This is a genomic window from Martinezella sp. CNPSo 3890, assembly GCF_057784455.1.
The window spans coordinates 560,741-617,408 of the sequence record NZ_JBXSOR010000001.1 but is presented as its reverse complement, the minus strand read 5'-3'; the positions used below and the strand labels follow the sequence as shown (position 1 = coordinate 617,408).

Sequence of the window (56,668 nt, the reverse complement as noted above, 5' to 3'; positions counted from 1 at the left end):
AAGAAAGCCGATCGGGACAGGGCCGCTTCGGTCGCAAGATCCGCGACAGTCCAAGGATGGGAAGGACGCGCATGCATCGCGTGAAGTGCTGCGGCTAGGCGTTCATCGGCAAGGCCGCGGCCCAAGCTAGACGTGACGGTTGGTTCCGTACCGGATCGCAATGCCTCGATCAACAACACCTCCAGCAGCCGTTCCAGCACGAGTTCGCGTGCCGGCCGGCGCTCGCGCGTTTCCTCACCGACCAATTGCATCAGCGTCGCGAGCCGAGGCTCGTCACGAACGATAACTACATCAGGCAAGAGGGAAACGAGCAAGGCCGCATCCGGCGCACCGAAGCTGCAATGCCCTATGCGCATGCGCATATCCGCCGGCCCTTCGAGGCGTCCGACACGGAAATGGCCGCCACTCAACTGCGTTGGAACCATGGCGGACAGACCGGCCGGTGCGTCGACACTCTCGTTGATGAGGTCGCGCATGGCCGGCACGAGCACGAAATCGCCGGCTCGGAGGATGAAAGGCTGATGTCCTCCAAACGTTACACGGCAACGCCCCTCAAGGATTGCGCAGTAGAATGGCTCGCCTGTGGCCTCGCGATGAATTCGCCAGGCGCCGGCGCATTCCACCAGCTTCGAAAAGCGTGCGGCCGGCTGCAGCAGTGTGACGATTTCGGCAAGGGGATCGACGGCCATAATCAGGACTAACGCTAAAGAAAGGGAGACTATAGCGTATATAAAGTCTCTCGCGCGGTCATTACCATGGAATCATTCCTTTTGTTTGGAGAGGCTCATGTCCACGATATTGATTACTGGTTGCTCGTCTGGCTTCGGCTTGGAGACTGCGAAACTGTTTTTTGAACGAGGGTGGGATGTCATCGCAACGATGCGCACGCCCAAACCCGAGCTGCTACCGGTTTCCGAACGCTTGCGTATTCTCGCGCTCGACGTCACCAATCCGGCAAGCATCGCGGACGCCGTGAAGGCTGCCGGTCCGATAGACGTATTGGTCAACAATGCCGGTTTCGGAGCGCCCTCACCAATCGAGCTGACTGCGCCGGAGACGGTGCAGTCGCTGTTCCAGACAAATACGATCGGGACATTGGCGATGATTCAGGCCATATTGCCCCAGATGCGTCAACGTCGGGCCGGAGTCATCGTCAACGTCACCTCCACGGTGACGGTCAAGACTCTGCCTGTGATTGGGATCTACCGGGCGAGCAAGGCGGCGGTGAACGCGTTCACCGAGTCCTTATCAGTGGAGATGGAGCCATTTGGCGTGCGGGTGCATATTGTCCTGCCAGGCCGGTCGCCGGAAACTCGCTTTGGGGAGAATGCGCGTCCACATCTGCGTGGTCTGGACGATCCGGATTATGCGCCCTTGATCCAGCAATTCATAAAGAATGTACAGGACGACACCAGCCCTGTGACCTATGCTCCCGACGTAGCGAAGGCAGTGTGGCGGGCAGCCACCGATCCATCCGCCCCGCTGCGAATTCCGGGCGGTGCGGATGCTGAACTCTGGATGGCTGAGGCAGGTTTGTAACCGGAATCGGTGGCAGCCAAAAAGCTGCTGCCGTCCCGACTCGGCCGTGCATTAGAGGGAACACGCAGCCATCGGCCCCGGGAGCGCGGACCGGCAGCTGCGTTCGGCTCTTTGCGCCGTTCTATAACGGCAGGCGTAGTTCGCCCTTTGATATGCGGCGTATGAGATCGGTGAAAAGATCGCATTCCGCAGCCATGACTCGTTGTTCCAGCGAAACTACGCTGTCGTCGGGATGGATTTGAACAGTCGTTGTGGCCACAGTTCTTCCGTGATCATACTCTCCGTCTACGAGGTGGATCGTTGCACCTGTTTCTGTCTCCCGATCGTCGAGCACGGCTTGGTGAACTCTTCGCCCATACATTCCCAATCCGCCGTATTTGGGCAGCAGCCCCGGATGAACATTCAATATTCGCCCCTCAAAAGCGGCTAGCGTAAGCGGGCCAAGTTTCTTGAGATAGCCAGATAAGACAACGATTTCAGCGTCATAAGCGATTAGCGTGTCGCGAAGCTGTTTGTCCGCATCAGCTTCCCTATCCTTCGTCGGAATATGAAGCGAGGGAATATCGTTGGCCTCAGCATAGGTGAGCGCTGGGGACGAAGCCCTATTGCTAACCAGCACGACAGCGGTGGCGTTCATTGTGTTCGCTCGAATGGCTTCGTTGATCGTCCGAAATGAGGTTCCATTGTTTGATGCAAGGAACGCTATTGCGAGCTTATCCATCAGGGGCCTCGTTAATCGATGCTATCGCGACGACCGAGACTCCCTTTAATGACAACTGACGAGGATTTTCAATGATTGCGACGACGCAATCCGAAGGCCGCGTCTTTCCACCTTGCAACCACCCGCCAAGCGCCTATTCTGCCGCACCCAGCAACCGAATTCGGGAAACAAAGCCAGCATGTCCGCCTTTTCGCGCTTCACGCCGCTGATCAGCGCCCTGCCCTCCACCGTTCCTTTCGTCGGCCCCGAGGCGCTGGAGCGTCGGCGCGGGCTGACGGTCAAAGCCCGTATCGGCGCCAATGAAAACGGCTTCGGGCCGGCGCCCTCCGTCATTGCGGCCATGCGCGAAAACGCCGGCGATATCTGGATGTATAATGATCCGGAGAATTTCGAGCTGAAGCAGGCGCTGGCCGCTCATCTTGGCGTGCAGCCGGCCAATATCGCCGTCGGCGAAGGGATCGACAGTCTGCTCGGCCTGATCGCGCGCATGGTCATCGAGCCGGGTACGCCCGTCGTCACCTCGCTCGGCGGCTATCCCACCTTCAATTTCCATGTCGCCGGGTTCGGCGGCCGGCTCGTCACCGTGCCCTATGTCGACGATCGCGAGGATCTTGATGGACTGCTCGAAGCAGTGAAGCGCGAAAACGCGCCGCTCGTCTATTTCGCCAATCCCGACAATCCGATGGGCAGCTGGTGGGATGCCGACAAGATCGTTGCCTTTGCCCGTGCGCTGCCTGACAATTGCCTGCTGATCCTCGACGAAGCCTATAGCGAAACCGGGCCTGCCAGCTCGCTGCCCGATATCTCCACGCTGATCGACCTGCCGAATGTCTTGCGCACCCGCACCTTTTCCAAGGCCTATGGGCTTGCCGGTGCCCGCGTCGGCTATGTCATCGGCGCGCCGGAGACCGTGCTGGCCTTCGACAAGATCCGCAATCATTTCGGCATGAACAGGCTTGCGACCGTGGCCGCGCTCGCCGCGCTGAAGGATCAGGCCTATCTTGCCGAAGTAGTCGGCAAGATCCGGGCTGCGCGCGAAGAGATCGGCACGATCGCCCGCGACAATGGGCTTTTGCCTCTCGCCTCCGCCACCAATTTCGTCGCCATCGATTGCGGCCGCGACGGCACTTATGCCCGCGCGATCGTCGACGGGTTGATCCAGCACGGTGTCTTCATCCGCATGCCGGGCGCGGCCCCGCTCAACCGCTGCATCCGTGTCAGCGTCGGACCCAGGCGGGATCTCGATCTCTTCGCCGAGACGTTGCCGAAGGTGCTGAAGGCGATCGGTTAAGCCCGAAACGACGAAACCACGCCTGCCTTGTCCCGGCCGGTCGCGGTTTTCATCATTTCGGCTGGCGTCTCCGTCAGCCGCCGACATCCCCTCTTGAGAGGTCAGGAAGTCTTACTGCTTGCGGCACGCTTCAGTGCGTCGTCATCCATTCGCGGGCGGCGCGCAGCGCGGCTGCGAGCTGCATCTTGGTCAAGGTCGCCGCGACATCGGCGCGAAGCTCGGCCGCGCGCTCGCTGCCACGGATGGCGGCGATATTCAACCATTTATGGGCGGCAACGAGGTCCGCATTGCAGCCCCTGCCGGTCGCGTAGTTCACGCCCAGTTCGCAAAGGGCATCGGCGCTGTTACCACCCATCATGGCATTTCCAGACATCGGCGTTTCGAAGCGTGCCATTGCTATTATCCCTGTTTGACTTCCGTTCGTATCTGCCCTGTTTTCCGTCCGAACCTTGCCGTCATTCGCGGCTTTCCGGTTCTTCCGGCCGGCGGGTTTGCCCCGCTCGTTTGATGGCTTCACTATCGCAGACGGCTTTCAAAAAACGCCTAAAATGCATGATTAATTCGATGCAAACAAAGTGCAAATGCTTGGTAAACTTGGGATTTTGTTAAACATCGCTTCCCTTGCAAATTAAGGATTTTCGCGCAGCCTTAACCTTTCGTTAGGATTTTGATTTAAACCCTTCGTTCACCACAAAAAGAGCGCAGTTGAATTCGATGTCGTGTTTCGAGGGCGCACGGATACCCGCACAAGCGGGTATTTGGGTTCCGAAAATCATATTTACCTTTACGTTCGCGTTAGATAATCTCGCCACGTTTCCGGCCATGGAGCCGGATGGCGCCCGGGGAGGAATAAGAACATGATCCGTGCCACCATTCTTGCTGCCGCGATGCTGTTGAGCGCGAGCGCGGCCTTTGCCGAAGAGCCGATCGTCGGCAACTGGAAGACCGTCGCTGGCGATACTGCCGTCATTGCTCCCTGCGGCGACAGCTACTGCGTGACGCTGAAGACCGGCAAATATGCCGGCAAGCAGATCGGCAAGATGCAGGGCAAGGGCGACAGCTATACGGGCGAACTGACCGACCCCTCCGAAGACAAGACCTATAGCGGCTCCGGCACGGTCAGTGGCAACAAGATCAAGATGCAAGGCTGCGTGCTGAAGGTATTCTGCAAGTCGCAGACCTGGACAAAGCTTTAAGACGGCTCCTGCTTATTTCAGAAAGCGCTGTTGCGCCTGCTCGCCCCGGTTGGCAGGCGGCTTTTATTTGCCTGCGGAAGATTCATTCGACCATTCGAATCCGGTAATATTTATGAACGCTGGATGAACCGGTATCTCAGCACCTGTTCAGCATGACCATGGCAAAACGGTGTCCAGTATAGGGCACGGGTAGGCCAAGGACATGGACTCGATCATCATCGCGCGGCGCTTCGTTGTTATCATGCTGTTTGCCGCCATCTTTGCATTCAGCTTCTCGGTTGCGGTCGAGCATGGCGGTCGCAGCGGCGCACAATCGCACTTCGGTGCAAGCTTCACCTGCGTGCAAACTGGTGCGCCTTACTGCACGACAGTGCAATAAAGAACGCCTGCGCGCGATCCTCGCGCAGGCCCTTGACCGGCTCCCAAAATAGCTGCGAGAATCCGAGCCGCTTGTTGCAACGTCGTTTGCTTGTAACCAACGACATTCTATAATGGCGCATGAGCAACAGAATCTCTCCCTTTTCACCCCTCGACATCTCCTCCCCCAGCCCGTTCCAGCCGCGGACCTTCGATGATCCGGGCAAGGCCGTCGAAGCGCTGACGGAGCTTTACGATCGCAACACCGCGTTCCTGATCGACAATTTCACCAAGCTTGCCAAAGGCGCGCCGATCACCGCGCGCTACCGCGCTTTCTATCCGCAGGTCAGCATCGAAACGACGAGCTTCGGCCATGTCGACTCGCGTCTCTCCTACGGCCACGTGACGGCGCCCGGCGTCTATACGACGACGATCACCCGCCCGCAGCTCTTCAAGCATTATCTCAAGGAACAGCTGACTCTGCTTATGCGCAGCCACAATGTTCCGGTCGTCGTGTCGGAATCGACGACGCCGATCCCGATTCATTTCGCCTTCGGTGAAGGCGCTCATGTGGAAGCAACCGCGAGCATTTTCGAAGACATTCCGCTGCGCGACCTCTTCGACACACCGGACTTGAACACCACAGACGACGAAATCGCCAACGGCGAATATATCCCGCCGCCGGGTGAGCCCTCGCCGCTTGCGCCATTTACCGCGCAGCGCATCGATTATTCGCTGGCCCGCCTCGTCCACTACACGGCGACCAGCGCCGCGCATTTCCAGAATTTCGTGCTGTTCACGAACTACCAGTTCTATATCGACGAGTTCTGCAAATGGGCGCGCGATCTGATGGCGAGCGGCGGCGACGGCTATACCGAGTTCGTCGAACCGGGCAACATCATCACCAAGGCTGGCTCCAGCCAGCCGGAAGGCGATGTGACAGCGCCGCGGCTGCCGCAGATGCCGGCCTACCATCTGAAGAAGAAGGGCCATGCCGGGATCACCATGATCAATATCGGCGTCGGCCCTTCCAACGCCAAGACGATCACGGACCACGTGGCCGTGCTGCGCCCGCACGCCTGGCTGATGCTCGGCCATTGCGCCGGCCTGCGCAACAGCCAGCGGCTCGGCGACTACGTGCTCGCCCATGCCTATATGCGCGAGGACCATGTTCTCGACGACGACCTGCCGGTCTGGGTGCCTATCCCGGCGCTCGCCGAAGTGCAGGTGGCGCTTGAAGCGGCCGTTGCCGAAATCACCGGCTATGAAGGCTTCGAACTGAAGCGCATCATGCGCACGGGCACGGTCGGCACCATCGACAACCGCAACTGGGAGCTGCGCGATCAGGCAGGCCCGGTGAAGCGGCTCTCGCAGGCCCGCGCTGTCGCGCTCGATATGGAATCGGCCACGATCGCCGCCAACGGCTTCCGCTTCCGTGTTCCCTACGGCACGCTGCTCTGCGTTTCCGACAAGCCGTTGCATGGCGAGTTGAAGCTGCCGGGTATGGCAACCGCCTTCTACCGCACGCAGGTCAATCAGCATTTGCAGATTGGCATCCGCGCCATCCAGAAGCTGGCCGCCATGCCGCCGGAAGCGCTGCATTCGCGCAAGCTGCGCAGCTTCTTCGAAACGGCGTTTCAGTAAGCAACAGGGTTTCGCCCTATTGCCTATCCGCGGGCAACGAATATACATTGGCAGCGGCCGCGACTTGCGGCCGTTCGTCGTTCGGGTGTGCACCCCAGCTCAGGCACAGGATCACCAGGGCAAAGCCCGCTAAGCCGATCCAGGTGCGGAACACGACCCTGCCGACATCGGCTGCGTCGAGCAGCTCCTCTTCCGACAGCGTCTTCTTCTGCCAGTAATGCACGATTGCGGCTTCCAGACTGTACATTTCCGTCTCTCCTTATGGTGTTGACGGAACTGGTCGACCGGGTTCGGGCTTTTTCGACAACCTCAAAAAATTTTGTCATGCTGTGGAAGAGGATGTCGATTTGCTTGGCAGCCGCTCGTCTATGGCTGTCAGCAAATTGAGAGAGGAGACGCTGCGATGAAATATCTCTGCCAGGTCTGGTTCGATGGCACGAGGCTCGACCTCATGACCAAGGAGGAAAAGCAAAAGCTCGATGCCGATTCGCTCGGCTATGATCGCGATCTGATGGCGAGCGGCAATATGATCCAGGCTGAAGCGCTACAGTCTCCAAAGTCTGCGGTAACGGTGCGGGTCCGCAATGGGGAGACGGCGGTGACGGACGGCCCCTTCATCGAAACCAAGGAACATCTTGGCGGCTTCATCCTGATTGAGGCGAAGGATCTGAACGATGCGATCCGGATTGCGGCGGGCATTCCGCTCGCCAAGCTGGGCGCGATCGAGGTGCGGCCGATCCATAACTTCGGCCCGGATGCTTGAGGAGGTTCAGATGAAATTTCTTTGCCAGGTATGGTTCGAGAGCGCGGAAATCGCCAAGCTTTCCGAAGAAGAAGGGCGCAAGCTGACCCAGGATTCGATCGATAGCGACAACCGGCTGCGCGAGAGCGGCCACCTCATCGTCGCCAATGCCCTGCGCGAACCGGAAACTGCGAAAACAGTTCGCGTGCGCAGGGGCGAAACCGCCGTGACGGACGGCCCTTTCACTGAAATGAAAGAGCATCTCGGCGGCTTCGTTCTGATCGAGGCCCGGGACATGGAGGAAGCGACCGCGATCGCCGCCACCTTTCCCGTCGCCCGCTATGGCATGATCGAGGTGCGCGCCGCCTTCGACATCCGCTTTCCGAACGAATAGCAGCGAGAGGAGAAGACATGCGGTTTCTATGCCTGATCTACACGACGGTCGATGTCGACGGACGATTAACGCCAAACGAGATGAACCATCTGATCGCCGAGCACTTCATCTTTGATGAGGGCTTGCGGCGGGACGGCACCATGATCGTTTCCGATGCGCTGGCGCTTCGAGACAAATCGATCGTCATCCGTCCGGACGGCGACACATTTTCGGTAACGGACGGGCCGTTCGCGGAGACGAAGGAGCATCTGGCCGGCTTCTACCTCATCGAAGCTCCCGATCTTGAGGAAGCAGTCGGGATCGCCAAGCGCATTCCCTCGGCGCGTTACGGCGCCGTCGAAATCCGCCCTGTGCGCATCTTGACCCTGCGGGGGGACTTGGCGGAGACATCCTGACATCCATGTCGCTGAACCGAACCATCGAAAGCATCTACCGCAGCCACTCGCGCCGCGTGCTGGCAACGCTGATCCGTCTGCTCGGTGATTTCGACCGCGCCGAGGAAGCGCTCCACGATGCTTTCGCGGCGGCGGCGCAGCAGTGGACTGACGAGACGATACCGGCCAATCCCTATGCCTGGCTCGTTTCCGCCGGTCGTTTCCGCGCCATCGATCATATCCGGCGCCGGACGCGCTTCGACGCGGCCCGCTCGGACATTACAGACAGCCTTTATCCGGAGGGAGAGGCGATGGAAATCGCCGAAAACGAAGAGATCGAAGACGACATGCTGCGGCTGATCTTCACCTGCTGCCATCCGCTTATCGCCTCCGAGGCGCGCATGGCGATGGCGCTGCGCGAGGTCTGCGGGCTGACGACGGAAGAGATAGCCCATGCTTTCCTGATCCCGGCTCCAACCGTCGCCCAGCGCATCGTCCGCGCCAAGAACCGCATCCGCGACGCCAATATTCCTTATGAAGTACCCGGCAAGACCGAGCTGCCGGAGCGTCTGGCGCAGGTGCTGCATGTCATCTACCTCGTCTTCAACGAGGGCTATTCGGCCTCCTCCGGCTCTGCGATCGTGCGCGCCGATCTGGCTGCGGAGGCCATACGGCTCGGCAGGCTTTTGCTGCAGCTATTGCCGGATTCGGAAGTCGAGGGGCTACTGGCAATCATGCTGCTGCAGGATTCGCGGCGGCATGCGCGTACCGATACCTCCGGCGATCTCGTTCTGCTCGTCGATCAGGATCGTGCGCTGTGGGATCATGGCCAGATACGCGAGGGCCTGCAGCTGTCGGCGCGGGCCATGTCAGCGGAGAGCGTCGGCAGCTATGCCCTGCAGGCCGCGATCGCGGCGGAACATGCACGCGCCGTAACCGCCGACGACACCGACTGGCGACAGTTGGTGACACTTTACGACCTGCTGCTGATCGCAAGCCCATCCCCTGTGATCGAGCTCAATCGGGCGGTGGCCATCTCCATGCGCGACGGGCCTGCGACGGCATTGTCCATCGTCGACGGGCTGTTGCGGGAGGAGCGTATGGCACGGTATCATCTCACCCATGCGGCGAAGGCGGATTTCCTGCGCCAGCTTGGCCGGACGGACCAGGCGCGGCAATCCTACCAAACGGCGCTATCGCTCTGTCAGCAGGCGCCGGAGCAGGCCTTCTTGCGCAGGCGATTGGCCGAGCTTGACGATAAGACGACCCGGCATTAAGGCGCGTCGTGATCTTTCAGGGCGCAGTTGCGCGCTTGCGTGAGACCAGCAATCCGATCGCGGTTCCTGTTAGCGCCGATACCACGATCAGAAGGTGAGCATTGATGCTGGCCTGCGCGAGATTTTCGATTGCCTCTTTTGCACTCGAAGCACCGAAGGCCATGGCACCGGCGGTAATGCCGGCCGGATAGGTGCCCACGCCTCCGGGTGCATGCACGGGCAGGACTGAGGATAGTTCGCCGCCGAGTGCGCCACCGAAGCTTGCCGAAAGTGGCGTGACGTTCATGAGGCCGAGCGCCCAAGCGAGCACCACGACCTTGACGAGCCAGTTGACGATGGTCGTCAGCCAGGCGCGCGCAAAGGCGCTGGCATCAACCGGCAGACCGCGTTCCAGCTCATGCACAAGCCCCTGCGCCTTTTTCGGCAGGATGCGGGCGGCAAGGCGGATTAGCGGTCGCCGGGAAGCGAAACCCGCGACCGGCAGCAGCAGGAAAGCCGCCCATACGATCCAGGCCAGGACATGATAGGGCGAAGCAAGTGCAAGGCCGACGCCGGCCGCGGCCAGCAGCGCATGCAGGTCGAGCAGCCGCATGACGAACAGCGCCGAGGTGCCGCGGGCCAGTGGAATTCCGAATTCGGAGCGCATCAGCACCGGGAAGCTGGTTTCCCCCGTTCGGAACGGCATCATGATATTCAGCAGATTATGAACCTGCGTCACGCGAAACAGCGCCGCAAAACGGCCCGAGGTTTCCTTCGGGAAGTAATCGTAGATGCGCCATGTGCGCAGGAAATAGGTGCTTGTCAGAAGTGCTAGCGCCAGAAGGATCGGCAGCGCGCCGACCTTGCTCCATTGCGCCAGGATCGAGCTCCAGCCCCAAAACCATTCGATGAAGGCGGCGTAGGCAAGGACGACCGCGAGCGTCAAGAGCGTCATTCGGTTGCGAATAAACCAATTCTGTCGGCTGGCAACCGTCGGAGTCTTCATGTAGTTAGGGCACCCAAATGCGAGCGGAAGGCTGAAACCGGACTTTTCGCTCGTTCCGTCCGGCAGGTACTGCCGGTCTTTTAGGAGAAAGAAGTGTTGCAGACAACGGCAGAGTCGACCCTCCCCCAGGCCGATCCGGCAAGCCCTCTCGAGCTTTCGCTGGTCGTGCCCGTCTTCAACGAGGAAGAAAGCGTCGGACCGCTGATCGAGCGCATCTGTTCCGCCATGGCGGGATTTGCCAAATCCTGGGAACTGATCCTGGTCGATGACGGCAGCACGGACGCGACGCTCGTCAATGCCCGCCGGTCGCTTTCGCAGGAAGGGCTGACGCTGCGCATCGTCGAGCTTCAGCGCAATTTCGGCCAGACGGCGGCCATGCAGGCCGGCATCGATGCAGCGAACGGCCGCCTCATCGCCACCATGGACGGCGACCTGCAGAACGATCCGAAGGACATTCCTTCAATGGTCGAGGAACTGGAGCGGCGGCAGCTCGACCTGCTCGTCGGCTGGCGCAAGAACCGCCAGGATGGGCTCCTTCTGCGCAAGATCCCCTCCTGGTGCGCCAACTACCTGATCGGCCGCATCACCGGCGTCAAGCTGCACGATTATGGCTGCAGCCTGAAGATCTATCGCTCCTCCATCATCAAGCAGGTGAAGCTGATGGGCGAAATGCATCGCTTCATCCCCGCCTGGGTCGCCGGCGTCGTGCCGAGCTCACGGATCGGCGAAGTCCCGGTCACTCACCATGCCCGCCAGCACGGCACGTCGAAATACGGGATCTCCCGCACCTTCCGCGTCATCCTCGATCTGCTGTCCGTAATGTTTTTCATGCGTTACAAGGCGCGGCCAGGGCATTTCTTCGGTTCGCTCGGCCTCGGCCTCGGTGCGCTTGCCGGCTTGATCCTGCTCTGGCTCTTCATCGACAAGTTCATCTTCGGCGATGATATCGGCAGCCGCCCGCTGCTGATGGTCGGTGTCGTGCTGCTCCTGTCGTCGGTGCAGATGATCACGACAGGCATCCTCGCCGAAATGATCGCCCGCATCTATTATCGTGACGATCTCTCGCCGAACTATATCGTGCGCAAGATCTTCGATCGAGATCACCAGGACGCTTAGACTCCGGTAGATCAACCGGGCGGTGATAAAGCTACGACTTCACTTCCGCCCAGACGGCATCGAGCGCGCCGCGCGCGATGCGCACCATGGCATCCACTTCCTCGTGGCTGATGACGAGCGGCGGCGAGGCCAGCATGCGGTCGCCGGTGGCGCGCAGCACCAGGCCGTTCGCCAAAGCATGGTTGCGAACAGCGGAGCCGATTGCATCCGGCTTTTCAAAGCGGCGGCGTGTCGATTTCTCCGCGGCAAGCTGCAAGCCGCCCATGAGGCCGATGCTGGCGGCTTCGCCGACCATGTCGTGATCGGCGAGGCTGCCCCAAGCCTTGGAGAAGTAAGGGCCGATATCGTCGCGCACACGCTCGATCAGCTTTTCTTCTTCGATGATCCGCAGATTTTCGAGGGCGGCGGCCGCGCAAACGGGGTGGCCGGAATAGGTGAAGCCATGATTGAATTCGCCGACTTCGTTGATCAGCACATCGGCGATGCGATCGCTGACGAGCACGCCGCCGATCGGCAAGTAGCCTGACGACAGCCCCTTGGCGATCGGCACGAGATCGGGCTCGACGCCGAAATGCTGATGGCCGAACCATGCGCCGAGACGACCGAAGCCGCAGATGACTTCATCGCAGACGAGCAGGATGTTCCTTGCCTTGCAGATGCGGGCAATCTCGGGCCAATAGGTCGAAGGCGGAATGATAACGCCGCCGGCACCCTGAACCGGCTCGGCGACGAAAGCCGCGACATTATCCTCACCCAACTCATCGATCTTGGCTTCAAGCTCACGAGCCATCTTCAGGCCGAATTCCTCCGGCGAGAGATCGCCGCCCTCGGCATACCAATAGGGCTGGCCGATATGGACGACGCCCGGGATCGGCAGATCACCCTGCTCGTGCATGTATTTCATGCCGCCCATGCTGGCGCCGGCGACCGTGGAGCCGTGATAGCCGTTCTTACGGGCAATGATGGTCTTCTTCGTCGGCTTGCCTACGGCAGCCCAGTAGACCCTCGCCATGCGGAACCAAGTGTCGTTGGCCTCGGAGCCGGAATTGGTGAAGAAGACATGGTTGAACTGCGGCCCGGCATGGGCGCAGACCTTTTCGGCAAGCAGCGTCGCGGGTGTCGTGGTGGTGCCGAAGAAGGTATTGTAATAGGGCAGCTCGTTCATCTGCCTGGCGACGGCATCGGCGATTTCGGTGCGGCCGTAGCCGATGTTCACGCACCAGAGACCGGCGAAACCATCCAGATACTTCCGCCCTTCCGCATCGAAAATATAGACGCCCTCACCGCGCTGGATGACGCGCGCACCTTCGGCATTGAGCTTGCGCATATCCGCGAAGGGATGGAGGTGATGGGCGGCATCGAGGGCGGCGAGATTGGAGCGGCTTGGCGTGTCGGACATGGTTGAATGGAACCCTGTTTGAATTTCGGCTGGTCAGGCAAATCTACGGACGCTGAGATTATGTGCATGGTCCCTCACCCCAGCCCTCTCCCCTCAAACGGGGAGAGGGGGTTATCCTGCCCATGCCGCTACGTGCGAGGCTGAGCATCAGAAAGTCCCCTCTCCCCGCACATGCGGGGAGAGGGCTAGGGTGAGGGACCGGGCACGAAACCGCTACGCAGCCACACTTGACTGAAAGCTATCTTGGTTTACGACCATGCCGTGAGCATGGGGGATTTACAAGAGCATGGCGGCCGACAACGCAACCGAAGGTAACGCGCGCATCGAAGTGCTGATTTCGGACATGAACGGCCGGCTGCGCGGCAAGCAGATACCGATTTCAGCCGAAAAGAAGGTCTGGTCCGGTGCCGTACGGCTGCCGACTTCGACACAATCGCTCGATATCTGGGGCTATGACAATGACGAATTTACCGGCCTTTCAATGACGATCGGAGATCCCGACGGAACCTGCGTTGCCGACCAGCGTACGCTCGCCGACATGCCTTGGGCACCAGCGGGATCGAAGCAGGTGCTCGCCACCATGCATGAGCTCGATGGCCGCCCGAGCTTCCAGGACCCGCGTGCCATTCTTGCCGCCGTCGTTGATCGCTACAAGGCGCTTGGCCTGACGCCCGTCATCGCGACCGAGCTGGAATTCTACCTTCTGGCCGGAGACTGGCGCGACAAAGGCATCCCATCGCCGCCGCCGGCCCTGACCTACCGGGGCGAACCGAACGGCTTTCAGCTTTACGACATGGATGCCGTCGATCTCCTTGATGGCTATCTTGAAACCTTGCGTGCCTATGCGCGGGCTCAAGAGTTGCCGGCGGACGCAACGACGGCGGAATTCGGCCCCGGCCAGTTCGAAGTGAACCTTCTACATCGCCCCGATGCGCTGGCCGCTGCAGATGATTGCGTCATGCTGAAGCGCGTGGCCGAGCAGGCGGCGCGCAAGCACGGCCTGAAATCGACCTGCATGGCCAAGCCCTATACAGACCATGCCGGCTCGGGACTGCACGTGCATGCGAGTATAATCGACGCTCAAGGGCGCAATGTCCTCGATGCAGCTGGCGGCGAGCCGAAGAGGCTGAAGTCGATCTGCGCAGGGCTGCTACAGACGCTGCAGGACGCGCAGCTGGTTTTTGCGCCCTATGCCAATTCCTACCGCCGCTTCCAACCAGGCTCCTTTGCCCCCGTCGATCTGACCTGGGGCTTCGGCCATCGCGGCACGGCTGTGCGCATTCCCGAAAAGGACGGGCCGGGTGCACGCATCGAGCACCGTGTCGCCGGTGCGGATGCCAATCCCTATCTCATGCTGGCGGCAATCCTCGGCGGCATGCTGCTCGGCGTGCAGAACGACCTCGATCCCGGTGAGGAGACGACGCCGGCTTATGTGCCGGCCGACGCGCCCAAGCTGACGCATGATTTTCTGACTGCGGTGGAGCGCTTCCGAACGTCAGCCTTCATTGCCGATGTGTTCGGCGAGCAATATCAAAGGCTCTATGGCGATACCAAGCAGAAGGAGGCGATCCGCTATCTGCGCACCGTTTCCGATTTCGATTATCGCACCTATCTGCCGCGTCTCTGACGACGTCAGACGGCGAGGCTATCGACGGCACCCTCGCTCTGGACACGCGCGGCGGTCCCTTCGCGGACCATCACCTTGAGCTCGCCCGGATGCACCTTGAGCGTCACATCACGCTCGAGGGGCAGCAACTCGCCATCCATGACGCAGTTGGCAAGCTGGCGCAGCTTCGGAAAGTGCAGATGCACTTCCGGCGCATGCATGACCATGACATCGGCGTTCTCACGAACCCGGCCGCGCAGCATGTCGATGGCAAGCCGGGCGACGCCGAGCGGCCGCAGAGGCTTTGCCGTGTAGAAGCCCAGTTCGCCGCTGCGCAGGCTGTCGGCGTAAAGCAGCGCATTGGCGCCAAAGGGATTGTTCGAGACCGAGATCGCCGAGACATGCCGGCGCTCGCGGATACCGCCGGCCTCGAAGTCGACGTCGAATTCCGGGGGATTGGCGATGACGCCGAAAGCAGCCCGCGTGCTGGCCGACATCTTTCCGATGCGCGAGCGATAGGTGTAGCCGTTGCGATAGCGTACCATGCGCGCATGCAAGCCTGCCGAGAACTGATGCACGAAGGCGCGTCCGTTAGCGCTGCCGATATCGACATTGTCGACCTCGCCTGTCGCGAGCACGCTCAACGTCTGCCAGATGTCGAGCGGCAACCGCAACGAACGGGCAAAGAGGTTCATGGTGCCGGCCGGAATCACGCCGAGCGCGACGCCATTCTTCCAGGCGATGGCGGCAGCGGTCGAAATCGTGCCATCGCCGCCGCCGGCGACAATGCCGTCAATATCGTCACGGCGCGCCGCGCGTTCCATCGCCGCCACGATGTTGCGTCCCTCCACGACCACGGCTTCGAAATCATGACCGGCCTCGCGGAAGACCTGTTCCGCTTTCCTTTCATAGGCAGCCATGTCGGTCGTGCGGAACGTTCCGCCATCGCGATTGAAAAAGCCGATCAACTTCATCGGGGGGCTCTCGGTCTTCCCGCAAACTATATTTCTGAGGGGCTAAGGCCCCGTGCGCTTCTTCTCAGATGGTTTTGGATGGAATGATTTCAAGCACTGCGGCCGTTTCGCCCGGTCGCCGCGGCGCACTTATGCACGATCGGACATGCTGCACTGCGAAAAATGCACGCGACAGGAACATTGCTCTCATTGATAGTATCAACGAGGGTGTGTCCATACCCGCCTGTCCCTTATTCCATTTTGATGCACTGAGCGCCGAATGCCGGGATTTGCCGCCTGATGCGCGGCGCTTGACCTTCGTGTGCCGCCCAAGGAGTTTTCGTGAGCGATATTACCGCCGAGGTCCTCGATACCCAAACCACCCTCGAAGCACCGTCGCGCACCGCGATCGCGCTGGTGACTTTGGCGCTGGCCGTCGGCAGCTTCGGTATTGGCACGGGCGAATTCGTCATCATGGGACTCTTACCGAATGTAGCCGACACCTTCGGCGTTACCACTCCGGAAGCAGGTCATGTGATCAGCGCCTATGCGCTCGGCGTCGTCGTCGGTGCACCCATCATCGCCGTGCTCGCCGCAAAGATGGCGCGCCGCACGCTGCTCCTCCTGATGATGGCGATCTTTGCCGCCGGCAATATTTCCAGCGCCTTCGCACCCACTTTCGAAAGCTTCACGGCACTGCGCTTCATCACCGGCCTGCCGCATGGCGCCTATTTCGGCGTTGCCGCGCTCGTAGCTGCCTCGATGGTGCCGGTCCATCGCCGCGTGCGCGCCGTCGGCCAGGTGATGCTCGGCCTCACGATCGCGACACTGATCGGCACGCCGATCGCGACTTTCCTCGGACAGCTTCTGAATTGGCGCGCAGCCTTCATGATGGTTGGCGCTATCGGCCTAGCCACCATGCTGCTGATCGCCCTCTTCCTCCCCAAAGACAAGGTTGAGGAAGGCGCGAGCATTACGCGCGAGCTCGGCGCACTGAAGCGCATCCAGGTCTGGCTTTCGCTTGGAGTCGCCGCCGTCGGCTTCGGCGGCATGTTTTCGATCTTCAGCTACGTCGCGACGACCACGACCGATGTCGCCGGCCTCGGCTCCGCCATGGTGCCGGTCGTGTTGGCACTCTTCGGCATCGGCATGAATGTCGGTAACATCGTCGGCTCTCGCCTCGGCGATATATCGATCAAAGGAACGATCGGCGGCATGATGATCTTCAACATCGTCATCATGACGCTCTTTTCGCTGACGGCAGCTAACCCGATCATGCTCTGCGTCTGCGTCTTCCTGATCGGCTGCGGCTTTGCCGCCTGCCCCGCCGTACAGACCCGCCTGATGGACGTAGCTGCCGACGCACAGACGCTGGCCGCCGCCTCCAATCATTCCGCCTTCAATATCGCCAATGCGCTCGGCGCCTGGCTTGGCGGGCTGGTGATCTCCTGGGGCTTTACGGCTGCGGCCACCGGCTATGTCGGCGCGGTGCTTTCCGTTGCAGGCCTCGCCGTCTTCGCCGTTTCAGTTGGCCTGGAGCGCCGCACCGGGCGCGCATGACATGCCGGGGGCGCCCAGCTGCTGGCGCCCATCGCGGCAAAATACATTCTCCTCGCCCCAAACGGCCATCGCCTTGATGATCGGCCCCAGGCTGGCGCCAAGCGGCGTCAGCGCATAATCGACGCGCGGCGGCACGACCGGAAAGACGGTGCGTGATAGCAGCCCGGATTCTTCCAATTCCCGTAATTGCTTGGTCAACATGCGCTGCGTTACCGACGGCAGCTTGCGGCGGATTTCGTTGAAGCGCAGCGTTCCATCCATCAGGTGAAACAGGATCACACCCTTCCATTTGCCGTCGAGCACGCTCAGCGTCGCCTCGACCGGGCATCCGGGGAAATTGCCGACAAGCTTGGAGCGGGGAACCGACATTTGACAGTATCCTTTTTGTATCTACGTACAGAAAATGTGCATTCTTGCGCCTTTTGAGGATAATGCGCATCTAGCCTCTGTGCAACCAACCCAGGAGCTTCTCCCATGCGCGCAGTCGCCTACCAGCAGCCACAACCCATCTCCGCAGAAACATCCCTGATCGACATCGAACTGCCGATGCCCGAGGCAGAGGGTCATGATCTGCTCGTCGAAGTGAAGGCCGTTTCCGTCAATCCGGTCGATGTCAAAGTCCGTTCCAATGTCGCCCCGCCGGAGGGTGAATACAAGGTCATCGGCTGGGATGCTGCCGGCATCGTCAAGGCGGTCGGGCCAGACGTCACCATGTTCAAGCCGGGAGACGAAGTCTTCTATGCGGGCGCCATCAATCGCGGCGGCTCCAACGCTGAATTCCATCTGGTCGACGAGCGCATCGTCGGCGCCAAGCCAAAGAGTCTCGATTTTCCGGCGGCCGCCGCGCTGCCGCTGACCTCGATCACGGCCTACGAGACACTCTTCGATCGGCTGAAGGTGCAGGATCCGGTTCCCGGCGCCGCCAATGCCATCCTTATCATCGGCGGAGCCGGCGGGGTTGGATCGATCGCCATCCAGATTGCACGCGCGCTGACCGATCTCACCATCATCGCTACGGCATCCCGGCCGGAAACGCAGGCTTGGGTGAAGGAATTGGGCGCGCACCATGTCATCGACCACTCGAAACCACTTGCGCCGCAGATCGAAGCGCTCGGCATCGGTGCTCCGGCCTTCGTCTTCTCTACGACCAACACGTCTGATCATGTCGGCTCGATCGTCGAAGCCATTGCGCCGCAAGGCCGCTTCGCCCTGATCGACGACCCGAAAACCCTTGATGTCGTGCCCTTCAAGCGCAAGGCGGTATCAACCCATTGGGAGCTGATGTTCACTCGTCCGCTCTTCAACACCGCCGACATGATCGAGCAGCACAAGCTGCTGACGAAGATCGCCGAACTGGTGGATTCCGGCAAGATTCGCTCGACCCTGACGGAGACCGCAGGCGCGATCAACGCCGCCAATCTCAAGAAGGCGCATGCCCTCGTCGAGACCGGCAAGATGAAGGGCAAGGTCGTTCTGGCAGGCTTCTGAGCCGCCAATATCCGCGACAGATCAGGCCGGGCGAATGTCGTCCGGCCGCTTCGTTTTAACGCATTTGCATCAGGTTTTGTTGCATCGCAAAAATTTGCAGCCGCCTAAACAAATTTTTATCGCAGGATCGAGCATTTAGGCGTGTCCGCCTCTTGACTTTTCATGCCTTCGGCGCGACTTCTCCGCACGTGGGGAACAGCGTTTTCCATACCGATTAACCGGAGCCATCTTTCGATGCCTAGCGACAGTAGTAGTCGATTGCCTTTGCCGTCAGTAGCATTCGTGCACTAACCGACTCCTGTCGGCTCGCCACGATCCGCTACGACGGCGGATCGACCGGAAAGGCGAGCTATAATGAACATCAACAGCTTTCCCGCGCGGGCCGGCAATGCCGCTCGTGCATTCATCAATAATAATCGCGCCGTCACCATTGCGGAACGCGTCGAGGCTCTGAACGCAACGGACGTAGCGGAGGCTGCCCGCATTCTCGCCAAAATGCCGGAAGAGCGCGCCGTGCGCATTCTCGACCGGCCGGAGCTGCGCAACGCACCCGCCATTCTCGAAGTCATGGGCAACGCAGATGCCGCGCGCCTGCTGCATGGCATGTCCAACGACCGCGTCGCCGACGTGCTGCTCGAAATGGATGTCGACGCACGCGCCCGGCTGTTCGCGACCTTTGACGAACATGCAAGGCAGGCGATCCAGGGCCTGATGGGCTATCCGCCGCGCACAGCCGGCGGCATCATGACGACGGAATTCGTCAGCGTTTTCGCGAGCTGGACGGTCGCCCAGACGCTCGATCACGTTCGCCAGGTCGAGCGCTCCCGCGAAACGGTCTATGCCATCTATGTGCTCGATGACGAGACGCATGTGCTGCTGCACGTCGTGACGCTGCGCCGCCTCATCACCGGCGAGCCCGATGCCTGTATCCTGACGGTGGCCCAGAAGGGCGTGCCGGTTACGGCACCGCCGCTGATGAAGCAGGAGGATGTCGCGCGCCTGATCCGCCGTCACGATCTTCTGGCGCTGCCTGTCGTCGACGACAAGGGCCATATGCTCGGCATCGTCACCGTCGATGACGTCATCGATACGATGATCGCCGATACGACCGAGGACGCCCAGAAGTTCGGTGGTATGGAGGCCCTCGGTCAGCCCTATATGAAGATCAGCTTTGCGGGCATGATCCGCAAGCGCGCCGGCTGGCTTGCCGCCCTCTTCCTCGGCGAGATGTTGACCGCAAGTGCCATGCAGCACTTCGAAGGCGAGCTGGAAAAGGCTGTCGTGCTGACGCTCTTTATCCCGCTCATCATGAGCTCGGGCGGCAATTCCGGGTCGCAGGCGACCTCGCTGATCATCCGGGCGTTGGCGCTCGGCGAGCTCAAGCTTTCGGACTGGTGGCGCGTGGCGTTCCGCGAACTGCCGACAGGCATCGTGCTCGGCGCGATCCTCGGCCTCGTCGGCTTTGCCCGCATCGTGCTCTGGCAGAATATCGGCCTCTTCGATTACGGCCCGCATTGGCAGCTGGTCGCTTTCACCGTCTTCGCGGCCCTGATCGGCATCGTCACCTTCGGCTCGCTTGCCGGCTCTATGCTGCCCTTCGTTCTGCAGAAGCTGCGCCTCGATCCAGCCAGCGCATCAGCACCCTTCGTCGCGACGCTCGTCGATGTTACCGGCCTGGTGATCTACTTCTCGGTTGCCCTGCTGATCCTCAGCGGAACGATGCTCTGAGGATAATCAAACTCTCATCGCAAAGGGGCCGGCAACGGCCCTTTTTCATTGTTACTCCGGCTATTTCATTCAGGCTGCGGCAATTTCAGAGCACCGTTGGTCTTGATCGTGCGAATCGCGAAGTTCGAGCGCAGATCGACCACGCCTGGAAGGACAAGCAGCTTTTCCGACATCACCTTCTCATAGGCGGCCAAATCCTCCACCACGACCTCAGCCAGGAAATCGGCCGTACCCGAAATCAGATGGCAGGCGACGACTTCCGGAATGGCGAGCAATGCTGCCTGCTGCGTCTCGGAATTCTCCTTCGAATGATGGCCTACCTTGAGTTCCACGAAGACCGTGAGACCGAGGCCGGCCTCCTTGCGGTCAATATCCGCGCGATAGCCGCGCAAAAGCCCGGATTTTTCCAGATTGCGAATGCGCCTGAGGCAAGGAGACGGCGAGAGATTTACCCGCTCGGCGATCTCGACATTGGTGGCGCGCGCATCCTCCTGAAGGCAGTTGAGGATCGCGATATCGAATTTATCCAGCTTTGGCATATTTGAGAAACTCTGACTTGCAAATTGGCAGTTTATTGCTGATAGCACGATTTTCGAGCCATAACTAGCAAGGACATGCCTCGGCCTTCGGGACTATCTTTTCCTCATTCGAAAGATAACCGGATCGTTGGAAAGGATATGTCGATGACCGCTTTGTCTCTCTCCACCCGCAAGGCAACCCCCACCATGGTCGGCTATGCCGGCGCCATCGTTACCGTCTTGATCTGGGCAAACTGGATTCTTGCCACCCGCCACACGGCCGAAACGCAGATGGGCACCATCGATCTCGGCCTCATCCGCTACGGCGTGCCGGCCCTCGTGCTCGCTCCCGTCTGGTGGAAGACGGGCCTGCTGCCGAAGGGCGTGCCACTGAAACTGCTCGCGCTGATGGTCTGCGGCTCCGGCGCCCTCTTCTTCCAGCTGACCACGCTTGCCATCCAGTTCACGCCCGCCTCGTCGGCCGGCATCCTGCTCGGCGGCTCCATGCCGCTGGCAACTGCCCTGATTGGTGTGCTGTTGTTCCGCGAGCGGCTTGATATCACCCGCTGGCTCGGCCTTGGCGGCATCGTCGCCGGCGTCGTGATCCTCCTGGCACGCAGCCTCTATGGCGTGCAGATCTCCTGGGAGGGCTTTACCCTGCTGCCGCTGTCGGCCGTGCTCTGGGCAAGCTACACGCATGCCTTCCGCCGCTCCGGCCTGAGCGCCCTGCAGTCGAGCGCCATCATCGCCGTCTGGTCGTTCCTGATCCATGTCGGCCTGGCCGCTGTCTTCGGCAGCTCGCTTGCCTCCGTGCCGCTGCCGGAAATCGGCCTGCAGATCGTCAGCCAGGGCCTGCTGTCTGGCCTTGCCGCCACCCTCGCCTATGGCCTCGCCGTCCAGGCTCTCGGTGGCACCCAGGCCGCAGCCTTCACCGCCATCACCCCCGTCCTTGCCACGATCGGCGGCGGCTTTCTGCTCGGCGAGGAAATCGGACTGGCTGGCATTGCAGCCGCAATCGTGACCGGCGCCGGCGTTGCCCTCTCCACTGGCCTGCTTGCTCGCAAGCCCGCCCAGCACTAATCCCTATCTTACAGAGACTTGGAGCGGTTCAGCAAAATGCTGAACCGCCCTTTTTATTTGTTCCGACGAAATTCATGAATTGGATCAAAATCGGAGCGCCATGGCCACACGCCTCGCTGGATCGGCGCCGTGAGCAATCTCATGCTCAAGTATCTGAGTGAGAACGGCCGGCCTGTCCTCGTTATCCAGAATGCGAAACCCCATCGAGGCATAGAATGGCGCGTTGAAAGCCACCTGCCGGTCCGTCGTCAAAGTGACGCCAGCGGCCCCTTGCGTTTTCGCCGCCGCAATCGCAGCTTCCATCAGCCGCCGTCCGACGCCTCGCTTCTGCCAACGCCTGACGACATCGAGTTCTGCGATGTGAACCGAGCTATCTTTCATAACGCCGGCCAGAAAGCCGAACGACCGATCTTCATCGTCGACGGCAACGAACAGCAAGCCTTCCGCAAGGGATTGCTCCAACACGTCGAGAGGCAGGGACGTCGGCTCGCAAGCAACCGCGCCGGCCTCATGCAGAGCCCAGAAGGCATCGATCTCGATGGCCGCGAGCAGATGCAGTTCGTTGGCCCTGGCCGAACGGATCGTCCAGGCGCCTTGTTCGATCTCCGTCATCGCATCTCACATATTCGGATAGACCGGCCCTTCGCCGCCCTGCGGCGGCACCCAGTTGATGTTCTGGTTCGGGTCCTTGATATCGCAGGTCTTGCAGTGGACGCAGTTCTGGGCGTTGATGACGAAGGTATCCTTGCCGTCCTTCTCCACCCATTCATAGACGCCGGCCGGACAGTAGCGCGTTGACGGACCGGCATACACGTCATGCTCGGAATTCTTCTGTAGGTCCATATCCCTGACCTGTAGATGCACCGGCTGGTCTTCCTCGTGGTTGGTGTTCGACAGGAACACCGAGGAGAGACGGTCGAAGGTGAGCACGCCATCCGGCTTCGGATAGTCGATCTTCTGGTGCTGTGCGGCGGGCTCCAGCGAGGCGGCATCCGTCTTGCCGTGCTTCAGCGTACCGAAGAAAGAGAAGCCGAACAGCTGGTTCGTCCACATGTCGAGGCCGCCGAGCGCCACGCCGATCGCCGTGCCGAACTTCGACCACAGCGGCTTGACGTTCCGGACGCGCTTCAGGTCCTTGCCGATATCCGAAGAGCGCCACTCGTTCTCGATCTCGACCACCTCGTCATTGCCGCGACCAGCCGCGATTGCCGCGGCGATCTTGTCGGCCGCCAGCATGCCCGACAGCACCGCATTGTGGCTGCCCTTGATGCGGGGAACGTTGACGAAACCTGCCGAGCAGCCGATCAGCGCACCGCCCGGGAAGGTCAGCTTCGGCACCGACTGATATCCGCCCTCGGTGATGGCGCGCGCGCCATAGGAGATGCGTTTACCACCCTCGAAAGTGCCCCGGATGGCCGGATGGGTCTTGAAGCGCTGGAATTCCTCGAAGGGATAGAGATAGGGGTTCTTGTAGTTCAGGTGCACGACGAAGCCGACCGCGACCAAATTGTCTTCCAGATGGTAGAGGAACGAGCCGCCGCCCGTCTTCATGCCAAGAGGCCAGCCGAAGGAGTGCTGCACCAGGCCCTTCTTATGGTTCTCGCGCTTGACCTCCCAGAGCTCCTTGATGCCGATGCCGAACTTCGGCACGTCGCTGTTCCGCGCGAGATCAAACTTGGCAATCAGCTGCTTTGCGAGCGAGCCGCGCACGCCCTCGCCGATCAGCACATATTTGCCGAGCAACGCCATGCCGCGGGTATAGTTCGGGCCGGGTTCGCCATTCTTCTCGATGCCCATGTCGCCGGTCGCGACGCCGATGACGGCTCCCTCTTCATTATAGAGCACTTCGGTCGCGGCAAAGCCGGGATAGATCTCGACGCCGAGAGCTTCGGCCTTCTCGGCAAGCCAGCGACAGACATTGCCGAGCGAGACGATATAGTTGCCGTGATTGTTCATCAGCGGCGGCATCAGGAAATTCGGCAGGCGGACGGAGCCGGCAGGCCCCAGAAACAGGAAGTGGTCGCTCGTGACTTTGGTCTTGAAGGGATGCCCCTCCTCGTCACGCCAGCCCGGCAGCAGGCGGTCGATGCCGATCGGATCGACGACGGCGCCCGACAGGATATGCGCGCCAACCTCGGCCCCCTTCTCGAGCACGACGACGGTCAGATCGGGATTGATCTGCTTCAGCCGGATCGCCGCCGACAGGCCCGCTGGACCTGCGCCGACAATCACAACGTCGAATTCCATGCTCTCGCGTTCCGGCAGCTCGTTCGCGTCAGTCATTCATCTTCTCCGCTTGGCCGGCTTCCGATCATCCCGGATCGCAGCCTTGTCCCCTTGGGCGTCTTCCCCGTTTCGGTTATCTCTTGTCAAAATGGGAGGGGATTGTCGAGCCGGGAAGCGACAGGCAATCCCCCAATTTGCCCAACACGTAAAACAAGTTAAATGACCCTTACGTTAACGTCAATATTCTGATGGTATTTGCCGTCAGTTGTGAAGTGCGCCTTCCATAGTCGCCCGATGGCCCTCTATAAATGCCAATCAGACAATCCAAATAGCATGAAGGGTGATCAAGATGGATCTTCGTATTGGTGGGAAGCGCGCACTGGTGCTCGCCTCATCGAAGGGGCTGGGCCATGGCATCGCCGTGGCGCTTGCCCGCGAGGGCGTGAATGTCCTGCTCTGCGGCCGCAGCGGAGACCGGCTGGATAGCAATTGCAAGGCCATCAATGCCGAGGGCAAGGGCCGGGCCGACTGGATCTGGGCCGACCTCAACGACGAGAACTTCGTTGAGGTCGTCACCAAGGCTGCGACCGAGAAGCTCGGCGGCATCGACATCCTCGTCAACAATAGCGGTGGTCCGACTCCGGGGACGACGGAAGATATGACCGCCGACCGGCTGGAGACCTATTTCATCTCCATGGTGTCGCGGATCATTACCCTCACCAATGCGCTCTTGCCTGAGATGAAGGCACAGGGATGGGGACGCATCCTCACCGTCGCCTCCTCCGGCGTCATCGAGCCCATTCCCAATCTTGCGCTTTCCAACACGCTGCGCCCGGCGCTTGCGGGTTGGAGCAAGACGCTGGCAGGCGAAGTGGCGGCATACGGCATCACCGTGAACATGCTTCTGCCAGGCAGCATCGCGACCGACCGGCTGGCGGAGCTCGATTCGGCCGCGGCGAAACGCGGCGGCAGAAGCCTCGACGAGGTCAGCGCCGAGCGCCAACAGCGCATCCCCGCTGGTCGCTATGGCCGCGTCGAGGAATTCGCCGCCACCGCCGCCTTCCTTTGCAGCGAACCGGCTAGCTACGTGACGGGCACCATGGTCCGCTGCGACGGGGGAGCTGCTCGCTCCCTTTGAGGTCGCCACCGCGGCGAACAGAGTGCAGGCCCTTGCAACAGGGCCTGACAACACAATTCCGTGAGCTGCAGCAATGCCTCTATGCACGCTGCAGCACATCTTTACACTATAAATACCGCCTAAAGCTGTTTTGCCGACCGATTATTACATAACGGCAATCAAAAAATAGCCATTTGACTGTTTGCTGCCCTGCACAAACAGAAACAATTCCAAAGCTTTCCAAGCTTTAATTTTTCGTCGTCCGGAACTGTGGTAGATTCCACAGCATCAGCGTTCATGAATTCGCGTTAAAGGGACAGAATTACCGAACGTTAGCGGTAACGGCGATGTATGGATTGCGGCGAAGCTCGTCTTTGTTGTGCGCCGCAATAAATACACTTCACCGTCCTCGCGCTTCCTGCAACAAGCCCCGACCGGTTCTTTAAATATGAAAAAACTTTGGCTTCCCCTCGGCCTTCTCGTCGTCGCAGCCCTTGCGGCATGGAGCTATCGCGACCGTATTCCTTTCCTTTCCGCCTTTGTCGATCAAGCGTCCGCAGAAACCAAAGACGCCGGCAAGGCAGCGCAGGCCGGCGGCAAGCGTCAGGCCGGCCCAGTCGCGGTAAAGACCGTTGCCGCCGTCAAGATTACGCTGCCCATGGACGTTCCCGCGACCGGCTGGGTCGTGCCGATCGATTCAACGACGATCGCCGCACAGGAAGCCGGGCTGATCACGCAGATCGCCGTAAAAGATGGCGCGACAGTCAAAGCCGGCGACCTGATCGCAAAACTCGATCCGCGTACAGCACAGGCTGCCGTAGACAAGGACAAGGCGAATATTACGAAAGACCAGGCAAACCTTGCCCAAGCGGAGACCGCGCTGACCCGCGCCAATAGCTTGCTCACGAGCAGCGCCGGCACTCAGGCGACTGCCGATGAAGCGCGTGCGACCCGCGACGGCGCCATTGCCACGCTCAGCGCGGACCAGGCACAGCTTGCCTCGGATCAAGTCCTGCTCGGAAATACCGACATACGGGCACCTTATGATGGCAGGCTTGGCGATGTTCAATTGAGCCTGGGGGCTTATGTCAGCGCCGGCACGCCGATCGTGACGATCAGCAAATATGATCCGGCATATATCAAGTTTACCCTGCAGGAAAACAATCTGCGAGAACTGCAGGAACAGCTGGCCGCGGGTCCTGTTCACGTCACCACCGTTCCCCGTTCCGCACAGGGCAAGCCCCGCACCGGAACGATCACCTTTTACGACAACACGGTCGACCAGGCTTCCGGAACGATCGCCGTGAAGGCAACGTTCGAAAATGCCAACGGTGCCTTGTGGCCGGGACGCTCCGCGAATGTCATGGTTCACTTCGCCGACAACGAGCAGTTGATCGTCGTGCCGACCGTTGCGGTCAGCCCGGGGCCGGACGGCTATATCGCCTTTGTGGTGAAAGACAACAAGGTCAAGATTACGCCAGTGACGATTGCTCGCGCCAATGGCGGCCGCACAGCCGTCGCCACAGGCCTTTCGGTCGGCGATCATGTCGTTGTCGAAGGCCAGTCGCAACTGAACAACGGCACCGAAGTCAAGGAACAGTTCAGCGACAATCCAAACGAGAAGGTCGCTTCGGCCGATGATGGAAAAACCGAAACCATCGCAGTTGGAGCGCAACAATGATCCCGACCTTCTGTATCCAGCGTCCGGTCGCGACCACGCTCCTCGCTATCGGCGTGGTGCTTGCCGGTCTCGCCGGCTATCAGCTCATCCCCGTCGCGGCAGTGCCGCAGGTGGATTTCCCGACGATCAACGTCTCGGCTCAGCTGACGGGCGCCTCACCACAGACGATGGCGACATCGGTCGCCACGCCGCTGATCAAACAGTTCGAGACGATCCCCGGCATCAGCGAGATTTCTTCGACAAACTCGCTTGGCAATACCAGCATCGTGCTGCAGTTCAATCTCGACCGCAACATCGACGCCGCCGCCGGTGACGTGCAGGCGGCGATTTCGACCGCGCAAAGAAAACTTCCCAACAACCTGACCACCCCGCCAAGCTACCGGAAGACCAATCCGGCCGACGCGCCTGTCATGCTGATCGCCGTACAAAGCGACACCTTGCAGCGCAGCAAGCTCGACGATATCGCCGAGAACATCATCTCTCCATCGATCTCGACACTGCCTGGCGTCGCTGAAGTGACCGTAAACGGCGCGCAGACCTACGCGGTGCGCATCGACGTCGATCCGAACAAGCTTCTGGATCGCGGCATCGGTATCGACACGGTCAATACAGCCGTCGTCAACGCCAACAACCAGGTCCCGGTCGGCACGCTGCAAGACTCGGCGCAGAGCATGACGATCAATGCGAATACGCAGCGCGTCAACGCCGACGAGTTTCGCACGCTTGTGATTGCCAATCCCAACGGCAAGCCAATTCACCTCGGCGACGTCGCCGACGTGCAGGACAGCGTGGAAAACCAGAATATCGGTAGCTGGTATGATGGCCAGCGAGCGATCATTCTGGCTATTCAACGCCAGCCCGATGCCAACACCGTCGACGTTGTCGATGCCGTGAACAAGACGCTGCCGAAGCTGCAGGCCGAAATGCCGGCTTCCGTCAAAATGACCGTTATGAACGACTCGGCCCAGCCAATCCGCGAGGCCATCTCGGACGTCAAGTTTACCTTGCTGCTGACCATCGGCCTGGTCGTTCTCGTCATCTACCTGTTCACGGGCCACGTGACGGCAACGATTATCCCCGGCCTCGCCGTACCCCTTTCGCTGATATCAACTTTCGGCATGATGTATGTGCTCGGCTATAGCGTCGACAATATCTCGCTGCTCGGATTGACGATTGCAGTGGGCCTCGTGGTGGATGACGCCATCGTCATGCTGGAGAACATTCTGCGGCACATGGAAGAAGGCATGCCTGTGCGGCAAGCAGCCATCCAGGGCGCGGCCGAAGTCAGCTATACGATTATCTCCATGTCGGTCTCGCTGATCGCCGTGTTCATCCCTATCCTGCTGATGGGCGGCGTCGTTGGCCGTATCTTCAACGAATTCGGCATGGTCGTGGCAATCGCCATCATATCGTCCGCGGTGGTTTCACTGACCGTCACGCCGATGCTCGGCTCGCGTCTCTCCAACGCCCACAGCCATCCTCCCTTGCCGGTGCGCTTCTTCAACAAGGGCTTCAACTGGACCGAGGTCAATTACGGCAAGGGCGTGGAATGGTGTATTCGCCATCGTTACATCGTGCTCGGAAGCTTCCTTGCTTCGGTCGCGCTGTCGGCCTACCTTTTCCTGACGCTGCCGGCCAGCTTCTTCCCCCAGGAAGACATCGGCCGGCTGCAGATTTCAACGCGCGCCCGCCAGGATATTTCCTATCCGGCTATGCGTGACCTGCAGAACCAGGCCGCTGCGGCAATCAAGGCGAATCCTGCCGTCGAGCACGTGATGTCGGTTGTCGGCGCCAGCGCGCGTCAGACACTCAACAACGGTACGATCTATGCCCAGTTAAAGGATAAGAAGGATCGTCCGCCTCTCGACCAGACTTTGCGCGAAATACGCGCCGCCGTCGCCAAAATCCCAGGCATTCAGGTCTTCATCAACCCTCAGCAAAGCCTTCGCTTCGGCGGACGCCAGACCGCCAGCCAGTATCAGCTCGTCATCCAGGCGCTTAACGCCGATCTGACCAACGAGTGGGCCAACAAGATGCTGCAGGAGATGCGAAAGGATCCACGCTTCACCGACGTGACCACCGACGCGCAATATAATGCACTGCAGGCCAATATTGTGGTCGATACGGAGAAAGCCGCCGCCTACGGCATCAACAACAACCTGCTGCGCACGACACTTGAGGAGGCCTTCAGCGACTACGCCGCCGCACAGATCCAGTCGACCGGCGACAGCTATGACGTGATCATCGAATATGATGCGAACCAGCCTTGGGACGACCAGAAGCTGTCGCGCATCCATGTGACGTCTTCGAGCGGCCAGCAGGTTCCATTGTCGGCCTTCGCGCGCATCGAGCGCAATACCGGTCCGGTGACCATCAACCAGACCGGTCAGCTCGTCTCGACCACGGTATCCTTCAACCTGCCGGCCGGCGAAGCGCTTGGCGACGCCACGGCACAGATCGAACAGATCAAGAAGGACATCAACATGCCGGCGGACATCTTCACGTCCTACGGCGGCACGGCGCAGATCTTCCAGCAATCGCAGGGCAGCACGCCCTATCTGATCCTGGCTGCGGTGCTGACGATCTATGTGGTTCTCGGCGTTCTCTATGAGAGCTTCATCCATCCCCTGACCATTCTGTCCGGTCTGCCGGCCGCCGCTCTCGGCGCATTGCTTGCGCTGAAGATCTTCGGCTTCGACCTGTCGGTCATCGCGCTCATCGGCTTGCTGATGCTGATCGGTATCGTCAAGAAAAACGCAATCATGATGATCGACGTGGCACTGGAAACGTTGCGCTCGAGTACTGGCATGTCGCCGGCGGAAGCGATCCACGAAGCCTGCGTACGCCGTTTCCGCCCGATCATGATGACCACCTTCTGCGCCCTGCTCGGCGCCCTGCCGATCGCGGTCGGCAGCGGCGCAAGCTCCGAGCTGCGCCAGCCGCTCGGTATCGCTGTGGTCGGCGGCTTGGTGGTGTCGCAGCTTCTGACCCTGTTCATCACGCCTGTCATCTTCCTGGAGATGAACCGCCTGAGCGACTTCCTCGGTCGTTTCGGCCGGCGCAAGGACGACGACCCGCACCAGAAGGAACCGCCGTCGGCGATTGCCGCGGAATGACAAAAACGGGCGCCGAAAGGCGCCCATTCCTTTTCCAGCAAAGCGAAACGCATCGCCGGTGAAATACTGTCGGCGGATACCACGGCGGGCAAAAATAAAAGCACCTCTCCGTCTTGAACTTGACGTCCAGCCATGTCATGACGCGCCCTCTTTGCGACAGGGCGCGTCATGCGTCCCATCAGGGGCTTGGCCCCAATCCAGACAATTTCGACGGAAAGGAGTGCGGGCATGGCTCGGGCGCTTGGTTTCGACTTCGGCACCACGAACACGGTTCTGGCGATGGCCGAAGGACCCGCGACGCAATCGGTCGCCTTCAACAGCACGGCCGGCACCGCCGACAGCATGCGCACCGCGCTCTCCTTCATGAAGGATCCGGGGCTGGGTGCGGCCGCGCTCAAGGTCGAGGCAGGACATGCGGCCATCAGGCAGTTTATCGACAATCCCGGCGACTGCCGCTTCCTGCAGTCGATCAAGACTTTTGCGGCGAGCGCACTCTTCCAGGGTACGCTGATCTTCGCCAAGCGCCACAGCTTCGAGGATCTGATGGAGATCTTCGTGCGTCGCCTGCGCGCCTACGCCGGAGAGGGATGGCCGGAGAATGTTTCGCGCATCGTCACCGGCCGACCGGTGCATTTTGCCGGCGCCAACCCGAACCCTGCCCTTGCCACCGAGCGCTACAATGCCGCTCTTGCACGATTCGGCTTTCCGGAAATTCACTACGTCTACGAGCCGGTGGCGGCGGCCTTCTACTTCGCCCAACACCTGAAGAAGGATGCGACCGTGCTGGTGGCCGACTTCGGCGGCGGCACAACCGACTATTCGCTCATCCGCTTCGAGACCCATGCCGGAAAGCTGACGGCGAAGCCGATCGGCCATTCCGGTGTCGGCATCGCCGGCGATCATTTCGATTTCCGGATGATCGACAACATCGTCTCGCCGGCCATCGGCAAGGGAAGCTACTTCAAGAGCTTCGACAAGCTGCTGGAAGTGCCGACCTCCTACTACGCCAATTTCGGCCGCTGGAACCAGCTCTCGATCTTCAAGACCTCGCGCGAATATGCCGACCTGAAGACGCTGGTGCGCAGCAGCCTGGAGCCGGAGAAGCTGGAAACCTTCATCGAGCTGGTCGAGCATGACGAAGGCTATCCGCTCTATCAGGCCGTATCTGCGACGAAGATGGCGCTTTCGAGCGAGGAAGAGGCCGAATTCAACTTCCCGCCGCTCGGCAAGGCAGGCCGCAAGCATGTTCGCCGCGCCGATTTCGAGACGTGGATTGCGGAAGACCTCGCCCGCATCGAAGGAGCGCTGGATGACGTTCTGACAACGACGAACACCTCGCCCAATGCGATCGACAAGGTGTTCCTGACGGGCGGCACCTCCTTCGTGCCGGCCGTGCGACGCATCTTCACGGAACGCTTCGGCCAGGAGCGCATCGAAACGGGCGGCGAACTGCTGTCGATCGCCCATGGCTTGGCCCTGATCGGCGAGCGGGACGATATCGCCCAGTGGACGGCATGAGATAGCCGGCCACCCTGCCCTTTCGTTCCTGCGCCGCTTTGGTTAGAGTTCGCCCATGATTTCCGCCAGCGACCTCACACCGGCCGAGCTTGCCGCCCTTCTGCACTTCCATGCGGATGCCGGCGTTGATTGGCTGCTGGAAGATGAGCCGGTGGATCGGTTTGCGGAATTCGAGGCGATGCGCGCCGCGCGGCAGGGCTCGCGCGCAACGCAGCCAAGGGCCGAAGCGCCAGCACCCGCACCCGCCACACGGTCACAGCCCGAGCGTCGCCCCGCCGCAAAGCCGGCGACGCCTGCCGCAGCATCACCACCGCGCGCAACGCCGGCCATTCCCGACGAGCAAGCCGTGGAACAGGCCCGATTCGCGGCCGAAAGTGCGCGTTCTCTTAGTGAGTTGAAGACGGCACTCGAAGCCTTCAATAGCTGCAACCTCAAGAACAGCGCCCGCTCGACGATCTTTGCGAGTGGCACGCCGGAGGGCCGGCTCATGGTGATCGGACCGATGCCGAGCGCCGACGATGATCGCGAGGGGGCGCCGTTTGCCGGCCGCGCGGGACAGTTGCTCGACAGGATGCTCGCCGCCATCGGCCTGCAGCGCGATTCGATCCTGCTCACCAACGTCATTCCGTGGCGACCGCCGGGCAACCGCGCCCCTTCTCCCGCAGAAATCGAGATATGTCGTCCGTTCATAGAACGGCAGATTGCGCTTGCCGAGCCGAAGGCTGTGCTGCTGCTCGGTAATTTCACCGCCCGCCACTTCTTCGGCGGTGGCGAAACCATCCATGGATTGCGCGGACAATGGCGGGAAATCAGCATTCTCGGCCGAACCATCCCCGCTATCGCCAGCCTGCATCCACAGGAACTGCTGACCGCGCCCATCAATAAACGTCTGGCCTGGAGCGATCTTCTGGCCTTCAAGAATTATGTCGCCGCTGAAATATTAGGCTAATTTCAACAGCTATTAATGGAGAATGACACAAGTTATGCATTTATTGCATGGCAGTCTTCTTTTGCTGTGCGTTGCAGAATCTATGCTGCACTGCAATATAAAGGTTGTCTTGGGAGGAATTCGAAAGGAACCAAGGCAATGACTGCACGTTTTCGCCCTATTCACTGCGGGTTTGATACCCTGCGCCGCGCCATCGAGCCCGTGCGCGCCATAAACGGCCATCGCAATCTCGGCATTGCTGCCAATGAGCAGATGACCGCACGAGGCACCGGCATCTCGGCTCGCATCAGCCGCCCGACGGCAATTTTCGCCGATTTCCGCGCCTGCTGACTTGCGGGCGCGAATTGCCGGGCGATCCAGCGTAACGTTCAAGTATCGGGATTCCATCATGTCTTCAGGTTTGCGTTCATTCATCGCTCTGCTCGATTCCGTCGGCCATATCGGCTCTGCGGTGCGGGCCGCCGAGGAATTCGAGCGCGCACGCAATTTTCACAAGGACGAGTGCCGCAGCACAAGCGCTGCCCGGATCGTCGCGACCAGCATTCCGCTTTGAGATTTTACAGGCAGAATTACTCTGCCTGATCAACGGCCCGGACCGAACGGGCAGTTCCGAGAGAGCCCTGCCCTCTATGCGGACCGCGCCCAGGCGAAGGCCTCATCGACCGCAGCCAATTTTACGGCCTGCCATCCGCAATACTGATCGAGAAAATTGCGCGATATCCACATACGCGTCTTCTTGGGTTCGTCATGCCAGCCGATGTCTCCGCGGTCGGCAGATTTACGCAGGATACGCTGCAAATGGGTACGCGATATCATAAAATGCGCGGCGAGAGCGCGGGCATCGACATGGCCGATATCGATTCGATCGCCGACTTCTCCACTGAGATCCAGCCTTGATACGATATGATCGACAACAAGACCGCCGGATTCCGTCCAGAGAAATAGGCCTACGCTTTCCGGCGGTTCGCGCCAGATGTCGGCGGCCAGACAATTGCGGGTCATGCGCGGCTGTGCCAGATCCATCAGCATCGGCGAAGCCACTAGCGCGGCTGCGCGGCTGCCCTTGTCAAGGAGATCGAGCGCGGCCAGATTGGCGAGATACCAGCCGAACATCGCCGTATAGCTGATTTCGGTCGGCACGTAGCGGCGCGGACGGCGGGCGGGACCTGGAGCCAACTCCAGGAAGCGATAGGTCAGCAGTTCCTCGATGAAGCTCAGGACCGTGTTGCGGCTGGCGATGCGGTAATGCGTGATGAGGTTGCGCAGGGCAACAACGGTCAGCCCCGAACCCGGAATCCCCGGATCATATTCAAGATGAAGCGCATAGGCGGCCTGGGTCAGAAGCCAGCGCTGATGTGAGGCGAGCATGCGCGCAACCCTCGGGCCGCTATCATAACGGTTACGCAATGTCTCGGAGAGAAAGCTCAAGGATGCTACGAACTTGGGATGACGAGCAAGTTGCTCGATGGGAAAACTCAATCGGGCCTCCTGGGGTGCCCTTCTTAAAAGCAACAGAAAGTGGATGTTTCATTTTTGTGAACAAAACTATCGGAATCGATCATAATTCCGACATCTAATAGCATGCTATAGTTATGCAAGCGCTTTTATATCGCAAGGGGTTAAACAAATAATTTACTTTAAATTATTGTTTCCCGACCGTAACGGCCTGCATCCAACAGCAATGCAGTCATGATGATCCACCGGAACGTTATGGTAGCAATTGCACTGTCGGTCTGCAAATGCAGGCGTAGAGCTGCCACTTTTTATTTGAATAGCTGAATCGAGAACCGCTCGGCGGGCGAATACTTATTGTGCCATAACAAAACATATTGGCATTGCGATATGACTTTAACTTTGGTTCAGATTTCGGTGTAATGATGCGGCACTTTCAGTCCGGAGGAGGGCTTCGGACTGTGCCCGCCACAGCATAGCCTGATCAGGATAGACCATGCGCACAGACACCGGCCAGATCGTCAATCTGGCAGACTATCGTCCCACCGACTTCGTTCTGGAACGCGTGGACCTCACCTTCGATCTGCATCCGACCGAGACCAAGGTGGAGGCACGGCTGATCTTCCATCGGCGCAAAGGTGTCGATCCCAAGGCACCCCTGGTGCTCGATGGCGACGAGCTGGTGCTCTCCGGCCTGCTGCTCGATCAGACGGAGCTGCCTGCCGCGCAATATGACGCCACGCCTGAAAACCTCACGGTTCGCGATCTGCCGGAAAGCACGCCCTTCGAGCTGACGATCATGACCGTGATCAACCCGGAAGCCAACACGCAGCTGATGGGTCTCTATCGCACCGGCGGCATTTATTGCACGCAGTGCGAGGCCGAAGGCTTCCGCCGTATCACCTATTTCCCCGACCGGCCGGATGTTCTCGTCCCCTATACGGTCAACATCATCGCCGACAAGGCCGCCAATCCGCTGCTGCTGTCGAACGGCAATTTCCTCGGCGGCGCCGGCTATGGTGAAGGCAAGCATTTCGCCGCGTGGTTCGATCCGCACCCGAAGCCGAGCTATCTCTTCGCGCTCGTCGCTGGCGATCTTGGTGTCGTCGAAGACACGTTCACCACAATGTCCGGCCGTGAGGTCGCACTGAAGATCTATGTCGAGCACGGCAAGGAGCCGCGTGCGACCTACGCCATGGATGCGCTGAAGCGCTCGATGAAGTGGGACGAAGAGCGGTTCGGCCGCGAATACGATCTCGACATCTTCATGATCGTCGCCGTATCGGACTTCAACATGGGGGCGATGGAGAATAAGGGCCTCAACGTCTTCAACGACAAATACGTTCTGGCCGACCCAGAGACGGCAACCGATGCCGACTATGCCAATATCGAAGCCATCATCGCGCACGAATATTTCCACAACTGGACGGGCAACCGCATCACCTGCCGCGACTGGTTCCAGCTCTGCCTCAAGGAAGGCTTGACCGTCTATCGCGATCACGAGTTTTCCGCCGACCAACGTTCGCGTCCCGTCAAGCGGATTGCCGAAGTCCGTCACCTGAAGTCGGAACAGTTTCCAGAGGACAGCGGGCCGCTTGCCCATCCGGTACGGCCGACGACATACCGTGAAATCAATAACTTCTATACGACGACCGTCTATGAGAAGGGCAGCGAAGTCACACGCATGATCGCGACGCTGCTCGGCCGCGATCTCTTCAAGAAGGGCATGGACCTCTATTTCGATCGGCATGACGGACAGGCTGTCACGATCGAACATTTCGTCAGATGTTTCGAGGATGTCAGCGGCCGCGATCTCACGCAGTTTTCGCTGTGGTATCACCAAGCCGGCACGCCGCTCGTCACGGCATCCGGTGCCTATGATGCCGATGCCAAGACGTTCACCCTGTCGCTCGAGCAGATGGTGCCGGCGACGCCGGACCAGACCGTGAAGAAGCCGATGCACATTCCGCTACGCATGGGCTTGCTCGCCGAAGACGGCACGATCATCACGCCCGCGTCCGTTACCGGGGCAGAGCTCACCGACGATGTCCTGCATCTGACGAAGCAGGCGCAGACCGTGACATTCCACGGCATTCCCTCGCGGCCAGTTCTTTCGCTCAATCGCAGCTTCTCGACGCCGATCAACTTGCAATTCAGCCAGAGCGCCCAGGACCTTGCACTGATTGCTCGCTACGAGACCGATCATTTCGCCCGCTGGCAGGCGCTGATCGATCTTGGCCTGCCGAACCTCTTGCAGGCGGCGCGCGATATACGCCAAGGCACCGATATCACTTGCGATTCAGCCTTCACCGAGGCGCTGCTCGCAGCCGCAGCCGACGAAAGCCTGGAGCCGGCATTCCGCGCTCAGGCACTCGCCCTGCCCAGCGAGGCCGATATCGCCCGCGAACTCGGCGGCAACAACGACCCCGATGCCATTCACGCCGCGCGCCAGACGATCATCAAGCGGGTCGCGGAAGCTGGAAAGCATGTCTTCACTGCCCTCTATGACAGCATGCAGACGTCCGGCCCCTTTACCCCGGATTCGGCAAGCGCCGGTCGCCGCGCCTTGCGCAATACGGCACTGAGCTATCTCTCGCAGCTGGACGAGACGCCAGCGAGAGCAAAGGCCGCCTATGACGCGGCGAACAACATGACCGATCTCAGTGCGGCACTGACCATTCTGGCGCAGCGCTTCCCGGATACTGCCGAGACGGCGGCAGCGCTTGCGCATTTCCGCGACCGCTTCGCAGACAATGCGCTCGTCATCGACAAGTGGCTCGCCATTCAGGCCGCGATTCCTGGTGCCGGCGCGCTGGAGCGCATCCGGCTGCTCATGGGGACACCGCTGTTCAAGCACACCAATCCGAACCGCGTGCGGGCGCTGATCGGCACCTTCGCCTTCGCGAACCCCACCGGCTTTGGCCGCGTAGATGGTGCCGGATACAATTTCCTGGCCGACGAGATCCTCGAAATCGATCAGCGCAATCCGCAGCTTGCGGCACGCATCCTGACTTCGATGCGCTCCTGGCGACTGTTGGAGCCGGTGCGGGCAGACCATGCCCGCGCGGCGCTGATGCGGATCGAGCGCGCAGGCGGTCTTTCGACCGACGTGCGCGACATCGTCGAACGTATCCTCAAGGAGTGATTTCGATCGCCCGATGCGCCGGTTTCGAAGGCTGATTTGCGTCGGCCTTTCAGCTTCAACGAGTCCCGAAAGCATGCAACCTACCGCTGCGTGTGCAAAATATGCTGAAATCGCAGATGGTTAAGAAAGTTTTACCGCACCCTCTGGACAAGCCGAATCACGAATGATTCATTAGGGCAGATTCGGGCGAGCGGCGCAGCGAATCACACGAGGGACAAGGCTAAAGCGATGGTGGACGTGCGGCGGGCAACCGCGGCCGATGGACGGCTGCGTGTTAATTTCGACGGTCTGAAATCCTGGCATAGCGGCGTTACCGATCGAACCGGAGTGCGGATGGAGACGATTTCGCGTCGTTTTCCGCAGACGGAGCATATTCTCAAGCGCATCATTCCCGTCCTCATCGTTTCCTTCCTTATGGTCGTTGCCGCATCGCATTTCTTCGGCATGATCACGGAGCATAGCCGGATGGCGGCGGCCGCCCGCCGAACGACCTCTCTTTCCATCGCCGCCGCATCCGCCGCCTTTTCGAATGACGCCAGCCTGTTCCAGGCGGGAGACCGCAGCGGCGCAGAACGGAAACTGGCCTCCTATCTGCCGCAGGATCGACTGGACACCGGTGCTTTCGTCCTGTTGGTGCAGGCAAGCGGCCGGGTGTTCGGCTCATCGGCCGCCGGCTCAGGCTATATCGGAATGCTCGTCTCCGACTTCTTTCCCGAAGTGACGGCCATCCGCAGTTTTGGCGACCATGCCGGCGTAATCGAGACCATGATTGGCGGCGAGCCCTTCTACGCAGCCATTTCCCTGATCGGCGACAAGGGTGATTTCATTCTGTCGGCTGCATCGATGGATCAGATCGACAAGCTCTGGCGCGACGAGCTGACGCTGAACGTCACACTGTTTGCCGGTATATCCTCCATCCTGCTCGTCATCCTCTACGCCTATTATACGCAGGTGAAACGCGCCCGGGACGCCGACGAAATCTTCCTCGAATCCAACCTGCGGGTCGAGACCGCACTGTCGCGCGGGCGCTGTGGTCTTTGGGATTTCGATTTCACCAGCCGCCAATTCTTCTGGTCGCGGTCGATGTACGACATGCTCGGGCTGCCGGTCGCCGACAAGCCACTCGCTTTCACAGACGCGGCGCGGCTGATGCATCCGGATGATAACAGCCTGCATATGCTTGCCCGCACAGTCACCCGCGGCAATGCCGGCCAGGTGGACCAGATCCTGCGCATTCGCCACGCCAAAGGGCATTATGTCTGGATGCGCGCCCGCGCGCAGGTAATCCGCACCAATTCCGGCCGCGTCCACATGATCGGCATCGCGATGGACGTGACCGAACAGCACCGGCTGGCGCAGCGCTATGCCGAAGCCGACCAGCGGCTGGCCGATGCCATCGAGTGCACCTCCGAAGCCTTCGTGCTGTGGGACAAGAACGACCGCCTGGTGATGTGCAATGCCCATTTCCAGCAGGCTTACGGCCTGCCGGACAATGTGCTCGTGCCAGGCACCGAACGCGCCGTCGTCAATGCCGCTGCCGCGCGACCGGTCATCGAGCGCCGCATTGTCGATCCCGGCCGCTCCAATCACTCGCAGACGACGGAGGTGCAGCTCGCCGACGAGCGCTGGCTGCAGATCAATGAGCGTCGCACCCGCGACGGTGGCCTTGTCTCCGTCGGTACCGACATCACACAGCTCAAGCGCAATCAGGAGCGCCTTCGCGACTCCGAGCGCCGGCTGATGGCAACGATCAATGATCTCTCCGCATCGCGGCAGATTCTGGAGAAGCAGAAGGCGGAGCTTTCGACCGCCAACGCCAATTATCTCGCCGAGAAGGAGCGCGCCGAAGCCGCCAACAGGGCCAAATCGGAATTCCTCGCCAACATGTCGCATGAACTGCGCACGCCGCTCAACGCCATTCTCGGCTTCTCGGAAATCCTGCAGGACCAGATGTTCGGTCCGCTCGGCTCGGCCCGCTACAACGAATATGCCAAGGACATTCACGACAGCGGCAAGCATCTGCTCAACGTCATCAACGACATTCTCGACATGTCGAAGATCGAAGCCGGGCATATGAAGCTCTCCTGCGAGCGGATCAATCTCGCACCGCTCATCGAGGAATGCCTGCGCTTCACCCGCATTCCGGCCGCGCAGAAGAACATTCTCGTCGAGCAGGATATTTCCTCCGAGATCAAGCTCAATGCCGACCGGCGGGCGATGAAGCAGATCGTGCTAAACCTGCTCTCCAATGCCGTGAAATTCACCAATGACGGCGGCCGCATCGCGGTTCGCACACGCAGGGTCGACGATGCCGTCATGCTCGTCATCGCCGATACCGGTATCGGCATTCCGAAATCGGCGCTCGGCAAGATCGGCCAGCCCTTCGAACAGGTGCAGAGCCAATATGCCAAGAGCAAGGGAGGCTCCGGCCTGGGGCTCGCCATTTCCAGATCGCTGACCGCGCTGCATCAAGGCCGCATGCGCATCCGCTCGCGCGAAGGTATCGGCACGGTGATCGCAATCCGCATCCCGGATCAGAGCTGATCAGCTTCCGACTGTTGTCTGGAATACTTTCCGAACGGCCCTCGACAGGCGCTTCAGCTCCGCTTCCAGCGTGCGGATATCCGGGCAATCGCCGGCGCGGCAAACCAGCTCGATCAGGCCGGAAGGCGTGTTTTTCGGATCGAACGTGCCATCGATGCAAAGGCGGATAAGCTGCGACACTTCCGTATAGAGCTGCAGAGCTTCCAGGCAGACGTCCAGATCGTTGCGATCCATCAGGCTGCCGCCGAGCAGTTTCAACGCTTCGGCGGTGCTGAGGCCGTTTGCATCGATGCCAACGCCGCGAACCGAGGCGATCAGCCGCAGATATTGCGCGATGAATTCGATATCGATCAGGCCGCCGGGGATCAGTTTCAGATCCCAGATGCTTTCCGGCGGCTTTTCCTGTTCGATCAGGGCACGCATCTCGCGAACATCCTTAGCGATCCTGGCGACATCTCTCTTTGTCGAAAGAACCTCGCCTATGACGCGCTCCGCATCGTTCACCAGCTTCTCGTCGCCGCAGATCAGGCGCGACCGCGATAGCGCCATATGTTCCCACGTCCAGGCTTCCTCGCGCTGGTACTTCTCGAAGGAATTGATGCGCGTGGCGACCGGCCCCTTGTTGCCGGAGGGACGCAAGCGCATGTCCACCTCATAGAGCACGCCCTCGGCCGTCGGTGCAGAGAGGGCCGCGATCAGGCGCTGCGTGATACGCGTGAAATATCGCGTGGCATCGAGCGACTTCGGACCATCGGATTCGCTGGCTGCGTCGTCGTAATCGTAAAGCAGGATGATATCGATATCGGAACCAGCCGAGAGCTCGAAACTGCCAAGTTTGCCCATTCCGACTATGGCAACTCGCCCGCCGGGATAGTCCCCATGCGCCGCCCGAATTTCCTTCATGACGGCGTCCAGTGCCGCCTCGACGATGAGATCGGCAAGATAAGTAAAGGCGCGTGCCGCCATGACCCCGCCGATTGCACCCGTCAACAGGCGAATGCCGATCAGGAAACGCTGTTCGGAGGCAAAGATGCGCAAGAGATCGAGCGTCTCTTCATAATGCCGTGCTGGGGCAAGAAAGCTCTGGAGGCGCTCTGCCAGATAGTCGCGCGTCGGCAATTCCGCCATCAGCGTTGGATCCAGCATGCCGTCAAAGACATGCGGCTTGGCCGCGATGATCTCGGCAAGTCGCGGCGCCGACGACATAATGTTGACGATGAGCGAGAGAAGCGCCGGATTGTTCCCGAGCAGCGAGAAGAGCTGTATGCCTGCCGGCAGGCCGGAAATGAAGCTGTCGAAGCGCAACAAAGCCTTGTCGGCACGCTTGCTTTCGCCAAAGACTCGCAGCAGCTCCGGCGTCAGTTCCGTCAACCGTTCTCGTGCCTCTACCGATTGCGTCGCGCGATATCGACCGTAATGCCAGGTGCGGATGACGTTGGCGATGTCAGAGGGGCGATCGAAGCCAAGACGGCGTAGCGTCTCCAGGGTATCGGGATCGTCGCCCTGGCCGGTAAAGACCAGATTGCCGGTTTCGCTCGATAGTTTGGTTTCCTGTTCGAACAGGCGCGCATAGCGGCGCTCGACGGTTTTCAACGTCGTCACCAGCGCTTCGGAAAAAGCCGACACGTCGGCAAAACCCATCATGTAGGCGATGCGGCGGAGTTCGGCATCGGTTTCCGGCAACAGATGCGTCTGCTCGTCGCGCACCATCTGGATGCGATGCTCGACGTCGCGCAGGAACCAATAGGCCGTCACCAGTTCGTCGCGCGTTTCCGCATCGATCCACTTCGCCTCGGTCAGCTCGAAAAGCGTCTCCTCCGTCGATCGGCTGCGCAGAGACGGCATGCGACCGCCAGCAATCAGCTGCTGCGTCTGCACGAAGAACTCAATCTCGCGAATGCCGCCGCGGCCAAGCTTGACGTTATGGCCTTTGACCGCGATGGCGCCGTGTCCTTTATGCGCGTGGATCTGCCGCTTGATGGAGTGGATGTCTGATATCGCGGCGTAATCCAGATATTTGCGGAAGACGAAGGGCACGAGATCGTGGATGAAAGCCTGACCGGCGGCAATATCACCGCCGACGGGACGCGCCTTGATGAAGGCGGCGCGCTCCCAGTTCTGCCCCCTGCCCTCGTAATAGATCATCGCAGCGTCCACAGGGATCGCGAGCGGCGTGGAGCCGGGATCGGGACGCAGACGGAGATCGGTGCGGAAGACATAGCCATCTGCCGTGCGCTCCTGCAGGATGCGCACCAGCCGGCGCATCAGCCGCGGGAAGATGTCGATGGCATCATCGGGATCGGGCACGATGCCTGCCGTCTCATCGAAAAAGACAACCAGATCGATGTCGGAGGAATAGTTCAGCTCTTCGGCGCCGAGCTTGCCCATCCCGAGGACGATCAACCCGGATTTCCAGCTCGGGGCGGCGGGATCGGGAACCACGATCTTGCCGGCCTCGTGCGACGACAGCAACAGGTGATCGATCGCCGCTGAGATGGAGGCCTCTGCAAGCCTGCTCAGCCAGCGTGTCGTCACCCTGCCGTCATAGATGCGTGCGAGATCGGCAAGGGCAACGAGGAAGGCCGCACGGCGTTTGGCAATGCGCAGACGGCTCATTACCTCAGATTCAGCAGGAGAGGCACCTTCCCCATCCGCGGGCAGCCAGGCGCGGCGAGCCTCTTCCACCAGCCCTTCGATTTGCGGCGAAAGCGGCTTCTCGATCGCGGCGACGAGGAGCGACGGTTCGAGATTGGCGATTTCGCGCAAATGAGGGGACAGGGTCAGAGCGGCCACGATGAAATCCCGCAACGCACTCTCGCCCGCAAGGAGATCGGCAACGACCGGCTCCGTTCCGGCGATCTGCTTGAGATCGGCAAGCGCAGACTTCGTCTCCGTCTGGTTCAACGGCCGCAACCGCCCGGCCGGAACATCCCGCAGCAAATCGCTTTGCGTCGTCATGCAGTTCTCCCCAACAGCAAGCGGATAGAGCATGATGCCGAAAAGTATGAGCGGTTTTCGGATAACATCATGCTCTACTTCTTTGACGCTAGAGCGGATTCAGATTTCAGGTCGTTTCGACCTAAAATCATCCGGCTCTAGTGCAGGATTAACCTATTGTTTCTGCATGGGGAAGATCATGGTGACCGTTAATCCCTTCGCGTCGGGACTGTCGGGGACCGTATCGGAAAGCTCAAGCCGACCGCCATGCAGCTCCATGACAGCCTCCACCAGTGCAAGGCCGAGGCCTGTTCCCGGCTTCGAGCGGCTTTCGTCCAGACGGAAGAAACGCTTGACCACATCGGCACGCTGATGGGCGGGAATGCCTGGCCCATGATCGGCGACCGCGAGCGTCACGGCGTCGTTGGTGCGCGCCAGCTTGAAGGTGATCGTCTGCTCGCCGTTGCAGCCCGTCGCATATTTGAGGGCATTGTCGATGAGATTGAAGAGTGCCTGACCGATCAGCTCGCGATTGCCCTGAATTTCGACATTCGGCTCGATATCGGCCGTCAGCGTCAGACCCGCCTCTTCTGCGACCGGCTCATAGAGTTCGGCGGTATCGGCGACGATTGAAGAGAGATCGACTTCAGTCATTTCCGCCGCTACCGACCCCGCCTCGACGCGGGAAATCATCAGAAGGGCATTGAAGGTGCGAATCAGCTGATCGGATTCGCCGATAATGCCCTCAAGGGCGACACGACGACCCTCGTTGTCGGCACTGTCGAGCGCATCGGCGGCCTTGTTGCGCAGGCGCGTCAGCGGCGTCTTGAGGTCATGAGCGATATTGTCGGAGACCTGTCGCAGCCCTTCGTTCAGCTTCTCGATGCGCTCGAGCATCGCATTCAGCGAGGCGGACATGCGGTCGAACTCATCGCCGGAACCACCGACCGGCAGCCGCTGCGAGAGATCGCCCGCCATGATCTTGCGGCTTGCATCCGTCATACGATCGATGCGCTTCAAAGCGTTGCGGCCGATGCCGAACCAGATGACCAGTGCGCCGAGGCCCATGATCGCCAGCGCCAGCATCAGCGCCTGGCGTACCAGCACGCGGAAGCGCTCGGGCTCGCCGAGGTCGCGGCCGATCAGGATGCGCAAGCCGTTGTCGAGAATGAAAATGTTGGCAATTGCCAGATGCCGGCGCTCCGGATCATTTGAGGCGTCGGTGTAGCGCTCGTAGGAGAAGGGCAACTCCGTCCAGCCGGCCTGGCCGAGCACACCGGGCTGCACGGAGGCGACGTTGCCGGCCAGGATATCGCCCGATGGCCCGGCAATGACATAGAGATTGGCACCCGGCTGACGGGCGCGGCGCTCCATGGTGCGCAGAAGCAGGTTCAGACCGCCGATGTCGTAGGCGCGCTTGACCTGACTAACCTCCTGCTGGACTGCATCGCGGATCTGCCCCGTCAGCAGCCGTTCGGACATGGCCGTGACGTAGAAGACGAGCGTCGCGGCACAAAGCGAGAAAAGAAGGATGTAGAGGGCGGAAAGGCGGACTGCGGTGGACTTGAAGAGGACGCGGAAGCGGCTCATCCCTCGTCCTTGATCATGTAGCCGGCGCCGCGAATCGTCTTCAGCAGCGGCTGGCTGAAATCCTTCTCGATCTTGGAGCGCAGACGCGAGACATGGACGTCGATGACGTTCGTCTGCGGATCAAAATGATAATCCCAGACATTTTCCAGCAGCATGGTGCGGGTCACGACCTGGCCGGCATTCTTCATCAGATATTCCAGCAGACGGAATTCGCGCGGCTGCAGCAGGATTTCCTTGCCGCCGCGGCGCACCTCATGCGAGAGGCGGTCCAGTTCCAGATCGCCGACGCGATAAAGAACATCCTGTTCCGGCGTCCCCTTGCGGCGGCCGAGCACTTCGACGCGGGCCAAAAGCTCGCTGAAGGCATAGGGCTTCGGCAGGTAATCGTCGCCGCCGGCGCGCAGGCCGGTGACGCGGTCATCGACCTGACCGAGCGCAGAAAGGATCAGAACCGGCGTGTGAACGCCCTTGCGACGCAATTCGCTTATGACGGAGAGGCCATCGCGGCGCGGCAGCATGCGGTCGATGATGGCGACATCGTAGGTGTTTTCAGTGGCCATGAAGAGACCGCTCTCGCCGTCGCTAGCGTGATCGGCAATGATGCCGGCCTCGCGAAACGCCTTGGTGAGATAAGCCGCCGCTTCGAGATCGTCTTCGATGATCAGAATCTTCATATGGGCGACATTACCTGCCGAGGCTGCCTCGGCACAACCAGAATCGGAGGAATTCACGGCATGTTGGCCAGCGGTTGTCATCTTTCACCTGCCTTGGAGCCAGTCATCTTCGACATGTTCTAAAAAGGAAGCCGCGCAAGCCGTGGCCTGCGCGGCTTCCTGATTCATTTCATCCGATTAAAGGATCAACCGGCATTGATTGGGAGAGCGACGAAGCGGCTGCCATTGCCGGACTGAATCTGGAACAGGGCGCGCGTGCGTCCATCCTTCTTCGCCTGCTCGATGACCTTGGCGATATCGCCGGCGTTCGAGACCTGCTGGTTGTTGACCGAGGTGATCTTCTCGCCCTCCTTCACGCCCTTGTCGGCGGCATCGGAGTCGGGATCGACCGCGGTGATCGCAACACCCTTGCCATCGTCGGAAGGGCCGACGGTGAGACCGAGGTCAGCCAGCGCCTTCTCGGAGGACGGCTGCTGCGGCTGCTGATCCGACTGCGAGTCGTCATTGGAAGCCTGGTTCTGATCGGCAGGCAATGTGCCGAGTTCGACCGTGACCGACTGCGACTTGCCGCCGCGCCACAGCGAAACCTCAACCTTGGAGCCTGGCTGCATGGCGCCGATGCGACGAGCGAGATCGCGCGGGTCCTTGACCGGATCGCCATTGACCGCCGTGACGACGTCACCATTCTTGATGCCGGCCTTCTGGCCAGGCGAACCATCCTGCGGGGAGACGACCAGAGCACCGCTTGCTTCGGCAAGGCCGAGCGATTCGGCGATGTCCTTCGTGACGGGCTGGATCTGAACGCCGAGCCAGCCGCGTGAAACCGTGCCGGTCTTGATCAGGTCGGTCACGACGTCCTTGGCGGTGGTCGCCGGGATTGCGAAGGCAATGCCGACGCTGCCGCCTGACTGCGAGAAGATCGCGGTATTGATGCCAACCACCTGGCCGTTGAGGTTGAAGGTCGGGCCACCCGAGTTGCCCTTGTTCACCGGCGCATCGATCTGGATATAATCGTCATAGGGGCCGGAATGAATGTCGCGGCCGCGAGCCGAGACGATACCGGCGGTGACCGTGCCGCCGAGGCCGAAGGGGTTGCCAACGGCAACGACCCAATCGCCGACGCGGACCTTGGAATCATCGGCCCAGCCGACATAGGTGAACTTCTTGCCCTTAGGATCGACCTTGAGGACTGCGAGGTCGGTGCGGCTATCCTTGCCGACGAGCTTGGCGTCGAGCTCGGTGCCGTCATTGAGGACGACGACGAAAGCGGCACCGTCGGAAACGACGTGATTGTTGGTGACGATGTATCCGTCTTCGGAGACGAAGAAGCCGGATCCTTGAGCGACCGGACGCAGACGGCCCTTGTCATCGGAATTCTTCTGCTGGTTCTGGCCATGCTGCTGGCCGCGACCCTGCTGCTGCTCGAATTGGCGGAAGAACTTCTTCAACGGGTGATCGTCCGGAAGATCATCGAAACCGCGGCCGAGACCGAAGGAATCGTCGTCATCGGCAACCGGATTGACACGGGATTCGACGCGGACCGAAACGACGGCCGGCGATACGGCGTCGACCACATTGGCAAAGCTCGGAACCTGCGGCGCCTGAACGTTGACGGCATCGGCATAGGCACCGGTAACTACGGCCGGAACACCCGTTGCCAGGGCAGCAACAGCGAGGCCGGCGACGACGGAAGCCTTCATAGCGGTGCTGCGGGACAAAGTGTCCTTGATATTCCTGAACATATGCGAATTACCTTCTCTTTTCTCGTCAGATTTGCGCCGGCCAAACCGGCTGTGTTGCGCCATAATGAAGATATAGGGCACGGCACCTTACAACGAACTGTCCGCCCCATGAAAAATTCGTAATGTAAGGTATCGGTGCAACATTATGACGAAAGACGACAGTCGGGTCACTTTCCGAGGATATCTTTAAGCTGCGCCTCTTCATCGGCGCTCAAAGCGCTGCCGGTAGGCTCGCCGACGCGGCGGCGCGCGTATACGGCAAGGGCCAATCCGCCTGCTACGAAGAGCACGATCGGTGCTCCCCAGAGGATGTATGTCTTCTCGCTCAAGCGCGGCTTGAGCAGCACAAACTCGCCGTAGCGCGAGACGATGTAATCCAGCACCTGCTGATCGCTGTCGCCATCGGTCAGGCGCTTGCGCACCAGCAAGCGCAGGTCACGCGCAAGATCCGCATTGGAATCATCGATGGATTGATTCTGGCAGACCATGCAGCGCAGTTCGGCCGAGATCGTGCGTGCCCGTGCCTCCAAGGCCGGATCGGAGAGGACTTCATCGGGATTGACGGCAAAGGCAGGGGCCGCAGCAAAGAGCAATGCCAACAACATAAGCAGGCGCGCGAACACCGCTACCTTCTTCCCGGCCCCGCTATTCTTAACACGCAATACCCCCTCATCCGCCCTTCGGGCACCTTCTCCCCGAGGGGAGAAGGGAAAACCGCTGCAGTCTTCCTCGACTGGCTTTTGTGCGATACCGGCACCACAGCGGCAATTTCCCCTTCTCCCCTCGGGGAGAAGGTGCCCCGTAGGGGCGGATGAGGGGGTATTGGTCAAACCTATCATTCTGCCGGCTCCATGGCCGGGCGAACTGGTTTCGCCTTGCGGCTCGGTGCGCCGACGCGCAGGCGGCGGTCGCTGAGCGACACGAAGCCGCCGGCCGCCATGATGAGCGCGCCAAGCCAGATGCAAAGAATAAACGGCTTCCACCAGATGCGCACGACCATGCCGCCATCCTTGCTGGCGTCGCCGACCGACACATAGAGCTGGTTGAGGCCGAGCGTGAGAATGCCGGATTCGGTGGTCGCCGTGCGGCTTGCGGTAAAGACGCGTTTGGCGGACGACATCTCCGCAAAGGCAACCCCGCCACGGCTAACGGTGAAGTGGGCGCGATCCTCGGTAAAATTGGGGCCGACGCCCGGCTGCACTCCATCGAAGCGCAAGCTGTAGCCGCCAAGCTCGGCGGTCTCGCCCGGCTTCATGCTGGTGATGTGTTCTCCCTCGAAAGTCGTCACAGCGACGATGCCGAGTACGGTAATGCCGAGGCCGGCATGGGCTAGCGCGGTGCCGAAGGCAGAGCGCGGCAGCCCGCTCAGGCGGCGCCAGGCGACACCAGCCGCCACCTTGCCGACGCCGGCGCGATACCAGAGATCGGCCAAGGCGCCGAAGACCAGAAATAAGCCTGCCGCAAGGCCGAGAGCGGCCAGTACGGGGCCGCCGTGCTCGATGTAAAACAGAACAAGGCCAGCCAGGAAGGCTAGGCCTGCCACGAGGTAGAGCCTCTGCAGTGCGCCGAGCAGGTCGCCGCGCTTCCAGGCGAGCAGCGGCCCGAACGGCACAGCGATGAGGATCGGGGTCATCAACAGCCCGAACGTCATGTTGAAGAAGGGCGGGCCAACAGAGATCTTGTCGCCGGTCAGTGTTTCGAGCGCCAGCGGATAGAGCGTGCCGGTCAATACCGTGCCGCAGGCGACCGTGAGGATCAGGTTGTTCAGCACGAGCGCCCCCTCGCGCGAGATCGGCGCGAACAATCCGCCGGCAGCAAGCTTCGGCGCACGCAGCGCGAAAAGCGACAAGGCCCCGCCGATGAAGATCAGGAGAATGCAGAGAATGAAGATACCGCGCGTCGGATCGCTGGCGAAGGAATGGACAGAGGTCAGCACGCCGGAACGCACGAGGAAGGTGCCGAGCAGTGACAGCGAAAACGTCAGGATTGCCAGCAGCACCGTCCAGATCTTCAGGGCGTCGCGCTTTTCCATGACCAGTGCCGAATGCAGCAGGGCCGTGCCGGCGAGCCAGGGCATGAAGGAGGCATTTTCCACCGGATCCCAGAACCACCAGCCGCCCCAGCCGAGCTCGTAATAGGCCCAGTAGGAGCCCATGGCGATGCCGAGCGTCAGGAAGCTCCAGGCGGCGAGCGTCCAAGGCCGGACCCAGCGTGCCCAAGCGGCATCGATGCGACCTTCCAGAAGCGCGGCGACGGCAAAGGAGAAGCAGACGGAGAAGCCAACATAGCCGAGATAGAGCAAGGGCGGATGGATCGCCAAACCGATATCCTGGAGGACGGGATTGAGATCCTTGCCCTCGGCCGGCGCCGGGTTGAGCCGAATAAAGGGATTGGAGGTGAGCAGAATGAAGACAAGGAAGGCCGAGGAGATCCACGACTGTACAGCCAGCACATTGGCACGCAGCACATCCGGCAGATTGCGGCCGAAGAGCGCGACGAACGCACTGAAGAGCGCCAGGATCAAGAGCCAGAGCATCATCGATCCCTCGTGATTGCCCCAGACGCCGGAGATCTTGAAGATCAGCGGCATCAGCGAATGGGAATTGGCCCAGACATTGAGGACGGAGAAATCGGAGGCGACATAGGCGTAGGTCAGCACGCCGAAGGAGAAGGCGACGAGCAGGAACATGACGATGGAGCCGACCGGGGCGATATCCATCATCGACACGTCCCCGCGCCGGGCACCGACGACAGGCAGGATGGAGACAATCAGCGCGGTCGCGAGCGCCAGCACCAGGGCATAGTGTCCGAGCTCGATGATCATTGGCTGGCCTCCTCGCCTTTCCAGACGCCATCAGCCTTCAGCTTGTCGGCGACCTGCTTCGGCATGTAACGTTCATCATGCTTGGCGAGCACGCTGTCGGCAACGAAAACGTCACTGCCCTGCTCGAACTTGCCTTCGGTGACGACGCCCTGCCCTTCGCGGAACAAGTCCGGCAGGATGCCATCATACTTGACCTTGATCGTATCGGTGCCGTCGGTGACCGAGAATTGAACCTGCGTTCCCTGACCGCGCACGATCGAGCCTCCACCGACGAGGCCGCCGAGGCGGATCAGCGTCCCGGCATTGACCGGTGTCTTGGCGAGATCCGCCGGCATATAGAAATAGGCGACCGACTGGCTGAAGGCGAACAGCACGAGCAACACGGCGGCGGCGATGAAACCCATACCGCCGGCGATCACGGCCAGACGTTTCTGCTTGCGGGTCATTGCTGCGTCACCTCCGTCGGCAGTCCCAATTCCTTCGCCAGCGTCAGAAGCTGCTGGCCCTCTCCTCCATCGGCCGGAAAGGCCGCAAGACCGCGCTTCAATGCATCCGCCGCGCGCTCCCGATCATTCAGCACGGCGTAGGAGCGGATCAACCGCATCCAGCCCTCGAAATTCTTCGGATCTTGCTTGAGCTTGGCATCGAGGCTGTCGACCATGCCGCGGATCATCTGCTGGCGATCGCCGCTGCTCAGCGCATTGGCCGCAGCGACATCCTCCGCAGTCGGATTGCCGGGTGCATTGTCATTGGCGGATGCCATCGCCCGGCCGCCATTCTTGATGATATGCTCATTGACCGCGGCAAGCCAGGGTGCGTCAGGCGGCGATTGTTTTGCCAAGGCCTCAAAGGCCGTTTTCGCATCGGCCGCCTTGCCCTCCTGCTCCAGTGCCAGCGCCAGATAGAAAAGCGTGCGCGGATTGGTGGCATCGAGCGCCAGCGATTGCTGCAGCACCTCGCGCGCCTCCGCAGTCACAATGCCATTGGCCTTCACGACCAGCACCTCGCCCAGATCGCCAAGCCGAGCTGCGTTCGGTCCCAGCAGGCGGATGACATTGCGATAGGCAAGCTCGGCGTCGCCGATGCGGTTGGTCTTGAAATAGATCGGGGCCAGTACCTCCCAGCCCTTGGCATCATCCGGGTTCTTGGCCAGATGCTGCTCGATCTTGACGATCGAGATGGCAAGATCGTTTCCCGGCTTCTCCAGCCGCGCTTCCAGCGGCTGCGCCGGCAGGCCGGGATCGCCATTGACGAGATAGAGACAGAGACCAACGGCCGGAAGAAGGATGATGATGAAGGCCTGGGCAAGACGATAGCTGCCATGCGCGGGCGATTTCGCTGCCGTCTTCTTGTCCTTCGCGGCTGCGATGAGACGCCGTCCGATTTCGGCGCGGGCATAGTCGGCCTCCTGCGCGGAGATGAGGCCGCTGGCAAGGTCCCGGTCCAGTTCGCTGAGCTGATCGCGATAGACCTCGGCCTCTCCGGAACGACGGTCCTCCGCCTCCTTCGCACCACGCAGAAGGGGATAGAGGAGCACAGCGCCGACAACCGCCGTAAGAACGGCCACGAGAATCCAGAACAGCATAGACGCCCAATACTTTAACGGGGCGCTTATTCCAACCGGGAAAGGCTATCTGACGAAGATTTGAGGCGTTTGGCCGCGCCTTTCAGTGCAGACGCCTATTCAAGCGGCGTCCAGGTGCCGTCGTCATTGCGGCAGGCCGCGCCCCTCGCAGTCGTCGGCTTGCCGTCGACCGTGACCGTATGCGTATATTGCCGGCAATTCTGCGAGCCGACCTGGTAGGGCGCAGCGGGAACAACCTCGCCGCTTGCATTCCTGCCCTTCCATGCCACAGGTTGGCCGAGAGGCGAGGTTTCGAGGGCACGATATTCCGCTTCCAGCGCACGCTGTTTGTCGTTGTCGCTCAGCTTGATGCCGGTGCGCTCGACGATACCACCATCAAGAGCATTGATGAAGGTCGCTGAGGCCGGAGGCTTCGCAGTCGAGAACAGGCTCTTGCTGCCACCGAGGCCGCCCGTGGTCGAGCAACCTGAAAGCGCAAGCGCGGCAAAAAGAGAGGGAATGACCAGAAAAAAGGTACGAAGCTTCATACAACCGAACCAGTATCAAAAAGCAAAACCATAGGTACTGCGCTGCGGCATCATCATGACCCACAACGCCTTTTTGGCATCATGCCGTTCCTCACGCAACATCCTTCGTCAGGCCCGGCAAAATTAGGCTCGCGCGAAGCCCGCCCCAGCTGCCCCGGGAGAGCTCGAAACGGCCTTGATATTCATTCGTGATCTCGCTGACGATCGACAGACCGAGACCGGTGCCGGGCTTGCTCTCGTCCAGTCTGCGCCCACGTTTCATGGCTTCGCGGATCTGATCCGGCTCCAGCCCTGGGCCGTCGTCTTCAACCACCAGTTCCACCCAATGGCGCCGCGCCGGATCGATACCCTTGACTTCAGCAGGCGCTTCGTTTGCAACCAGACGCACCTTGTGTTCGGCAAAGCGAGCGGCATTTTCGAGGAGATTGCCGACCGTCTCCTCGAGATCCTGCTGCTCCATGGCGAGCGCCAGATTGGGCGAGACGGAGAGTTCGAACTCCTTGTCGGCGTTCAGCCGCCGCATGACGCGGACCAGCCGCTCCAGCGCCGGCTCGGCTTCGGTGCGTGCCAGCACGGATTCGCGCTGGGCGGCGATGCGGGCGCGATTGAGATAGGATTGCACCTGCCCCTGCATCGCCTCGGCCTGGTTCTTCACCAGATCGCCATGCGAGCGCTCCAGGACACGGGATTCATTGAGGAGAACAGCAATCGGCGTTTTCAGCGAGTGCGCGAGATTGCCGACCTGCATGCGGGCCCGCTCGACGATACGCCTGTTGCTGTCGATCAGCGCATTGATCTCATTGGCAAGCGGCAGGATTTCACGCGGAAAATCGCCCTGCAGGCGCTCGCTTTCACCAGCGCGGATGCGCCCCAGTGCCGCGCGGGCTTTATCGAGCGGCTTCAGACCGTAGAGAATGGCGAGCGCATTGACGATCAAGCTTCCGACGCCGAAGCCGACGAGCGAGAAATAAAGGCTATGGGAGAAATTACGGACATCGTCCTCCACGACGGCAATATTACCGGTGACACGGAAGCGTGCAGCACGGCCATCCGTGTCGAGTACGACCTCGGTTTCGGCCACCTGCACGCGGTTTCCGAAGGCGTCGGTGACAATGTAAGAGCGCTGGTATTGCTTGTCGAAGGGCGCTTCCAGCACCGATAGCACCGGCAGGCTTGAAGCGCCGAGCGACGGCGAGACCAGCGGCGTCGCGGTATAGGTACCGAGCGGCTCGACCATCCAGTACCAGCCGGTCTTCGGCTGGGCGAAGCGCAGGTCACCGAGTCTCGGATCACCCACTAGCGCGCCCTGGTCGCCGATCGTTACGGAGTTGATGACACTAGAGAGCTGCGCCCGCAACAGATCCTGAAAGCCGCGCTCGGCGTTCTTGCGGTAGATATCGGAGATGACAAGCCCGATCACCACCAGCGCCACCGCCGACCAAAGCGTGGTCAGCAGCAGGACGCGAGCGGTGAGCGACTTAATTCGCATTGGTCGGAGCTTGGATGCGGTAACCAAGGCCACGGACCGTTTCGATCAGATCGACGCCCATCTTCTTGCGAAGGCGTCCGACAAAAACTTCAATCGTATTGGAATCACGGTCGAAATCCTGATCGTACATATGCTCGACCAGTTCGGTGCGTGAGACGACCTCGCCCTTGTGATGCATGAGATAGGCAAGCAGCCGATATTCATGAGACGTAAGCTTGAGCGGCTTGCCGTCCACGGTCGCCTTCGAGCTCTTCGTGTCGAGCCGCACCGGGCCGCAAACGATTTCCGAAGAAGCGTGACCCGCGGCGCGGCGAATGAGCGCGCGGATGCGGGCAAGCACTTCCTCGACGTGGAAAGGCTTGGCGACATAATCGTCCGCGCCGGCGTCTATGCCTGCCACCTTGTCGCTCCAGCGGTCGCGGGCGGTCAGAATCAGAACGGGCACGGTGCGCCCGGCGCCGCGCCATTTTTCAAGCACGGTGATGCCATCCATTTCAGGCAAGCCGATATCGAGGATGATCGCGTCATAAGGTTCGGTGTCTCCGAGAAAATGCCCCTCTTCGCCATCAAAGGCCGTATCGACCACATAGCCCGCCTCCTTCAAGGCCTCGGCAAGCTGGCGGTTCAAGTTGATATCGTCTTCGACTATGAGAATGCGCATCTCTGAATCCAATTTCCCCGGTTCGAGAAACAGTACTGTAAATCACGCTGCAGTGGAATCACGGAAACAATAAGATTTTGTGTGAGATTCAAGGCTTTAGGTTGGTACCCACATGCCCTGGCATCACATCGGCACCTTCATCGTCACCTTGCGCGGGCGCTGCCCGTTGCCCTGAACGAGAACGGTGATGATGCAGCTGTCGCCGGACGGCTGTGCGGAAAGAAGCTGGCCACCGGTCTTGGCGACGACTTCCTCGGCTGCCTCGCTGCAATCGCTGTTGGCGCGCGCGACCAGGGTCGACGTCGGCGCTGGCGCCGGCAGAACAGACGAGCCGGCCAGGACGAGGGCCGCTGCTGCTATGCTTGAAAATGAGGCCATGCTTCGGACTTCCCACAGGGATATGAACTTGGCCGATTATTTACCCAAACACGTCTGAATGGCAAATGAATGGGCTGTAATTTTCGGCCAGCCGGGCGCAGGGGTCGTCCAGAGGATTTTCTAAGCATTTGAAATTGTTGAATGTGGATCCGCTGCAGCGTGATGACAGCAACCGTCTGTCGCTCCAGAACGCGGCATCGATACAATCTATCGGCGACATGCGTGGATCGATGCATGCCCGGCTTCGCGAGCACTACGCGCGGAGCCGCCAGCTCAGCCATTTTTAATCATTCTTACTTATCATCGGTTCATGTCGGCGAGATGAACCGCGCCCTCCCGTGGCCGATGCAACTGGCCTGGAGACGCCTTATCGGCATAAGGCGTGATGATTTCCCTGAGTCCTTTGAATCGCTTGCCGCGATTTCCTCTCAAATTGAGTCCGGAGCTTCAAAAGTTGATTCAAGAACCTCAAGCCGAGAATCCGGTCGCGGACAATCCGATTCCGCTTGCATGCTCAATCCATTGAAAGGACTGGCGGGAAATAGTTCTGCACCGCGCCCGACATTCAGAAAGGTTCACGGACGGCCGTCGCCGTCTCGTAATCTGCGGCAATGCGCATTTCGCGTAGCGGCCGAACGCGCTCGATGGAGCGCTGGTAATTCGGATGGGCCTTGTAAGCCGCCAATGCCGCCTCGTCGTCGAATTCGCCGTAGACCACAAGATCGACTTCGGTTCCGAGCTGATCGGTCTTGACGTTCGTGCCGATCTCCAAAAGCCGCGCATACGGAATGGCCGTGAGGATCGAGAGGCCGGAACGGACTTCCTCAAGCTTGGCGCGATCGGGAACGGTAAAGAAGACGATATGACGGATCACGCGGCGGCTCCTTGTACATATGCGAGGGCACCGCGCGATACCATGTGGACAGGCTCAATTCAATAAACTCACCATCTCGTCGTAGAACCGTTTGGTCGCACCCACTTCAAGCCTCCATTTACTGCATGGAAGGAGATGATACTGTCGCGGCCATGACCGACGAGGAGCTTGCATCCCTCGCCCTCGGCTTGCCTGAAACGGCAGAGGGCTCGCATTTCGACACCCGTGACTTTCGCGTGCGGGGCAAAATCTTCATGACACTTCGCGGACCGGATTTCTGCGTCGTCAAGCTGACGCCCGACCAGCAGCAGATGGCTTCGGCCATCATGCCAAGGCATGTCGCCGTTGTGCCCGGCAGCTGGGGCCAGAAAGGATGGACGCGACTTTTCCATCGCGATGCCGGAAACGAGGAGATCAAAAGGCTCTTGCGCCAGGCTTGGCGAAATGTGGCGCCGAAATCTATGGCTTTGCCGGAGGATTAGGCATCATGTCATCCTCGATGGTCAGCGGCCAGTCGACGACATAATCCTCGAAATCGTCAAGATCGACATCATTCTCGCTGACGGTGCGCCCTTGGGCGGAAACACCGGCGATATGCACTGTTTCCGGATCGCCCGAGATCAGCGGATGCCACCAGTAGAGATCGCGACCCTCGTTGACGAGGCGATAGGCGCAGGTGGGCGGGAGCCATTCCAGTTCCGGAACCTTCTCCGGCGTCAGCTGTACGCAGTCGGGCACGAAATCCCAGCGGTTCGGGTAGCTGGTGCAACGACAGCTTTCGCCGTCCATCAGCTTGCAGCGGATCGAGGTGAAATAGACGTCGCCGCTATCCCACTCCTCGAGCTTGTTGAGACAACAGAGGCCACAGCCGTCGCAAAGGCTTTCCCATTCCGACGGGCTCATCTCCGCCAGGGTCTTGCTTTTCCAGAAGGGTATCTCGTCTGTCATCATCGTCGTCCTCGCCACCCGGCAAAGGGAATTCGGGCTGCGGCATGCATGTCTCTTGTTCTTTTCTCTAAATCAACCAATTATTCAATTAGCCGTTCTATGAGATAATGGGCTTTGCGTGTGCCACAAGGAGACACGCGGCAGTAATGTGGTCGGGAAGTAGAGCGTGGAAGACCCATCCAATCCACAAAACGGGCCGAAGATGGAGCCCGAGACGCCTAAGGATAACGGGGCCGAGAAGCCGCGGCGTCGCAAGCGCTATTTCTTTTTGCGCCTTGATTCATGGATCGACTCCACTTTGTGGAATGCAGGCTTCGGTCTCGCCGAGGCATGGGAGGAGATCACCATCTTCTTCCGCCGCTTCCGCGTTCGCGGCTGGAAACGCGTCTTTTTCGAACTGCTCGGTGAAGGCCTGACGCTGGGGACGGCCGGCTCCGTCGTCATGCTGATGCTCGCCATGCCGGCCTTCGAGGCGACGCAGGGCGACTGGCGCAACCGCGGCAATTTCGCCGTCACCTTCCTCGACCGCTACGGCAACGTCATCGGCCATCGCGGCATCATTCACGAGAATTCCGTGCCGGTAGACCAGCTGCCGGACTATTTCATCAAGGCGGTGCTGGCGACCGAGGACCGGCGCTTCTTCGACCATTTCGGCATCGACGTCATCGGCCTGTTCCGCGCGGTCACCGTCAATGCGCAGGCCGGCGGCGTCGTTCAGGGCGG

General features: G+C 60.5%; 52 protein-coding genes (2 of these 52 cut by a window edge). 26 read left to right on the top strand and 26 right to left on the bottom strand.

Annotation, left to right across the window (positions count from 1 at the left end):
• Nucleotides 1–689: the 5' portion of an AraC family transcriptional regulator gene (locus AC13RC_RS03045; protein WP_488556454.1), read on the bottom strand. 220 nt of this gene lie to the left of the window's left edge; only the first 689 of its 909 coding nucleotides appear in the window; its start codon is at nucleotides 687–689; its stop codon lies off the left edge, out of view.
• A gap of 97 nt (nucleotides 690–786) precedes the next feature.
• On the opposite strand from AC13RC_RS03045, the gene AC13RC_RS03040 reads away from it, so the two are divergent.
• Entirely contained in the window at nucleotides 787–1,539 is a 753-nt protein-coding gene (locus AC13RC_RS03040; RefSeq protein WP_488556453.1) for an SDR family oxidoreductase, read from the top strand.
• Between the two features lie 121 nt (nucleotides 1,540–1,660).
• Here the strand turns inward: AC13RC_RS03040 and purN are convergent, their stop codons facing one another.
• Entirely contained in the window at nucleotides 1,661–2,260 is a 600-nt protein-coding gene (purN, locus tag AC13RC_RS03035; RefSeq protein WP_488556452.1) for a phosphoribosylglycinamide formyltransferase, read from the bottom strand.
• A gap of 178 nt (nucleotides 2,261–2,438) precedes the next feature.
• Between purN and AC13RC_RS03030 the strand changes: the two genes are divergently transcribed.
• On the top strand, nucleotides 2,439–3,551 hold the full coding sequence (locus tag AC13RC_RS03030; RefSeq protein WP_488556451.1) for a pyridoxal phosphate-dependent aminotransferase: 1,113 nt from the start codon (nucleotides 2,439–2,441) through the stop codon (nucleotides 3,549–3,551).
• Between the two features lie 130 nt (nucleotides 3,552–3,681).
• Here AC13RC_RS03030 and AC13RC_RS03025 read toward each other — a convergent pair whose 3' ends face one another.
• Nucleotides 3,682–3,945, bottom strand: coding sequence for a sel1 repeat family protein (locus AC13RC_RS03025; protein ID WP_015339268.1), 264 nt, complete (start codon nucleotides 3,943–3,945; stop codon nucleotides 3,682–3,684).
• A gap of 463 nt (nucleotides 3,946–4,408) precedes the next feature.
• Here AC13RC_RS03025 and AC13RC_RS03020 point away from each other — a divergent pair, with 463 nt between their 5' ends.
• From AC13RC_RS03020 to AC13RC_RS03010, 3 genes are all read left to right on the top strand, one after another.
• A complete protein-coding gene (locus AC13RC_RS03020) occupies nucleotides 4,409–4,747 on the top strand; it encodes a DUF2147 domain-containing protein (protein WP_488493787.1) in 339 nt (112 codons plus the stop codon).
• 202 nt (nucleotides 4,748–4,949) lie between these two features.
• Nucleotides 4,950–5,126 (top strand): hypothetical protein, encoded by a 177-nt coding sequence (locus AC13RC_RS03015; protein WP_167376563.1) that lies wholly within the window; start codon nucleotides 4,950–4,952, stop codon nucleotides 5,124–5,126.
• Between the two features lie 119 nt (nucleotides 5,127–5,245).
• A complete protein-coding gene (locus AC13RC_RS03010) occupies nucleotides 5,246–6,748 on the top strand; it encodes an AMP nucleosidase (RefSeq protein ID WP_112335670.1) in 1,503 nt (500 codons plus the stop codon).
• 16 nt (nucleotides 6,749–6,764) lie between these two features.
• Here the strand turns inward: AC13RC_RS03010 and AC13RC_RS03005 are convergent, their stop codons facing one another.
• Nucleotides 6,765–6,995 (bottom strand): hypothetical protein, encoded by a 231-nt coding sequence (locus tag AC13RC_RS03005; RefSeq protein ID WP_488556450.1) that lies wholly within the window; start codon nucleotides 6,993–6,995, stop codon nucleotides 6,765–6,767.
• Between the two features lie 156 nt (nucleotides 6,996–7,151).
• Here AC13RC_RS03005 and AC13RC_RS03000 point away from each other — a divergent pair, with 156 nt between their 5' ends.
• Genes AC13RC_RS03000 through AC13RC_RS02985 form a run of 4 tightly spaced genes read left to right on the top strand, consistent with a single transcriptional unit; the run spans nucleotide 7,152 to nucleotide 9,535 of the window.
• A complete protein-coding gene (locus AC13RC_RS03000; protein WP_113354050.1) occupies nucleotides 7,152–7,511 on the top strand; it encodes a YciI family protein in 360 nt (119 codons plus the stop codon).
• Between the two features lie 10 nt (nucleotides 7,512–7,521).
• Entirely contained in the window at nucleotides 7,522–7,884 is a 363-nt protein-coding gene (locus AC13RC_RS02995) for a YciI family protein (RefSeq protein ID WP_152096012.1), read from the top strand.
• Between the two features lie 17 nt (nucleotides 7,885–7,901).
• Nucleotides 7,902–8,279 (top strand): YciI family protein, encoded by a 378-nt coding sequence (locus tag AC13RC_RS02990; RefSeq protein ID WP_113330833.1) that lies wholly within the window; start codon nucleotides 7,902–7,904, stop codon nucleotides 8,277–8,279.
• 11 nt (nucleotides 8,280–8,290) lie between these two features.
• Nucleotides 8,291–9,535, top strand: coding sequence for an RNA polymerase sigma factor (locus tag AC13RC_RS02985; RefSeq protein WP_488556745.1), 1,245 nt, complete (start codon nucleotides 8,291–8,293; stop codon nucleotides 9,533–9,535).
• Between the two features lie 16 nt (nucleotides 9,536–9,551).
• Here the strand turns inward: AC13RC_RS02985 and AC13RC_RS02980 are convergent, their stop codons facing one another.
• Nucleotides 9,552–10,520: a lysylphosphatidylglycerol synthase domain-containing protein gene (locus AC13RC_RS02980; protein WP_145320653.1), complete on the bottom strand. Its 969-nt coding sequence runs from the start codon at nucleotides 10,518–10,520 to the stop codon at nucleotides 9,552–9,554.
• Nucleotides 10,521–10,616: 96 nt separating this feature from the next.
• Between AC13RC_RS02980 and AC13RC_RS02975 the strand changes: the two genes are divergently transcribed.
• A complete protein-coding gene (locus tag AC13RC_RS02975) occupies nucleotides 10,617–11,636 on the top strand; it encodes a glycosyltransferase family 2 protein (protein ID WP_173002505.1) in 1,020 nt (339 codons plus the stop codon).
• Nucleotides 11,637–11,667: 31 nt separating this feature from the next.
• On the opposite strand, the gene AC13RC_RS02970 is transcribed toward AC13RC_RS02975, so the two are convergent.
• Entirely contained in the window at nucleotides 11,668–13,035 is a 1,368-nt protein-coding gene (locus AC13RC_RS02970) for an aspartate aminotransferase family protein (RefSeq protein ID WP_488556449.1), read from the bottom strand.
• Between the two features lie 286 nt (nucleotides 13,036–13,321).
• Between AC13RC_RS02970 and AC13RC_RS02965 the strand changes: the two genes are divergently transcribed.
• The gene (locus AC13RC_RS02965) at nucleotides 13,322–14,662 is read left to right on the top strand and encodes a glutamine synthetase family protein (RefSeq protein ID WP_145631749.1); all 1,341 of its coding nucleotides are present in this window, start codon (nucleotides 13,322–13,324) and stop codon (nucleotides 14,660–14,662) included.
• Nucleotides 14,663–14,667: 5 nt separating this feature from the next.
• Here AC13RC_RS02965 and AC13RC_RS02960 read toward each other — a convergent pair whose 3' ends face one another.
• Nucleotides 14,668–15,615: a diacylglycerol/lipid kinase family protein gene (locus tag AC13RC_RS02960; RefSeq protein ID WP_488556448.1), complete on the bottom strand. Its 948-nt coding sequence runs from the start codon at nucleotides 15,613–15,615 to the stop codon at nucleotides 14,668–14,670.
• A gap of 321 nt (nucleotides 15,616–15,936) precedes the next feature.
• On the opposite strand from AC13RC_RS02960, the gene AC13RC_RS02955 reads away from it, so the two are divergent.
• The gene (locus tag AC13RC_RS02955) at nucleotides 15,937–17,154 is read left to right on the top strand and encodes an MFS transporter (RefSeq protein ID WP_488556447.1); all 1,218 of its coding nucleotides are present in this window, start codon (nucleotides 15,937–15,939) and stop codon (nucleotides 17,152–17,154) included.
• Here the strand turns inward: AC13RC_RS02955 and AC13RC_RS02950 are convergent.
• Nucleotides 17,119–17,523 (bottom strand): winged helix-turn-helix transcriptional regulator, encoded by a 405-nt coding sequence (locus AC13RC_RS02950; protein WP_488556446.1) that lies wholly within the window; start codon nucleotides 17,521–17,523, stop codon nucleotides 17,119–17,121. The genes AC13RC_RS02955 and AC13RC_RS02950 overlap by 36 nt on opposite strands.
• A 105-nt stretch (nucleotides 17,524–17,628) precedes the next feature.
• On the opposite strand from AC13RC_RS02950, the gene AC13RC_RS02945 reads away from it, so the two are divergent.
• Nucleotides 17,629–18,642 (top strand): zinc-binding alcohol dehydrogenase family protein, encoded by a 1,014-nt coding sequence (locus AC13RC_RS02945; protein ID WP_488556445.1) that lies wholly within the window; start codon nucleotides 17,629–17,631, stop codon nucleotides 18,640–18,642.
• 354 nt (nucleotides 18,643–18,996) lie between these two features.
• Nucleotides 18,997–20,370 (top strand): magnesium transporter, encoded by a 1,374-nt coding sequence (mgtE, locus tag AC13RC_RS02940; RefSeq protein ID WP_113330823.1) that lies wholly within the window; start codon nucleotides 18,997–18,999, stop codon nucleotides 20,368–20,370.
• 65 nt (nucleotides 20,371–20,435) lie between these two features.
• On the opposite strand, the gene AC13RC_RS02935 is transcribed toward mgtE, so the two are convergent.
• Entirely contained in the window at nucleotides 20,436–20,909 is a 474-nt protein-coding gene (locus AC13RC_RS02935; protein WP_112724385.1) for an Lrp/AsnC family transcriptional regulator, read from the bottom strand.
• 144 nt (nucleotides 20,910–21,053) lie between these two features.
• Between AC13RC_RS02935 and AC13RC_RS02930 the strand changes: the two genes are divergently transcribed.
• The gene (locus AC13RC_RS02930) at nucleotides 21,054–21,968 is read left to right on the top strand and encodes a DMT family transporter (protein WP_488556444.1); all 915 of its coding nucleotides are present in this window, start codon (nucleotides 21,054–21,056) and stop codon (nucleotides 21,966–21,968) included.
• Between the two features lie 84 nt (nucleotides 21,969–22,052).
• Here the strand turns inward: AC13RC_RS02930 and AC13RC_RS02925 are convergent, their stop codons facing one another.
• Together AC13RC_RS02925 and AC13RC_RS02920 are read right to left on the bottom strand one after the other, a co-directional pair.
• Entirely contained in the window at nucleotides 22,053–22,580 is a 528-nt protein-coding gene (locus AC13RC_RS02925; RefSeq protein ID WP_488556443.1) for a GNAT family N-acetyltransferase, read from the bottom strand.
• Between the two features lie 6 nt (nucleotides 22,581–22,586).
• Entirely contained in the window at nucleotides 22,587–24,251 is a 1,665-nt protein-coding gene (locus tag AC13RC_RS02920) for an electron transfer flavoprotein-ubiquinone oxidoreductase (protein WP_488556442.1), read from the bottom strand.
• A gap of 292 nt (nucleotides 24,252–24,543) precedes the next feature.
• Between AC13RC_RS02920 and AC13RC_RS02915 the strand changes: the two genes are divergently transcribed.
• The 7 genes from AC13RC_RS02915 (at nucleotide 24,544) to AC13RC_RS02885 (ending at nucleotide 33,128) form a co-directional block, all read left to right on the top strand.
• Complete coding sequence (locus AC13RC_RS02915) at nucleotides 24,544–25,332, top strand: SDR family oxidoreductase (protein ID WP_113330819.1); 789 nt, start codon at nucleotides 24,544–24,546, stop codon at nucleotides 25,330–25,332.
• 427 nt (nucleotides 25,333–25,759) lie between these two features.
• Nucleotides 25,760–26,992, top strand: coding sequence for an efflux RND transporter periplasmic adaptor subunit (locus tag AC13RC_RS02910; RefSeq protein ID WP_488556441.1), 1,233 nt, complete (start codon nucleotides 25,760–25,762; stop codon nucleotides 26,990–26,992).
• The gene (locus AC13RC_RS02905) at nucleotides 26,989–30,108 is read left to right on the top strand and encodes an efflux RND transporter permease subunit (RefSeq protein WP_488556440.1); all 3,120 of its coding nucleotides are present in this window, start codon (nucleotides 26,989–26,991) and stop codon (nucleotides 30,106–30,108) included. Before AC13RC_RS02910 ends, AC13RC_RS02905 begins: the two co-directional genes overlap by 4 nt.
• 228 nt (nucleotides 30,109–30,336) lie before the next feature.
• Nucleotides 30,337–31,626 carry an Hsp70 family protein gene (locus AC13RC_RS02900; RefSeq protein WP_488556439.1) on the top strand — a complete coding sequence of 430 codons (1,290 nt, stop codon included), beginning with the start codon at nucleotides 30,337–30,339 and terminating at the stop codon, nucleotides 31,624–31,626.
• Between the two features lie 55 nt (nucleotides 31,627–31,681).
• Entirely contained in the window at nucleotides 31,682–32,575 is an 894-nt protein-coding gene (locus AC13RC_RS02895; protein ID WP_488556438.1) for a uracil-DNA glycosylase, read from the top strand.
• Between the two features lie 138 nt (nucleotides 32,576–32,713).
• Nucleotides 32,714–32,905 carry a hypothetical protein gene (locus AC13RC_RS02890; RefSeq protein ID WP_092710297.1) on the top strand — a complete coding sequence of 64 codons (192 nt, stop codon included), beginning with the start codon at nucleotides 32,714–32,716 and terminating at the stop codon, nucleotides 32,903–32,905.
• 58 nt (nucleotides 32,906–32,963) lie between these two features.
• Nucleotides 32,964–33,128, top strand: a complete 165-nt coding sequence (locus AC13RC_RS02885) for a hypothetical protein (RefSeq protein WP_168192546.1) — start codon at nucleotides 32,964–32,966, stop codon at nucleotides 33,126–33,128.
• A 74-nt stretch (nucleotides 33,129–33,202) separates the two neighbouring features.
• On the opposite strand, the gene AC13RC_RS02880 is transcribed toward AC13RC_RS02885, so the two are convergent.
• On the bottom strand, nucleotides 33,203–34,054 hold the full coding sequence (locus AC13RC_RS02880) for a hypothetical protein (RefSeq protein WP_488556437.1): 852 nt from the start codon (nucleotides 34,052–34,054) through the stop codon (nucleotides 33,203–33,205).
• A gap of 469 nt (nucleotides 34,055–34,523) precedes the next feature.
• On the opposite strand from AC13RC_RS02880, the gene pepN reads away from it, so the two are divergent.
• Together pepN and AC13RC_RS02870 are read left to right on the top strand one after the other, a co-directional pair.
• Complete coding sequence (gene pepN / locus AC13RC_RS02875; protein ID WP_488556436.1) at nucleotides 34,524–37,172, top strand: aminopeptidase N; 2,649 nt, start codon at nucleotides 34,524–34,526, stop codon at nucleotides 37,170–37,172.
• 228 nt (nucleotides 37,173–37,400) lie between these two features.
• Nucleotides 37,401–39,716 (top strand): PAS domain-containing sensor histidine kinase, encoded by a 2,316-nt coding sequence (locus AC13RC_RS02870; protein ID WP_183813262.1) that lies wholly within the window; start codon nucleotides 37,401–37,403, stop codon nucleotides 39,714–39,716.
• On the opposite strand, the gene AC13RC_RS02865 is transcribed toward AC13RC_RS02870, so the two are convergent.
• From AC13RC_RS02865 to AC13RC_RS02805, 13 genes are all read right to left on the bottom strand, one after another.
• A complete protein-coding gene (locus AC13RC_RS02865) occupies nucleotides 39,717–42,674 on the bottom strand; it encodes a bifunctional [glutamine synthetase] adenylyltransferase/[glutamine synthetase]-adenylyl-L-tyrosine phosphorylase (RefSeq protein WP_488556435.1) in 2,958 nt (985 codons plus the stop codon).
• A 153-nt stretch (nucleotides 42,675–42,827) separates the two neighbouring features.
• Nucleotides 42,828–44,243 carry a sensor histidine kinase gene (locus AC13RC_RS02860; protein ID WP_145320685.1) on the bottom strand — a complete coding sequence of 472 codons (1,416 nt, stop codon included), beginning with the start codon at nucleotides 44,241–44,243 and terminating at the stop codon, nucleotides 42,828–42,830.
• On the bottom strand, nucleotides 44,240–44,998 hold the full coding sequence (locus AC13RC_RS02855; RefSeq protein ID WP_069616091.1) for a response regulator transcription factor: 759 nt from the start codon (nucleotides 44,996–44,998) through the stop codon (nucleotides 44,240–44,242). The genes AC13RC_RS02860 and AC13RC_RS02855 overlap by 4 nt, the downstream gene beginning before the upstream one ends.
• Before the next feature lie 104 nt (nucleotides 44,999–45,102).
• Nucleotides 45,103–46,659, bottom strand: a complete 1,557-nt coding sequence (locus tag AC13RC_RS02850) for a Do family serine endopeptidase (protein WP_488556434.1) — start codon at nucleotides 46,657–46,659, stop codon at nucleotides 45,103–45,105.
• A gap of 167 nt (nucleotides 46,660–46,826) precedes the next feature.
• Nucleotides 46,827–47,282 carry a cytochrome c-type biogenesis protein gene (locus tag AC13RC_RS02845; protein ID WP_488556433.1) on the bottom strand — a complete coding sequence of 152 codons (456 nt, stop codon included), beginning with the start codon at nucleotides 47,280–47,282 and terminating at the stop codon, nucleotides 46,827–46,829.
• Nucleotides 47,283–47,494: 212 nt separating this feature from the next.
• On the bottom strand, nucleotides 47,495–49,483 hold the full coding sequence (locus AC13RC_RS02840; protein ID WP_488556432.1) for a heme lyase CcmF/NrfE family subunit: 1,989 nt from the start codon (nucleotides 49,481–49,483) through the stop codon (nucleotides 47,495–47,497).
• Nucleotides 49,480–49,929 carry a cytochrome c maturation protein CcmE gene (gene ccmE / locus AC13RC_RS02835; RefSeq protein ID WP_488556431.1) on the bottom strand — a complete coding sequence of 150 codons (450 nt, stop codon included), beginning with the start codon at nucleotides 49,927–49,929 and terminating at the stop codon, nucleotides 49,480–49,482. The genes AC13RC_RS02840 and ccmE overlap by 4 nt, the downstream gene beginning before the upstream one ends.
• Nucleotides 49,926–51,068, bottom strand: a complete 1,143-nt coding sequence (gene ccmI, locus AC13RC_RS02830) for a c-type cytochrome biogenesis protein CcmI (RefSeq protein ID WP_488556430.1) — start codon at nucleotides 51,066–51,068, stop codon at nucleotides 49,926–49,928. The genes ccmE and ccmI overlap by 4 nt, the downstream gene beginning before the upstream one ends.
• Before the next feature lie 95 nt (nucleotides 51,069–51,163).
• A complete protein-coding gene (locus tag AC13RC_RS02825; protein ID WP_488556429.1) occupies nucleotides 51,164–51,595 on the bottom strand; it encodes an RT0821/Lpp0805 family surface protein in 432 nt (143 codons plus the stop codon).
• A gap of 91 nt (nucleotides 51,596–51,686) precedes the next feature.
• Nucleotides 51,687–53,084: an ATP-binding protein gene (locus tag AC13RC_RS02820; RefSeq protein WP_488556428.1), complete on the bottom strand. Its 1,398-nt coding sequence runs from the start codon at nucleotides 53,082–53,084 to the stop codon at nucleotides 51,687–51,689.
• Nucleotides 53,074–53,745 (bottom strand): response regulator transcription factor, encoded by a 672-nt coding sequence (locus AC13RC_RS02815; protein ID WP_069616084.1) that lies wholly within the window; start codon nucleotides 53,743–53,745, stop codon nucleotides 53,074–53,076. The genes AC13RC_RS02820 and AC13RC_RS02815 overlap by 11 nt, the downstream gene beginning before the upstream one ends.
• Nucleotides 53,746–53,868: 123 nt before the next feature.
• A complete protein-coding gene (locus AC13RC_RS02810) occupies nucleotides 53,869–54,123 on the bottom strand; it encodes a hypothetical protein (RefSeq protein ID WP_075852053.1) in 255 nt (84 codons plus the stop codon).
• 565 nt (nucleotides 54,124–54,688) lie between these two features.
• Entirely contained in the window at nucleotides 54,689–54,997 is a 309-nt protein-coding gene (locus tag AC13RC_RS02805) for a Dabb family protein (protein ID WP_488556427.1), read from the bottom strand.
• Between the two features lie 152 nt (nucleotides 54,998–55,149).
• Between AC13RC_RS02805 and AC13RC_RS02800 the strand changes: the two genes are divergently transcribed.
• A complete protein-coding gene (locus AC13RC_RS02800) occupies nucleotides 55,150–55,479 on the top strand; it encodes an MmcQ/YjbR family DNA-binding protein (RefSeq protein WP_488556426.1) in 330 nt (109 codons plus the stop codon).
• Here the strand turns inward: AC13RC_RS02800 and AC13RC_RS02795 are convergent.
• Nucleotides 55,457–55,945 carry a YcgN family cysteine cluster protein gene (locus tag AC13RC_RS02795; RefSeq protein ID WP_113330850.1) on the bottom strand — a complete coding sequence of 163 codons (489 nt, stop codon included), beginning with the start codon at nucleotides 55,943–55,945 and terminating at the stop codon, nucleotides 55,457–55,459. The two genes, AC13RC_RS02800 and AC13RC_RS02795, sit on opposite strands and share 23 nt — an antisense overlap.
• 202 nt (nucleotides 55,946–56,147) lie before the next feature.
• Here AC13RC_RS02795 and AC13RC_RS02790 point away from each other — a divergent pair, with 202 nt between their 5' ends.
• A protein-coding gene (locus AC13RC_RS02790) for a transglycosylase domain-containing protein (protein ID WP_488556744.1) crosses the window boundary here: on the top strand, nucleotides 56,148–56,668 show its start. 1,663 nt of this gene lie beyond the right edge of the window; 521 of the gene's 2,184 nt are visible here — the first part of the coding sequence; the start codon lies at nucleotides 56,148–56,150; its stop codon lies off the right edge, out of view.

What these genes read in the sequence shown, in the direction of transcription:
- AC13RC_RS03040 (WP_488556453.1), top strand. Translation starts at nt 787, where the DNA reads ATGTCCACGATATTGATTACTGGTTGCTCGTCTGGCTTCGGCTTGGAG.
- purN (WP_488556452.1), bottom strand. Translation starts at nt 2,260, where the DNA reads ATGGATAAGCTCGCAATAGCGTTCCTTGCATCAAACAATGGAACCTCA.
- AC13RC_RS03030 (WP_488556451.1), top strand. Translation starts at nt 2,439, where the DNA reads ATGTCCGCCTTTTCGCGCTTCACGCCGCTGATCAGCGCCCTGCCCTCC.
- AC13RC_RS03025 (WP_015339268.1), bottom strand. Translation starts at nt 3,945, where the DNA reads ATGGCACGCTTCGAAACGCCGATGTCTGGAAATGCCATGATGGGTGGT.
- AC13RC_RS03020 (WP_488493787.1), top strand. Translation starts at nt 4,409, where the DNA reads ATGATCCGTGCCACCATTCTTGCTGCCGCGATGCTGTTGAGCGCGAGC.
- AC13RC_RS03015 (WP_167376563.1), top strand. Translation starts at nt 4,950, where the DNA reads ATGGACTCGATCATCATCGCGCGGCGCTTCGTTGTTATCATGCTGTTT.
- AC13RC_RS03010 (WP_112335670.1), top strand. Translation starts at nt 5,246, where the DNA reads ATGAGCAACAGAATCTCTCCCTTTTCACCCCTCGACATCTCCTCCCCC.
- AC13RC_RS03005 (WP_488556450.1), bottom strand. Translation starts at nt 6,995, where the DNA reads ATGTACAGTCTGGAAGCCGCAATCGTGCATTACTGGCAGAAGAAGACG.
- AC13RC_RS03000 (WP_113354050.1), top strand. Translation starts at nt 7,152, where the DNA reads ATGAAATATCTCTGCCAGGTCTGGTTCGATGGCACGAGGCTCGACCTC.
- AC13RC_RS02995 (WP_152096012.1), top strand. Translation starts at nt 7,522, where the DNA reads ATGAAATTTCTTTGCCAGGTATGGTTCGAGAGCGCGGAAATCGCCAAG.
- AC13RC_RS02990 (WP_113330833.1), top strand. Translation starts at nt 7,902, where the DNA reads ATGCGGTTTCTATGCCTGATCTACACGACGGTCGATGTCGACGGACGA.
- AC13RC_RS02980 (WP_145320653.1), bottom strand. Translation starts at nt 10,520, where the DNA reads ATGAAGACTCCGACGGTTGCCAGCCGACAGAATTGGTTTATTCGCAAC.
- AC13RC_RS02970 (WP_488556449.1), bottom strand. Translation starts at nt 13,035, where the DNA reads ATGTCCGACACGCCAAGCCGCTCCAATCTCGCCGCCCTCGATGCCGCC.
- AC13RC_RS02965 (WP_145631749.1), top strand. Translation starts at nt 13,322, where the DNA reads ATGGCGGCCGACAACGCAACCGAAGGTAACGCGCGCATCGAAGTGCTG.
- AC13RC_RS02960 (WP_488556448.1), bottom strand. Translation starts at nt 15,615, where the DNA reads ATGAAGTTGATCGGCTTTTTCAATCGCGATGGCGGAACGTTCCGCACG.
- AC13RC_RS02950 (WP_488556446.1), bottom strand. Translation starts at nt 17,523, where the DNA reads ATGTCGGTTCCCCGCTCCAAGCTTGTCGGCAATTTCCCCGGATGCCCG.
- AC13RC_RS02945 (WP_488556445.1), top strand. Translation starts at nt 17,629, where the DNA reads ATGCGCGCAGTCGCCTACCAGCAGCCACAACCCATCTCCGCAGAAACA.
- mgtE (WP_113330823.1), top strand. Translation starts at nt 18,997, where the DNA reads ATGAACATCAACAGCTTTCCCGCGCGGGCCGGCAATGCCGCTCGTGCA.
- AC13RC_RS02935 (WP_112724385.1), bottom strand. Translation starts at nt 20,909, where the DNA reads ATGCCAAAGCTGGATAAATTCGATATCGCGATCCTCAACTGCCTTCAG.
- AC13RC_RS02930 (WP_488556444.1), top strand. Translation starts at nt 21,054, where the DNA reads ATGACCGCTTTGTCTCTCTCCACCCGCAAGGCAACCCCCACCATGGTC.
- AC13RC_RS02925 (WP_488556443.1), bottom strand. Translation starts at nt 22,580, where the DNA reads ATGACGGAGATCGAACAAGGCGCCTGGACGATCCGTTCGGCCAGGGCC.
- AC13RC_RS02920 (WP_488556442.1), bottom strand. Translation starts at nt 24,251, where the DNA reads ATGACTGACGCGAACGAGCTGCCGGAACGCGAGAGCATGGAATTCGAC.
- AC13RC_RS02915 (WP_113330819.1), top strand. Translation starts at nt 24,544, where the DNA reads ATGGATCTTCGTATTGGTGGGAAGCGCGCACTGGTGCTCGCCTCATCG.
- AC13RC_RS02910 (WP_488556441.1), top strand. Translation starts at nt 25,760, where the DNA reads ATGAAAAAACTTTGGCTTCCCCTCGGCCTTCTCGTCGTCGCAGCCCTT.
- AC13RC_RS02905 (WP_488556440.1), top strand. Translation starts at nt 26,989, where the DNA reads ATGATCCCGACCTTCTGTATCCAGCGTCCGGTCGCGACCACGCTCCTC.
- AC13RC_RS02900 (WP_488556439.1), top strand. Translation starts at nt 30,337, where the DNA reads ATGGCTCGGGCGCTTGGTTTCGACTTCGGCACCACGAACACGGTTCTG.
- AC13RC_RS02895 (WP_488556438.1), top strand. Translation starts at nt 31,682, where the DNA reads ATGATTTCCGCCAGCGACCTCACACCGGCCGAGCTTGCCGCCCTTCTG.
- AC13RC_RS02890 (WP_092710297.1), top strand. Translation starts at nt 32,714, where the DNA reads ATGACTGCACGTTTTCGCCCTATTCACTGCGGGTTTGATACCCTGCGC.
- AC13RC_RS02885 (WP_168192546.1), top strand. Translation starts at nt 32,964, where the DNA reads ATGTCTTCAGGTTTGCGTTCATTCATCGCTCTGCTCGATTCCGTCGGC.
- pepN (WP_488556436.1), top strand. Translation starts at nt 34,524, where the DNA reads ATGCGCACAGACACCGGCCAGATCGTCAATCTGGCAGACTATCGTCCC.
- AC13RC_RS02870 (WP_183813262.1), top strand. Translation starts at nt 37,401, where the DNA reads ATGGTGGACGTGCGGCGGGCAACCGCGGCCGATGGACGGCTGCGTGTT.
- AC13RC_RS02865 (WP_488556435.1), bottom strand. Translation starts at nt 42,674, where the DNA reads ATGACGACGCAAAGCGATTTGCTGCGGGATGTTCCGGCCGGGCGGTTG.
- AC13RC_RS02860 (WP_145320685.1), bottom strand. Translation starts at nt 44,243, where the DNA reads ATGAGCCGCTTCCGCGTCCTCTTCAAGTCCACCGCAGTCCGCCTTTCC.
- AC13RC_RS02855 (WP_069616091.1), bottom strand. Translation starts at nt 44,998, where the DNA reads ATGACAACCGCTGGCCAACATGCCGTGAATTCCTCCGATTCTGGTTGT.
- AC13RC_RS02850 (WP_488556434.1), bottom strand. Translation starts at nt 46,659, where the DNA reads ATGTTCAGGAATATCAAGGACACTTTGTCCCGCAGCACCGCTATGAAG.
- AC13RC_RS02840 (WP_488556432.1), bottom strand. Translation starts at nt 49,483, where the DNA reads ATGATCATCGAGCTCGGACACTATGCCCTGGTGCTGGCGCTCGCGACC.
- ccmE (WP_488556431.1), bottom strand. Translation starts at nt 49,929, where the DNA reads ATGACCCGCAAGCAGAAACGTCTGGCCGTGATCGCCGGCGGTATGGGT.
- ccmI (WP_488556430.1), bottom strand. Translation starts at nt 51,068, where the DNA reads ATGCTGTTCTGGATTCTCGTGGCCGTTCTTACGGCGGTTGTCGGCGCT.
- AC13RC_RS02825 (WP_488556429.1), bottom strand. Translation starts at nt 51,595, where the DNA reads ATGAAGCTTCGTACCTTTTTTCTGGTCATTCCCTCTCTTTTTGCCGCG.
- AC13RC_RS02820 (WP_488556428.1), bottom strand. Translation starts at nt 53,084, where the DNA reads ATGCGAATTAAGTCGCTCACCGCTCGCGTCCTGCTGCTGACCACGCTT.
- AC13RC_RS02815 (WP_069616084.1), bottom strand. Translation starts at nt 53,745, where the DNA reads ATGCGCATTCTCATAGTCGAAGACGATATCAACTTGAACCGCCAGCTT.
- AC13RC_RS02810 (WP_075852053.1), bottom strand. Translation starts at nt 54,123, where the DNA reads ATGGCCTCATTTTCAAGCATAGCAGCAGCGGCCCTCGTCCTGGCCGGC.
- AC13RC_RS02800 (WP_488556426.1), top strand. Translation starts at nt 55,150, where the DNA reads ATGACCGACGAGGAGCTTGCATCCCTCGCCCTCGGCTTGCCTGAAACG.
- AC13RC_RS02795 (WP_113330850.1), bottom strand. Translation starts at nt 55,945, where the DNA reads ATGACAGACGAGATACCCTTCTGGAAAAGCAAGACCCTGGCGGAGATG.